This is a genomic window from Acinetobacter sp. YH12072 (assembly GCF_013419565.1).
GTDB lineage: Bacteria > Pseudomonadota > Gammaproteobacteria > Pseudomonadales > Moraxellaceae > Acinetobacter.
This window is the reverse complement of sequence record NZ_VOZV01000009.1, coordinates 1-57,671: the sequence shown is the minus strand read 5'-3', so window position 1 is coordinate 57,671 and position 57,671 is coordinate 1. Positions and strand designations below refer to the sequence as shown.

The window sequence follows — 57,671 nt, the reverse complement described above, 5'->3', positions numbered from 1 at the left end:
CACTGGACCAAAGACTTCACGCTCAAGATCATTTAAATTCGGTAGTTCAATTAAGGTCGGTTGAATAAACGTCCCTTGAGCCAGATCAGCAGCATCTTGATTAAACATCAGCTGATGAACTTCATGACCTTTACTGCGCATCTGATCAATATGTTTCTGGATATTCTGCTGGGCTTCGGCATCAATCACCGGTCCGATATCCGTTTTGAGTAGAACTGGATTACCGACTCGCAATTGCTGCATGGCACCTTTCAACATATTACGCACAGTATCTAGATTGTCTTCCTGCACACAGAGTACACGCAGGGCAGAACAGCGTTGACCGGCACTATCAAAGGCTGAGTTAACTACATCCAGTACAACCTGTTCGGTGAGTGCTGATGAATCTACGATCATGGCATTTTGACCGCCAGTTTCGGCAATTAAAGTGACGCTTTCGCCAAACTGATTCAGGCGTGCTGCGACAGTTTTTTGCAGAATCTTCGCTACTTCGGTTGAACCGGTAAACATGATGCCCTGGATGCGTGAATCTTGGCTGAGTTGAGCGCCAATGGTTTCACCACGACCCGGTAATAATTGCAGTACATCTTGTGGAATACCCGCTTCCCAGAGAATCTGCACAGCTTGAGCGGCAATCAACGGAGTCTGTTCAGCAGGCTTGGCAATGACCGTATTGCCAGCAACCAATGCTGCAGAAATTTGACCGCTAAAAATCGCTAAAGGGAAGTTCCAAGGACTAATGCAGAGTACGGTTCCTAAAGGCTGAATATGGACATCATTGGACAGGTCCAGCATCTGGCCAGCATAGTAGCGTAGGAAGTCAATCGCTTCACGGACTTCAGAAATTGCATTGGTATAAGTTTTACCGGCTTCACGAGACAGTAGAACCATCAGTGGTAACAGACGTTCCTGCATCAGGTCAGCGGCTTTATTGAGACAGGCTGCACGTTCATCCTTCGGCAGATTACTCCAAAAACTTTGTGCATTCACTGCCTGAGTCAGGGCAATTTCTGTCTGTTCAGTGGTGGCTTCATAGACAGTACCAACAACGTCCTGATGCTGTGCTGGATTGATAATCTGTACTGGATGACTACTATCGATTTCTGAGAAAGCAGTACCCATTGCAGCAGCCTGGAATTGGCTATTCGCCAAGTCAGTTGCAACTTCATTTAAGGCTTGCAGGTCTGCGTCATTGGCCAGATCCAAACCAGACGAATTTGATCGTAAAGTACCATATAAATCTTTTGGATAAGGGATTTGCGGATGTTTAGCACCTAAGGCATTTTCCTGTTGAGCTGCTTTTAAAATGGTTTGACGCGGATTCTCAATCAGGTCTTCGACTTTTAAATTCTTGTCGGCAATGCGATTCACGAAAGAGGTATTCGCGCCATTTTCCAGTAGTCGACGCACCAGATAGGCCAGTAGGGTTTCATGGTTGCCGACTGGGGCATAGATCCGGCATGGAACACCGAGTTTTCCAGCAGCTTTGTCACCCACCACATTTTCGTATAGTGGTTCACCCATGCCATGCAGACACTGGAATTCATATTGACCAGCATAATAACGTTCTGGATTAGCGAGCTGATAAATCGTGGCAACGGTCTGCGCATTATGTGTCGCAAATTGCGGGTAAATATAGTCCGGTTCTGCTAGCAGTTTACGTGCGCAGGCAATATAGGATAGGTCAGTATGTACTTTACGGGTAAACACCGGATAATCCGACATACCTTCGATCTGGGCTTTCTTGATCTCGCTATCCCAATACGCACCTTTCACCAGACGAATCATCAGGCGTTTCTGGCTGCGTTTAGCCAGATCAATGATGTAATCCACGACATAGAAGCAGCGTTTCTGGTAGGCCTGAATCACAAAACCAATGCCTTTCCAGTTATTGAGTTCAGGTTCAAAACAAAGACGTTCTAAAAGCTCTAAGGAAATTTCCAGACGCTCAGTTTCTTCGGCATCAATATTCAGGCCGATATTATAGTTTTTCGCCAGAACTGCCAGATTCAGAACTTTGCTATACAGTTCATCATTGACGCGGTCCATTTGCGAGCGCTGATAACGTGGATGCAGTGCAGACAGTTTGATGGAAATACCGGGACCGTTATAAACATCCTTATCTGTTGATGCCTTGCCGATAGCATGAATGGCGTCTTGATAGTCCTGATAATAACGCTCCGCATCTGGATCGGTCAGCGCTGCTTCACCAAGCATGTCATAAGAATATTGGAAACCTTTATCTTCTAGTCGTTCTGCATTTTTCAGGGCTTCATCAATGGTTTCGCCAGTGACAAACTGCTCACCCATCATGCGCATCGCGACATCAACTGCTTTACGGATAATGCCACGGCCACTACGTGCCAAAAGACCGGTTAATAAACTCGACAAGCTTTTCTGCTGTGGTGTTTCCATCAGCTTTCCAGTGAGCATCAAACCCCAGGCTGCAGCATTCACGAACATCAGTTGGCTTTGGCCGAGATGTTCTTTCCAGTTGCCCTGATTGATCTTGTCGCGGATCAGCAGGTCACGGGTTGCTGTATCTGGAATACGCAGTAAGGCTTCTGCCAGACACATCAAGGCAATCCCTTCCTGAGAAGAGAGCGAAAATTCCTGAAGCAATCCTTGTACGATACCGGCTTTACCACCAGAGCCTTTACGCTCGCGTAGGGAATGTGCCAGATCAAAAGCCAGGCACTGAATTTTATCTGTCAGTTCTGAAGAAATTTCACTATGTTCCAGCAGCGTTTCCATGCACTCGGACTCGGCACGTCGCCATGCGGTATTGATGCGCTGTTCATATTGGTTTTTATCCTTAAATTCAGCAATGTAATTCGATTGCTTCACTGCATTCGAGTGCGAATTCGGGCGTATTGTGGTGGACATAGTGACTTCCTGTACTGCGTCAATCGGTTCTTTGAGTTGAATGAGTTTTAATCTATAATCCCAAAATAATTGACGAATATCTCACTATAGTTTGTATCATTTTTAGAGAATAATTCTAATGAATAGCCCATATTTAAGCCTTGACCGAATAGATATTCGCATCCTTGATTTGCTGCAGTCTGAATCGAAAATTTCCAATATTAAACTGGCAGAGATGGTGAATCTTTCACCAACTGCGGTACTGGCGCGTGCGCAAAAACTGACTAAGGAGGGATTTATTCTCGGTTATGAAGCGCGACTTAATCCAATTATGCTGAATAACGGTTTTGTGGTCTTTGTCGAAATTCTGCTGGATAAAACCACACCGAATGTGTTGGAAGAATTTTCCGAAGCCGTGCAGCATATTCCGGATATTGTGGAATGTCATATGATTAGTGGAGGCTTTGATTTTGTGGTGAAAATTCGCTGTGCCAATATGGATGAATTCCGCAAAATCTCCGGTGATATTTTGTGGCAATTACCGGGGGTAAAAGAAACCCGTAGTTATCCAGTCATGGAAGTGATCAAGGAAACCCAGCAGATCAAGCTGAAAATGCCGGCTAAAGCTAAGGTATAAATTCAGACGAAATAAAAGGGACATAAAGTCCCTTTTTAATTTGAAATAGAAAAATTATTTATTCATTTCAGCCATTTCTTTCTGATATTCGGTTTTTGCCAGTTCAAAACGATTGACGACATCGTGACTTGGCGCTTTATCCAACAGACTCACAATTACAATGCTCAGCACTGCCAGAATAAAGCCCGGGATAATCTCGTACAGACCGGTATCACCCATATAATTTTTCCAAGCAATTACGGTTACAGCACCGACAACCATTCCGACAATGGCGCCGTTGAGGGTCATACGTTTCCAGAACAGTGAGAAAATGATCAAAGGACCAAAGGCAGCGCCAAAGCCAGCCCAGGCATAAGCCACCAGACCCAGAACTTTACTGTTTGGATTGATGGCCAATGAAATTGCAATCAAGGCAATCACAATCACCATGCCACGACCGACCCAGATCAGTTCTTTTTGCGAAGCATTTTTACGTAGGAAACCCTTATATAAATCTTCAGTCAGGGTGGTCGAGCAAACCAGTAACTGACAGCTCAATGTACTCATAATCGCAGCCAGAATTGCCGCTAATATGATGCCTGCAATCCAAGGGTTAAACAGGATTTTGGTCAATTCCATAAACACGGTTTCAGGATTCTGGTTGACGATTGCAGCAGCAGGAAGGTCAGGATTTGCTGCAAAATAAGCAATCCCGATATAGCCCGCCGACATTGCACCCACCAGACACAGAATCATCCAGGTCATGCCGATCCGGCGTGCATTAGGAATAGTTTTGACCGAATCTGCCGCCATAAAGCGCACCAGAATATGTGGCTGACCAAAATAGCCTAAGCCCCAAGCCAAGCTAGAAATAATCGCGACAAAACTTAGGCCTTCCAGCATATTGGATGCATGTGGACGGGCAGTTTCCAGTAGGGTGCCCACCTGTTGAGCGTTATCACCCAATGCCAGATAGGTAATGATGGGTGTAATAAGCAACGCAAAGATCATTAAGCCAGCCTGAAAGGTATCGGTCCAACTGATTGCCAGGAAGCCGCCAATACACACATACAGAATCGTGGCCACTGCACCGAGCCAAAGTGCTGTCGTGTAATCCCAGCCAAACAGGCTTTCGAACAGACGCGCACCTGCGACCATGCCGGAAGCACAGTAAATTGCAAAGAACACCAGAATCACAATGGCTGATAGTAAGCGTAAGATTCGTTTCTTATCCGCAAAACGGCTGGTGAAATAATCAGGCAGGGTCAGAGCATTGTTCTGAAATTCAGTATGGGCACGCAGACGGCCAGCTACCAGTAACCAGTTCAGCCAGGCGCCAATAATCAGGCCAATCGCAATCCAGACTTCTGACAGACCGGAAAAATAGATGGCTCCGGGTAAGCCCATCAGCAGCCAGCCACTCATGTCGGATGCACCTGCGGAAAGCGCAGTCACTACACTGCCCAGACTTCGCCCACCCAGAATATATTCATCAAAATTGGACGTCGCACGATAGGCATATAAACCGATCCCAATCATGGCGACGATATAAAACATAAAAGTAATCAGTGTTGGGTTAAGCGAGCTCATAGGCAGAGTATCCTTAAATTTTGAACATCATCATCCGGGATGATTTTTTGAACTGCGTTTACAGGGCAGTGATTCAAACACGGTTTAAAAATTACACTCTGTAACATTTGATCAGCTTTTATGTATATTTTGTGTAAATTAAGAATTTTCTCATAAAAATGCAGAATTAGTAGAGGGTTGTAAAATGCAAAGTTACACACGGTTTTGAAAAAAAATAGGTAATTTTAATAAACAGTTAAATTCATTGAACTTTTGTATTTTAATTACACAATTTTACAAAAATAACAACAATCTCGAATTAGACATATTTTGTTTCAAATCCTGCTTAAATCACTTCTATTTGTTTTTAGGGCCTCTCTTCATAGTGAATGAATGCCATTCTGAATGGTGCATCATTGCTAAGAGTAATATGACATGGACAATATGTTGCAAATAGAATCAAGTCGAATTGAACAGGATTTATTGGGGAAAAAACAAATTCCCCAGCACAGCTATTATGGTATTCATACCTTGCGTGCGATTGAGAATTTTCAGATCTCAGGTCTGGCAGTAGGTCAGCAAGCACACTTTATTCGCGCATTGGCGCAAGTTAAAAAAGCAGCAGCACAAACGAATTTACATTTTCAGAAAATATCAGAACAACAAAGTACTGCTATTCAACAAGCCTGTGATGAATTGATTCATCAACCTCAGGACTGGCAGGAGGCATTTCCGCTTGATCCTTATCAGGGTGGAGCCGGTACTTCTATTAATATGAATGCGAATGAGGTTATTGCAAATCGGGCGCTAGAATTACTCGGGCATCGTAAAGGCGATTACCATATCCTGCATCCAAATGATCATGTGAATACTTCGCAATCGACTAATGATGTCTATCCCACGGCACTACGTCTAGCGACTTATACACGTCTGGATGAACTGCTTCATGTACAAAAATCGTTGATTGATACTTTATATAGCAAGGCATCAGAGTTTCAGTTTGTGATCAAGATGGGGCGTACCCAGTTACAGGATGCAGTTCCAATGACACTGGAACAGGAATTCCGTGCTTTCGCGACTCTATTAAAGGAAGACCTGAAGCTGATTGAGCAAATGCGTCAGTTATTGCTGGAAGTGAATTTAGGTGCGACCGCCATTGGAACCGGCGTGAATACTCCAGATGGTTATGCCAAACATGCAGTACACACTTTAGCGAAAATTACTGGCCTACCTTTAAAAGGCGCGGAAGATTATGTCGAAGCGACCAGCGATTGTGGCGTGTTTATTATTCTGTCCAGTAGTCTGAAACGTCTGGCTGTTAAGTTGTCCAAAATCTGTAATGACTTGCGTCTTTTAAGTTCTGGCCCGCGTACCGGTCTAGCGGAAATCCGTTTGCCAGAATTACAGGCGGGTTCTTCTATCATGCCAGCTAAGGTCAATCCGGTTATTCCAGAAGTAGTCAATCAGATTGCATTTCGTGTGATTGGTAATGACCTGACTGTGACAATGGCAGCAGAAGCAGGGCAATTACAGCTTAATGTTATGGAGCCGGTCATTGCAGTATCCTTAAATGAATCCATCCAATTATTAACTCAAGGTATGCAGACCCTACAACAAAAATGTATTGCCGGGATTCAGGCCAATGAACAGAACTGTTTAAATGCAGTGATGCGCAGTATCGGGATTATCACCTTACTGGAACCACTTTTAGGTCATGCCACTTGTGATGAAATTGGCAAGCAATGTATTCGTGAAAATAAAACTGTACCCGAAGTGGTGCTGGAACTGGGTTTGTTAAGTGAAATTCAGCTGGATGAAATTTTTGCCTTTGAAAATCTGGTTTCAGAAGTCCCAATGATGAATCAATGGGAACAGGTATCCTGAAAGTTTAAGGATGAGCCGAATATAGATTCGTGCTGATTTTAACCATTTGCCTCAAATCCCGTCTGTGGGTTTGGGGCATTTTCATCTAGACTATATCGATGACACAATGAATTGAGTGCATAGCATGTTTGATAAAATCAGCAACTTATTTAAATCAAATAAACCTGATCCGGCTCAGATTTTTCTGGAAGAGAATCATATCCAATATGTAGAAGGGATCGGCTATATTGTGGATGGGATTAATTTAAATGAGGAGCTGGGCGAGCGGCTGGAATATTTGTCTAACCGACGCATGAAAACTTTTGATGATTTAAAAGCGCTATATTCAACTGCAATGATCATTAATGAAAAAATTGATCTGGAAATTGCCAATCAGCGTTTTAATGCAAGATTAGGAAATACTGAAGAAAACCTGCTGCAATTCAAAGCAATTGTGAAAAAGTTGAATGACTATTATCGTAACTTTTTACGTGATAAAAAATAACTGAATCATAGGCTGATTTTATCCTATGCAGTCAATCTGTAACGACTGCATAAAAATAACGAAATAGCACCAGATCATCGTGATAGTATAAGCTTCATGTTGTTTAGACTTTAAAGCTATATACATGTTCCAACAAGAAATTTCCCAACTTAATTTACCCAAGCTCAAGGCAGGCGAGAAACGCTGGTTAGGCAATCTGCAAGGCTCGTCTACTGCATTATTGCTGAAAGAAATTATCAAGCAGCAGCAATCGCGCCTATTTGTCATTGTTGCGCGTAATAACCAGCATTTGGGTCAACTGGAAAGTGAACTGGAATTTTATGGGATTAAACCGACCATATTTCCAGACTGGGAAATTTTGCCTTATGACCGTCTGTCACCGCATCAGGATATCGTCTCTGAACGTCTGGCAATTTTATCTAATATGCCCCAAAGCGGCGTATTGTTGCTGGCAGCTTCTACATTGGCACAGCGTGTTGCACCTACTTCATGGGTGCTGGGTGAACACTTCGATATTCGAGTCGGGCAAAAGCTGGATCTGGAACAGCAAAAGAAAAAACTGATTCAGGCTGGTTATCATCTGGTCGATACCGTTTATGACCATGGCGAATTTGCAGTTCGCGGTAGCATTATCGATATATATGCTTCAGGTCAAGATGCACCGATCCGGATTGACCTGTTCGATGATGAAATTGAAACCCTGAAATTTTTTGATCCGGAAACGCAACGTACTACGCAAACTCTAGAACAATTTACCGTATTACCTGCACAAGAATTTCCACTGAAGGAGGGTCGTGCTACTTTCCGTGACCGTTATGCAGAATTTTTCCCCACAGCTAATCCAAAGAAAAATCCAATTTATCAGGATGTAATGGATGGCATTGCTTCACCGGGAATTGAGTTCTACCTGCCTTTATTCTTTAGTCATGAAGCGATGCAAGGGCAAAGTACCTTAATTTCATACTTACCAAAGAATGGCATTGTCATTACAGATAAGGCGTTGGAGCAGAGTTTAGAACAGTTCTGGCAGGACGTAACTCGCCGTTATGAAGATCGCCGCCATAATATTGATCAGCCGATTCTGCCGCCTGAAGCACTGTTCTGTCCGACCAATCAGCTTTTAGAACAGCTAAATCAGTTTAGTCGCATCATTGCGGCACAAGAAGCTTTTGATGAGAAAGCCGGCGTGATTAATCTGGATACCCAGTTACCACCACGCTTGCCTGTTGATCCAAAACGTGAAAAGCCCTTTACCGAAGTCAAAAAATATATTGATGCGGCCGATCATCCGGTTTTACTGGTTGCTGAAAGTGCCGGTCGTCGTGAAACCTTAAAAGATGCGCTGCGCCCAAGTCTGGGCGATATTCCGACCGTAGAAAACTTTGATGCTTTTGTCGATTCTCTGCATGCGATTGCGATTACCAGTGCACCATTGGAACGTGGTCTTGTTCTGACAAATCGGATCAGTGTGATCTCGGAAAATCAGCTTTACGAACATCGTGTGGTCCAACGTCGTCGCAAGCGTCAGCAGGAAGTATCAGAAGAATTCCTGATCCGCAGTCTGACCGAGCTAAGCATTGGTGCACCAGTGGTACACATTGATTATGGTGTCGGACGTTATGCAGGCTTAATTACTTTAAGTATCGATGATCAGGACCATGAATTTCTGCAACTGGACTATGCTGAAGGTGCCAAAGTCTATGTGCCGGTGACTAACCTGCATCTGATCAGCCGCTATAGTGGTGGCGATCCAGATCTGGCACCTTTACATAAACTGGGTACAGATGCTTGGAATAAAGCCAAACGTAAGGCTTTGGAACAGATTCATGATGTCGCAGCCGAGTTATTACATATTCAGGCACGTCGTTCTTCTAAGCCGGGCATCAGTTTTGAGGTTGATCAAAGTCTGTATATGCAGTTTGCTAGCGGCTTTGCCTATGAAGAAACACCAGATCAGGCCAATGCGATTGAAGCCACGCTATATGATATGCAACTGGCCAAACCAATGGACCGACTGGTCTGTGGTGATGTTGGCTTTGGTAAGACTGAAGTCGCCATGCGGGCAGCCTTTGTCGCGGTACAAAATAATCGCCAGGTTGCGGTATTAGTACCCACTACTTTGCTGGCACAGCAGCATTATGAATCTTTTAAAGACCGTTTTGCGGATTGGCCAGTACGCATTGAAGTGCTTTCCCGTTTCGGTTCTTCTAAAGCGCATACCAAAACGATTGAAGACCTAGCAGATGGCAAAGTCGATATTGTCATCGGCACCCATAAGCTTTTACAGGAAAATGTCCAGTTCCATAATCTGGGGCTGATGATTGTTGATGAAGAACATCGTTTCGGGGTGCGTGATAAAGAACGTATTAAGGCCTTGCGTGCCGATGTGGATATGCTGACTCTTACCGCAACACCAATTCCACGTACCTTGAATATGGCCTTTAGCGGAATGCGTGATCTGTCGATTATCGCGACTCCACCAGCACGCCGTCTGGCTGTAAAAACTTTTGTGCAGGAACATACCAGCGACACCATTCGAGAGGCGATTCTGCGTGAATTACTGCGTGGTGGTCAGGTCTATTTCCTGCATAATGAAGTCGATACCATTGACCGTGCTGCAGAAAATATCCGGAATCTGGTGCCTGAAGCGCGTGTCATTGTGGCACATGGTCAGATGCGAGAACGTGAGCTTGAGCAGGTGATGCAGCAGTTCTATCACAAGGAATACAATGTTTTGGTGTGCTCGACTATTATCGAGACCGGGATTGATGTGCCGAATGCCAATACCATTATTATTGAGCGTGCAGACAAGCTCGGTCTTGCACAGTTACACCAGTTGCGTGGCCGGGTTGGGCGTTCGCATCACCAGGCCTATGCCTATCTGTTAGTGCCATCCTTAAAAGCCTTGAAAGGCGATGCAGAAAAACGGCTGGAAGCGATTCAGCGTGCCTCTACGCTGGGCGCAGGCTTTATGCTCGCCACTGAAGATCTGGAAATTCGCGGTGCAGGTGAACTTTTAGGCGAGCAGCAAAGTGGTTCGATGCAGGCGATCGGTTATAGCCTGTATATGGAAATGCTGGAAAAGGCGACTAAAGCGATTCAAAAAGGTAAAACGCCGAATTTTGATGCGCCATTGTCTTTAACTGCGGAAATCAACCTGCATATGCCAGCCTTGATTCCGGACGATTATCTGGGTGATGTACATCAGCGCTTGCTGTTCTATAAACGCATCAGTAATACCGATACTCAGGAAAAACTCGATAATATCCGTATGGAACTGATTGACCGTTTTGGCATTCCGCCGCAACCGGTGAAACAGTTATTTGCTGTGCATCAGCTACGTCTTAAAGCTGAGCAGCTGGGCATTACCAAAATTGACATTGGTGGGCAGGGTGGCCATATCGAATTTGCACCAGATACGCCAGTTCAGGCTATGAGTATTATCCAGATGATGCAGAAACATCCGACATATTTCAGGATGGAAGGCGGCCAGCGATTAAAAGTGATGGTGATGCTGGAAGATTATCAAAAACGAATCCAGTTCATCAGCGATTTACTGGATAGCCTATTAAAAGAGCTAAATTAATATTTTTAGATTTCATGGAATATGAATATTCACGCTATATTTCATTTTTATAAATATAGTGTGAATATCAGCTTGTTTTCATATGAAATTATTTAAGCTAATAGTTTGCCGTTTTGTCCTTCACAATTCATACAAAATTGCCCTAAAGCGCCCGCTTACAATACTCAGTCGCAATTGTATATGGTAGTATTAGCCATCATTCTAATTTTGCATCATTTATAAAGATATGTTTAGTTTGCATCCACAACTTGCTCAAGATACGTTTTTTGTAGGCGACTTTCCTTTATCAACATGTCGTTTGATGAATGATATGCAATTTCCGTGGTTGATTCTGGTTCCGCGTGTACCAGGCATTACCGAATTATATGAATTGAGCCAAGCTGACCAAGAGCAGTTCTTACGTGAATCAAGCTGGTTATCGAGCCAGTTAGCGCGTGTATTCCGTGCCGACAAAATGAATGTCGCAGCTTTGGGCAATATGGTGCCGCAACTGCATTTTCATCATGTGGTTCGTTATCAAAATGATGTGGCATGGCCTAAGCCGGTATGGGGCACTCCAGCAGTTCCTTATAGCAGTGAAGTATTGGCACATATGCGTCAAACCTTGATGCTGGCTTTACGCGGTCAAGGGGATATGCCATTTGACTGGCGTATGGACTAAGCGTTGACATACATTTTATGGTCCATTCAGGATTTTGGACTTTAAGAGAGTAATTGAGTGCAATTAGACGACTGGATTCATCAGGAACCAAAACAGTTTGAATATTTCCATCGGATGATGGGATATATCATGCTGTCTCTGGTTCTGATCGTCTATCACTACACGGAACCGGACACCAATTACCAGATTTTTGTTCCGTTATTTCTGGCACTGGTTTTGGTGATCACACCGAAATTATCCCGGTGGATGATTTATAAATACGACTATAATTTAAAACGTAATTTCTTCTTTGTTCTAGATGTGATTATCGTATCGGTTGTACTTGCAGCTGTGCATCTGGATCTGGTGTTGTCTCTACTGGCAGTGGTCACATTGCTATATACCGCCATTAATAACAAGATTTCGTTCATGATGGTGTCACTGGCTGGCCTGATTGGCACCATGATCTTTTATCTGTCTACCATTGGCATTTTTGGGTTTACCAGCTATTTCAGTCCCACCAGTACCGAACTCACCGTACTAGGTTTCATCTGTTTGATTACTTATTTTGGTGTCGGAAATTTCTATCAAAGCGGTCGTATGCAATATATGACCCAAAAGAAAAATCATTATTTTGACCAGATGAACCGTTATATGGAATTTGCTAACCAGCTCAGCCGTTATGCGCCAGTGCAGTTATGGCAATCCATCATGAAAGGCGAGTCTGAAGCTAAGATCGAATACAAACGTAAAAAACTCACGATTTTCTTTTCGGATATTCAGGGATTTACAGAGCTTTCTGAAACTCTGATTCCGGATGATTTGGCTTTCCTGTTGAATGACTACTTAAGCCATATGACTGAAATCGCCAAGAAATATGAAGCAACGGTCGATAAGTTCATGGGGGATGCCATCCTGATCTTCTTTGGCGATCCGCACTCTGATGGTGTAGAGCAGGATGCTAAAAATTGTCTGGAAATGGCGATTTCAATGCGTCAGCAAATGAAATTACTACGCGAACGCTGGATTAAAATGGGTTATCCGCCATTACATATCCGTATGGGGATTTCGACCGGTTATTGTCACGTGGGGAACTATGGCGCCAATCACCGTATGGCCTATACCATTGTTGGTCGTGATGCTAATTTGGCTGCACGCTTACAAAGTGCTGCGGAAGTTGATGAAATCCTGATTTCTGAAGATACCCATAACCTGATCAAAAATGATTATCTATGTGCACCTAAAAAGCCAATTTTCCTGAAAGGGATTAAGGCGCCGGTACGCACCTGGCAAGTGATGGAAAAATATGCCTTCCAGAAAGTTGAATATCAGCGCTGGTTTGATTATGAATATAAAGGTTTCCATTTACTGTTAAATCTGGATGAAGTGCAAAACTATGATTATCCAGAGTTGCTGCATGTGCTGGAGAAAATGATTAAACGCATTCAAACCCAACAGCAACTGACCAACTCTCAAGGAATTGTGAAATTAAAACTTGAAGATGAAGTCATTGAACCTTTGTCTGCTGAAGAAGCATTTCGAGCAGCTGAACGATCAAAAGTCATCTAATTTTTATGATTTAAATAAATGATAAAGACCATAAAAAAAACCACGCCTAAGCGTGGTTTTTTGATTGCAGAATCTTAGTGATTTTCTGAAGCATGGTTGATGGTATATTTTGGAATTTCAACTTCCAGATCTTCATCCACAATCTTCACTTGGCAAGACAGACGAGAGTCGGGTTCTAAACCCCAAGCACGATCGAGCAAGTCAGCTTCGACATCATTCATGTCTTCAAGGCTGTCGAAACCGCGACGGACAATTACGTGGCAAGTAGTACATGCACATGACATATCACATGCATGTTCAATCTTGATTCCGTTTTTCAGCATGCTTTCACATAGATTGGCATCTTGTTCAACTTCAAACTCAGCGCCTTCAGGGCAAATTTGCGCATGTGGAAGAACTTTAATACGTGGCATAGTCTTTACCTTAAATTAGTTTGAGTTTGACCAATCGTCGAGTTTAGTGCCTTTAAGGGCAGCATCAATATGTTGATTCATGCGCAGAGCAGCAAATGCATCACTATGTATTTTAAGCTGTTCTACTGCAGATTCAATGGCTTTGATATCTGTACTTTGTAGCTCGGACTCAAGTCGTGCTTGCGCAGCAGTCAGTTCTGCCAATTGCTGTTCATTCATCAATTGAGCATCTACTTTCAATGCCTGAACCAGTGCTTCAATTTCACGTTGTGCTTCCACCTTGGTTTCCTGCAAATGACGAAGATTCTTATCTTCTTCAGCAAACTGATAACCTTCTAACAGCAGACGTTCAGTATCTTCACTCGACAAGCCATAAGATGGTTTGATATCGATTTGTGCAGTCACACCTGAAGTCATTTCTTTAGCAGAAACGGTCAACAAGCCATCTGCATCCACTTGGAAAGTTACTTCAATACGTGCCTGACCTGCAGTCATTGGAGGAATACCATGCAGGACAAAACGGCCTAAGCTACGGCAATGTTCTACCAGATCACGTTCACCTTGTACCACATGAATCAGCATAGCGGTTTGGCCATCCTGATACGTCGTAAATTCTTGGCGACGTGCGACTGGGATCGCAGTATTGCGTGAAATCAGACGTTCAACCAGACCGCCCATGGTTTCCAGACCAAGAGAAAGTGGAGTCACATCTAATAATAATGATCCATCTTTGCTGTTACCAATGAGCTGATTCGCTGTAATTGAAGCACCAATCGCAACCACTTCATCCGGATTAATGGTGCAAAGTGGTTCCTGGTTAAACACATCACGTACTGCTTTTTGCACGGCGTACGAGCGGGTAGAACCACCTACAAGCACCACATTCTGAATATCATCAAGTTCCAGCTTGGCATCACGCATGACACGCTTACAAACGCTGATGGTTTTATCCAAAGCAACCTTGATGATTTCTTCAAAAGTCGGGCGATCTAAAGTCAGGCTTTGATCAAGCAGCTTTAATTCAACTGAGTCTGCATCAGATAATGCTTCTTTAGCTTTACGCGCAGCAGTAATGAAATGCGCATATTCAGCATCATCTAGGGTTTCGATATTAAGCTGTTTTTTAGCCCATTTTAAAATCAGACGATCCAGATCGTCACCACCTAGAGCAGTATGGCCACCAGTCGCTAATACTTCGAACACACCTTGAGAGAAACGCAGAATGGATACGTCAAAGGTACCGCCGCCCAAGTCATAAATCACATAGTTGCGATCTGTGCTCAAGTTGGTTTCCTGATCCAATCCATAAGCCACCGCAGCAGCTGTTGGTTCATTCAATAAACGCAGAACGTTTAAACCGGCCAGTTGCGCGGCATCACGTGTTGCCTGGCGTTGTGCTTCATCAAAGTATGCAGGAACCGTAATCACGGCACCATTAATCTCATTTTTTAAGTTGGCTTCAGCACGTTCTTTAAGCTGCTTTAAAATTTCCGCAGAAATCTCAACTGGCGTTTTACGTCCTTGCGCAGTTTCAAATGCCGGCATTTCATTCGCTTCGCCCACCAAGGCATAAGGATGCTGGAATTTAATATCTGCTTGGGAGCGACCCATAAAACGTTTTACAGATACAATCGTATTTTTAGGATCGGTGGTAATAAAAGGTTTGGCATCATCGCCATATTCAGTGCTTTGTGCTGCATAATGAACGATAGAAGGAAGTAACACACGACCTTGTTCATCTTTGAGTACTTTGGCTTGACCTGAAAGAACCGTGGCAACCAAAGAGTGGGTGGTGCCTAAATCGATACCAATCGCAATGCGGTGTTCATGTGGTGCACTTGATTGACCTGGTTCTGCAATCTGCAAGAGAGCCATAGTGTTACATCCTTTGCACGTTAAAATTAAATAGAAAAATTAAAATTCATCATCAAGATCAAAGCTGTCATCATCCAGGAAACGGTCTTCCGCTTTGTCGATGTCCGCCATGACTTTAACAAAGAAACGCAGTTTACGCACGGTATCGCGAGCTTCACCCCAGTCTTCATCTTCATAGTCAATTTTGAACTCACGAACCAGACCATCAATCCATTGCTGAACTTCAACTTTCAGAGAAGAAAGATCTTCAGCCGATGAGGCTTCATCTAATTGCTCGCGAATTTCCAGCGCATCCTGAAGAAATTCAAAATCGCTAATAGACTGATCCAGATGATAGTCCTGTTTTTTTAAAGACAGTAAATAAGCTGCACGGCTATCAACCGCTGACAAAGCCTTGAATGCCTGGTTGATCTCGCTTGATTTAATCAAAGCCTGATCTTTATCTTCAGCTTTATCGGGGTGATATTGTTGCTGCAACTTTAAAAACTCTGCTTTTAAAGTGGCTAAATCAATATCGAGTGCTACAGGAAGATTGAACAACTCAAAATGATTCATGGGAGATAGAGTCCGCGATTAATATGCAAAAATGATTAAGCTTGATGACAATTAAAATAACTGCCTAAATGCAATTAAAACAGTGTATTTCACACTGTTTTAATGCTGAAAAAAGAGAATTATTGCTGCAATCAGACAGTGAATGACTCACCACAACCACATTCGCCTTTTTTATTTGGATTGTTAAATTCGAAGCCTTCGTTCAAGCCGTTTTTTACGTAGTCCATTTCTAGACCTTCGAGATAAACCAGACTTTTTGGATCTACGAAAACTTTAACACCAAACTGTTCAAAAACCTGGTCATGAGTATCGACTTCGTCGACAAACTCAAGAACATAAGCAAGACCAGAACAGCCTGAAGTTTTCACACCAACACGAATGCCTTCACCCTTACCGCGACTTTTGAGGTAATTGCTGATATGAGTTGCTGCATTTTCAGTTAAGTGGATCATGAAAACTCCGTGAATCTTTCTTCAAAAAACGAATGATTAAACTTTAGACTTCTTGTTACGGTAGTCTTCAACAGCCGCTTTAATTGCATCTTCAGCCAGTACAGAGCAGTGTACTTTTACTGGTGGAAGAGCCAATTCATTTGCGATATCAATGTTTTTGATCGCTTGTGCTTGGTCTAAGGTTTTACCTTTTAACCATTCAGTCACTAATGAACTTGATGCAATTGCAGAACCGCAACCATAAGTTTTAAAACGTGCTTCTTCAATCACGCCTTCATCATTTACTTGGATCTGTAAACGCATTACGTCACCACAAGCAGGTGCACCGACCATACCAGTACCAACGTTTTCTGCATTTTTGTCTAAAACACCAACGTTACGTGGGTTTTCGTAATGATCAATTACTTTTTCGCTATAAGCCATGTTGCTTCTCCAAAACTCGGGGTCAGCCTTAATATAAATATGGGGATTAAAAATTTTTTATCAATGAGATAGCAGTGTAAATACAGCTATCTCAGAGTCAAAAATTAGTGCTCAGCCCATTCAACTGTAGAAAGGTCGATACCTTCTTTGTACATATCCCAAAGCGGAGAAAGTTCACGTAATTTCTCAACAGCAGCTTTAGTGATATTTAAAACGTGATCGATATCTTCTTCAGTGGTGTACTTACCAAAGCTGAAGCGGATCGAACTGTGTGCAAGCTCATCAGAAAGACCTAATGCACGAAGTACATAAGATGGTTCAAGTGTTGCAGATGTACATGCTGAACCTGAAGATACCGCTGCATCTTTCAGTGCCATCATCAATGATTCACCTTCAACAAAGTTGAAACTTACGTTTAAGTAGTTTGCAACGTTTTGAGTTGGGTGACCGTTCAAGAATACCTGTTCAAGACCTTGTAAGCCATTCCAAAGCTTGTCACGAAGTACACGTAAACGAGCTTGTTCAGACTGTAAATTTTTGCCTGCAAGTTCAAATGCTTCACCCATACCAACGATCTGGTGAGTTGCAAGAGTACCTGAACGCATACCACGTTCATGACCGCCACCATGCATTTGTGCTTTTAGACGTACACGTGGTGAACGACGTACGAACAGGGCACCAATACCTTTAGGACCATAGATTTTATGTGCAGAGAAGCTCATCAAATCGACTTTCAACTGAGAAAGATCAATTTCAACTTTACCCGCAGCCTGTGCAGCATCAACGTGGAAGAAAATCTTTTTCGCACGGGTGATTTCACCAATCGCAGCAACATCAGTTGTCGTACCGATTTCGTTGTTTACCATCATCAGGGAAACAAGAATGGTGTCTGGACGAATCGCTGCTTCAACCATTTCTGGAGTAATTAAGCCAGTTTTTGGTTGCGGCTCAAGATAAGTAATCTCAAAACCTTCAGACTCAAGCTCACGACATGTATCCAAAATTGCTTTATGTTCAATTTTAGAAGTAATGATGTGTTTGCCTTTAGATGCATAGAATTGAGCCACACCTTTTAATGCAAGGTTGTCAGATTCAGTTGCACCTGAAGTCCATACGATTTCACGCGGATCAGCTTTTACTAAATTCGCCACTTGTTCACGGGCGTATTCAACTTTTTCTTCCGCTTGCCAGCCATAAGCATGTGAACGAGATGCTGCATTACCGAAGGTGCCTTCGAAAGTTAAGCATTCCATCATACGTTCTGCAACTTGAGGATCTACCGGAGTTGTTGCTGCATAGTCAAGATAAATCGGACGTTTCATGTCAAATACCTGTAACCGATAAAAGGGCTGAATCAATGTTTGCTGAATTTTGGCGTAATGACACGGTTTGAACGTTGTCACGGGCTACAAGGTCAGCAAGGGTGATTTTTGCGAGATAATCGGCAATGTGGTGGGAGAGTTCTTGCCATAAATCATGAGTCAAGCACATCGCGCCATTTTGGCAGTTGCCTTTATGGTCACAGCGAGTCGCATCGACTGTTTCGTTTACAGCTTCAATAATTGCTAACACAGTAATTTCATCTGCGCTGCGTGCTAAATGATATCCACCATTGGCACCGCGAACACTCGAAACTAGACCATAACGTTTTAGTTTCGCAAATAACTGCTCGAGATAGGCAACAGAAATAGTTTGACGTGCTGCAATTTCAGCAAGCGTGATCGTTTGTTCAGATGGCTGCAAAGCTAAATCAAGTAGAGCAGTCACTGCGTAGCGACCGCGAGTGGTTAGGCGCATGATTCGATACACATGGTTAGACTAGATGTGTAGATTTTATGAATCCCGACTAAATTAGTCAAGTTATTTTTGTGAATGGCGAGCGTATTTAATTTTCTGAAAATGAAAGAATTACGCGTTGATCCAATTATACACTAATAACGCAATCAAAAGTACTGTGATTATACTAAAGGCCATATTGATCCGCTTTTGTCGGCGTTCCATACGTTTAATGCGGTTGCGATACTGTTTAACTTCAACTTGCAGGCTATTAATTTTAGAACGCTGATCTTCAATTTTCTTTAATAAAGGCGCAATACGTTTTCTTGATGAAACAATATCGGTCTCATCTGCCGGAGGCTCAGATAACCAGTGCTTCCAGTCAGACAAGACTTTAGGTAAGGCAAATAAAGTCAGTAAATCACGGAACTCGTCTTTTAAAACCTGATTCCCATCAATACGCATCGCACGAATGCTTCTGCGATTGCCAAAGATAAAGATCTTAATCAGATCCATTAAAGTAGTGCGAACATCCAGATCAATAACTCTGCCTGGTGCTTTATAGTCAAATAACAGCCCGTCTTTGGTAAACTGAACATAGAAATCAAAATATGGAATATAACTATTGATTTTTATTGTAATATTCTCATCTACAAACTTCTTCGCCTGAAGAGCAACAACACGGTCATGTTTGAGAATGAACGTGAATATTGTTTCTAAAACGATTAAAGTCATCGTAAGCAACAAATGTGGTTGATTTTGACTTTGTTGCGATTCACTCATATATAAAACCAATCCTTACCTGAAAATTAAAATGAAAAAGCATCCTGCTGAGTAAAAGATTTCAGGGTTAAATCAAATTAGACTTGAAATAAAGTGCTTTGTAGAACAGTTTAGCAAATCTATCAAGCCCTTAATTTGCTATTATGCGGTGATTTTGTAGATAATTTTATGATATTTGCATAGAAAATAAGCAGGAGTCGTGTACATGGATAAAACAAAAACGACACAAGATACAGATCAGGAATTGATTGAAAAACCAGTGAAGAGTAAGTCAAAGTCTGCTTCAGAGCGACGTTCAATGCTGGACTTTCGTAAATATACCAAGCAGATCTGGTTGGCTGGGCTTGGGGCATTTTCCCGGGCAGAGGAAGAAGGCAATAAACTGTTTGACTCGCTGGTCAAGGTCGGAGAAGAGCTAGAATCCAAAACAGTCGATATTGCAGATCAAACTGTGGAAAAAGTCTCCGAAAAAGCACGCGAATCTGTGACAGATACCAAAGATAAGGTTGAAAAACTGATCGACAACTCTGTTCATCATTCCTTGAATCGTATAGGATTAGTCACACTGAAGGATGTACAACATCTGGAGCGTTTAATTCTTCAGTTGCATGCCAAGGTTGATGAATTGACCTTGCAGCAAGAAAAAATACAGAAAGAATTATCGGAAAAAATACACACAAAATGATTTTCTTCATAATTCAATGTTTTTTTCGCATATATTTTGAAAAAAAAGAGGTTTATAAGTATTGCGTTTATACCTAAAGCATTGCTATAAAGGCGTTATGGTAGTTTAAACAAATTCTTGGACCTTAAATAAACGATATTAAGAGGACGTAGTTTTCATGAATAAATCAGAATTAATTGATGCAATTGCAGAGAAAGGGGGATTATCTAAGGCTGACGCAGGTAAAGCTTTAGATGCTACAATTGCTTCTGTTACTGAAGCTTTAAAAGCGGGTGATACAGTAACTCTAGTTGGCTTCGGTACTTTCGGCGTTAAAGAGCGTGCTGCACGTACTGGCCGTAATCCACAAACTGGTGCTACTCTTGAAATTAAAGCAAGCAAAGTACCTAGCTTCAAAGCAGGTAAAGGCTTAAAAGACGCTGTTGCTTAAGCTGCTTCAATCCTAAAACGCGCCTTCTTTGGCGCGTTTTTTATTGATAGATTTAATTGTTTTGATTAACACATTCATTCAATGGGTTTTTTCGGTTAAAATCCTCTGCAAATAAAATATTGGAATACTTATGGAATCTTTTCGTAAAGTTATTAAGGGTTGGTTGGGCAAGGTCTTGCTCGTTCTGTTTTTAACCCCTTTAGCGCTTGTAGGTATTGAAGGATATTTTAGCGGCGGGAATTCTGATGCAGCAAAATCAGTCAATGGAACTGATATCTCTAAACAAGAATTAGAGTCACTGACAAAATCATTCAAACAACAATACTTAAGTTATGCCAATGGTGATGAAACCTTATTAAATCAAAGCTTCATCGATCAAAAAGCGATGGATACCCTGGTTGCGCGTACCTTGCTTTTGCAACAGGCTGAAAAACTGGGGATTAGCCTGAGTGACCAGCAAATTGCACAAATGATTTCTCAGCAGCCTTCTTTCCAGGAGAATGGCAAATTTTCTAATGCTTTATATGAAAATTACCTGAAATCAATCGGCATGACTAACAATGCTTTAGTAGAAAGTTTACGTAAAGACCATGCACTGAAAATGCTGTCTTCTACTTTTATGGATTATCCATTGGTCAGTCCGGTTGAAATGCAGCAAATTGCAGATCTGCAAACTGAACAGCGTCATATTCATATCGCTAGCGTGAATCTGGACAGCTATAAAAAAGCAGTAAAAGTATCAGAAGCTGATATTGCAGCATATTATGAAAAGCACAAATCCCAGTTCAAGCAACCGACTAGCGTTGATGTGGATTATGTGGTGATCAAGCCGAGCAATATTGATACTGCCAATGTAGCGGTCACTGATGCAGAATTGCAGGAAGCTTATAATAAATTTGTGGCTGACCAGAAGCAGAATGTGAAACCAGAGGTTAAACATATTCTGGTGACTGCAGATAGCCGTAGCGATGCTGAAGCCAAAAAACTGGCAAACGAAATTGCAGCTAAAATCAAAGCTGGTACCACTTTTGCACAAGCAGCAGCTCAATACTCTGAAGATCCTGAATCTAAATCTAAAGGTGGTGCTATCGCTGTCTATGAAAAAGGCGTGTTCGGTACTACATTTGATCAGACTGTTGCATCTTTAAAATCTGGTCAAGTTTCAGCGCCTGTTAAAACGGATTATGGCTACCATATTATTTCAGTCCAACTGCCTGATGTAGCAGTTCCATCGTTTGAATCTCAAAAAGCACGTTTATCTGAAGAAGTATTGGCAGCGAAAAAATCTAATGCATTCTCTGATACGGTAAACAGTCTGAATGACATGGTCGTGAGTGCGGACTCGCTGGATGTTGTTGCTCAGGAAGTGAAGGGCGTTCAGGTTCAGAAAGCAAATGGTGTGACCCTTGCGACACGTGATCCATTGCTAAGTAATGCGGCTGTCAAAGTTAAACTGTTTAACGATGACGTGAAAAATGGCGACCGTAATGCATCTTCAAGCATTCAGTTAGCCAATGGTGATGTGGCTTGGGTAAAAGTTCGCAATTATCATGCAGCGGGTGAGCAGACACTGGCAGAAGCTAAACCAGCAGTAAAAGCGAAACTGATTCAAGATAAGGCATTTGCTGCGGCTAAAGCTGAAGTTCAAACTGCATTGAATGAGTTTAAAACCAAGCCTGCAGCATCAGTTACGAAAGGTAAACTGGTATTTGAAGATGCAGGCATTTATACACGCGCAGAAGGTCTGCTTAAGCGTGATGTACAACGTGCAGCATTTAGCGTACCAGCGCCTAAAGCAGGTCACTGGTCAGTAACGACAGCAAATATGCCAAATGAATTGGTGGTTGTGGCAGTTTCTGAAGTGAAGAAAAATCCGATCGATGTTTTAAGTGCAGAGCAACGTAGTGAGCTGGTGAAATTGTATCAACAGCTTCGTGGTCAACAAGAATTTGATGATTATACGCGTTACTTAAAATCTCACGCAAAAATCAAATAAGATTCGCTTTTAAAAAACCAGCCTACGGGCTGGTTTTTTTATTTTCTTAAGTAAGAAATAATATCCAAAATAAGAAGAGAGCATATAACTCTCTTCTGAAATCCGGTCATTTTATTCCGCTCTAAAAATTAGCTCATAACCTGTATATTTACGGATATTAATCACACCAGTATCCAGAATCAGATATTGGCCTTTAATCCCTTGTAGTTTGCCTCGGATCACTGGAGTTTTATCTAAATTGTGAGATTTGATTTTTTCTGGATATTGCTCTATCGGATAGATGAACTCACGTGGTAATTCCTTATCCAAAACTTCAATATTCTCATTAAACTGCAAATTCTGATTAAACTCTTCACGGATAGTTTGGATTTTCGGTGCAAATTCTTCAATCAGTTGATCGCGAACCTCAATCAGATTTAAAGGTTCCGCTTCGCCTTTGAGTAATTTACGCCAGTCGGTTTTATCTGCGACCTGAGTACCAAACATCACTTCCAGTTTACCGGAAAGACGGCGAGAACCCACTTTCATGATAGGAAGGGCTTGAGTTGCACCCTGATCCAGCCAACGAGTCGGCATTTGATTAATACGAGTGATTCCGACTTTCAATGCACTAGAATTGGCCAGATAAACAATATGTGGCTGGAAGCAGACATTCTGTGCAAACTCATCTTCCCGGCAAGTACCTAAATGATAATGGCAGGTTTCTGGTTTCATGATGCACATATCACATGACGCTTTAGTTTTAAAACATTTAAAACAGTGGCCTTGTGAGAATGATTTAGAAGTTTTTTTGCCGCAAGAAACACAATAGATATTTCCAGTCCATTCAATCTCGATTTCCTGACCTAACTGGAATGGAAGGTTAATTTCTGATCCATCTAATATTAATTTGTATTCAACATTTGCCCGCTGGGTATTTTGATCAGTTACACTAAGGTCTGTAAGACCGACGTGCATTTTATGGCAAATGCCCTGAAGTTCCATAAAAAATTACTCACTTAAATCATAAGGATGCAGTCATGGCTGAACAGAATGTCATCACTTCAATGCTAGACGATTTCGCCAAAGAACAGCCAATTCATACTGCTATTTGTATCGGGCAGGATTTAACCCAATCTCAGTTTCAGCAATCTATTCAATGGCACTATTTTAACGTATCTGAGGTTCTAAATCTGCCTTTTCAACAGCGTTATGACCTGGCAGTAGTGATGCTGGACACTCCTGAAACCTTAGCATTGTCAGAACAGCAGAAGAGTCAAATTCTGGTTAAAATGCGTGATTTATTTGCAAAACGTCTGGTTGTGGTGAGTCGCTTGCAGGATGAAAAACTGCTCAGGTCTTTAGGTCTGACCCAGTTGATTGACAAGACAGTTCATGAGGCAGATTTTGCACTCTGGCAATTCAATATTTTGACTTATAAACATGTGCCAGACTGGTTTAACTCTAAATTCTGGGCTAACCCTGAAAACTGGGATAAATATCGCTGGTAAAATTGGAAAGCTAGGAAGGACTTATATCAGTATTGCAAATATTAACAAAATCCTGCATGGAAAATATGAGCCCAGACTCTATTCTGTAGAGAAGGTGTATACAGGAATGAGTTATGACCAATCTTAGTAGTATTGTGGAAATGCTGGCCAAGCAAGCTTTAGGAAATAACCAAGCCCAATCCCAGCAGCGTTCATCCCAGCAAGGGGGATTGGCAGATATTCTTGGATCAGTATTGGGTCATATCAATAATGCCAATCAGCAAAACCAGAACCCAAATCAGCAGCATCAAAACTCACAACAGCAAAACAAGCAAAATGGCCTAGGTGCAATTTTGGGTTCTGTACTCAGCCAGCTCGGCGGTGGGAGCCAATCTTCCGCTCGACCAAGTTCTGGACTGGGTGGCAGTTCAACAACAAAGACTTTATTGATTGCTGTCTTGCCTCTGGTCTTGGCCTGGATTCAGAAACAGGGCGGTTTGCAAGGAGCATTGGATAAACTCAAAGGACAAGGTTTAAATAGCCAGGTTGATGACTGGGTCTCTACTGGCCCGGGTGAAAATGCCAATGTCGATCCGCAGCAGGTACAAAACCTGTTTGATGACCAGGAAGTAGAACAGGTCGCAGAACAGACCCATGTGCCTAAACAGGATGTCTATAGCGCCATTTCTCAGGTCTTGCCGCAGATTATTGATTCACTGACACCACAAGGTGAGCAAACCAGCAAGCAGGAAGCCAATAATGATATTCAGAATGTATTGAATATGGTCTCAGGCTTGTTTAAAAAATAAATCTATCTATCCAATAAAAAATCCCGACTTTTAGCCGGGATTTTTTCTATTGAATTCTTTAAGCTTCTTCCAGATTCAAGCTAAAGAGTCGGTTGGATTTACAGATCTTCTTGGCCACATAATGCGATTTTCTAAGACGGATTAAAATAATCTGAGACTGAAATTCCAGTTCGCCAAATTCAGGTTCAACCTGAACATAGTGTAACTGACCATACTCATCCCGAACTCGTGCTTGGGCAGAAAAGCCAGGACGGGCATTACCGCTTGAAATTGTAGCTAAACGGCCTAATAGGTTTACATCATTCTTTTTATATTTAGGTGGAATAACCTGATCCAGACAATGAATCATAAATACGGTAAAGAAAATCGCAATGATCAATGCCGGTAGAATGATGTAATAGGCAGATAAGAAATGATATTCCTGTGAATAGATCAGAAACTGAAGAAAATAGCCGGAAAAGCTAAAATTCATCAGGAAGAAAAAAACAATCAGGGTTTTGGAAAATTTGACATTTAGCCATTCAACATTCTGAAAGTCATATGGAGAAATGCGTTCCAGGAGTTGACTGGGTTTAAGCTTAAAATAGAAGGCAACTGTTTTTGCCACGCCAAGCAGAATGATGAACAATAAACTGAGATGAAATGGCATCAGGTTATAGTCAAGTAAAAACTCAGGCATGGCAAAATCCGTTTTAGCTATTATTCTGAAAGATAAATTCCGCCATCAGAATGCACGGTAATATCAACTTTTTCAAGTGATTGGCCTTGACAAGGTCCAGAAATACATTCACCGCTTTCGACTACGAACAGCGCGCCATGAGTAGAGCATTCAATAAATTCCTGATCACGGTCCAGAAACTGGTTTTCCAGAAATTCCAGTTCTACCTGTAAATGTGGACAAATATTCTGGTAAGCATAAAACGAACCATCACGCTGGGTAATAAAAATTGTATCTCCATTCGGAAGTTCAAAAGAGCGTGCTTCACGCTCTGGAATATCGTCAGTCATGCAAATTTTAAACATTAAGCACATTCCTTAAGAACATCTTTTAATAATGCTGTGTATTCTGAAACCGCCAGTCGTGGCCCAAATTGCGCTACTACTTGACTAGACACCAAAATTGCCAGTTCTGCTGCTGTTTTTAAGCCAAGACCCGCATTAAGTGCATATAAAAAAGCACCCGCGAAAGCATCGCCAGCCCCATTGGCATCCACTGCAGTTACAGCACGGCCCGGCACAGTAAAGGTTTCACCATTATTGGAAATAAGCGCACCATCAGCTGACATTGTAATGACAACGTATTGACTTAATTCCTTGAGTTTAGCCAGAGCTGCTTCGATGGTATCTGTTTCGGTATACATCAATGCTTCTTGCTGGTTGCAGAACAAGAGATCAACGCCATCTGCAATCATTTCATCCAGACCGGCACGGGCATATTGCACCATCGCAGGATCAGAAAGGGTAAATGCGATTTTAACCCTATTGGCTTTGGCAATTTCACGCGCCTGTTTTACGGCCTGACGTGCTGTTTCGGAAGTGGATAGATAGCCTTCGATATAGAGCCATTTAGCGGTTGTTAAAGGCTGGAAATCAATCTGTTCATCTGTCAGTTCAGCAGTAATACCTAAATAGGTATGCATGGTACGTTCAGAATCTGGGCTGACCAGAACCATACAGGTACCTGTTACGCCTTCACTAATCGATTGGGTTGTAGTTTTAATGCCAGCTTCATTTAAGCCATGCAGATAGATATGACCCAAATCATCATTACCGACACGGCAGGCATAGAATGCAGAGCCGCCCAAAGCTGCAAATGCAACTGTAGTATTGGCTGCTGAACCGCCTGAAGCCTGACCTTTATAAGTTTGAGTTGCTTTTAAGTTTTGATACAGAGTAGCCTGAGCTTCACCATCCGCAAGTTGCATGGTGCCTTTTTGCAAGTGATGTGCAGTTAAAAACTCATCAGAAACTTTAAATTCCTGGTCAATCAGCGCATTGCCAATCGCAAAAAGGTCAACAGTAGACATATCCAAATATCACATTAAAAATGAAAGTGCTAAGTTTACACGATTGCTCGGGTTTGCTGTAGTTCACTGAAACATTTTCAGAATACTTTAAAAAATACTGTAACTTATTCAGCTTGAATCTTTGGTCTAAGAATTGATTTATTTTTAAACGGTAGCGAGTGCAGCCATTGATTTAAAGGTTGGATTTTATTTATAAGATTAGAGTACCAAGCAGTTATACTGGTGCGACATTTGAACAATCATCTAAAACAGTGTGGGTATATGGATATTAAGATTGTAACAGCCGAGCAGCTCCCTGATCAGATTGACACTTTAGCGACACTGGCGCGTAAAGAAGGTTATGACCTGATTGATAAGTTAATTGAAGAATACCGCACTGGAAAAAACTGTTTCAGTCAAAATAATGAATTTCTGGCCTGTGCCTATGATGGCAATAAACTGATTGCCTGTGGCGGCTTAAACCAGCAATGGGGCGATAACGGCATTGAAGAAAGAATTGGCCGGGTACGTCGCTTCTATGTGCATCCAAAATATCGTCAACATGGTGTAGGTAAGCAGCTTCTAGCTTATCTAGAGCAGTTGGCACGACCATTTTATTCAGCACTTTGTTTACAGACCGATACCAAACTGGCCGCCAGTTTCTATCAAAAACAGAACTACGTCTTTGTTGAAAACCACCCGAGTTATAACTATTTCAAGTATATGATCTAGAGATCATTGCCAAACCTGATCATTTAAAAATCAGATGATCAGGTTTACTTAATTCGATCAAAATCCTCGGTTTTCTACGTGAATAATTCAAACAACTACAGCTATAATGCGAATAATAATTTTTTAATTTAAGCATTAGGAGATCGCATGACTGTAGATGTCACTGAAACCATTTCTCAAACTGTACATCCTGCGTTTCAGTTGGTACGTCAACAACATGTTGAAGCTTTAGACATTTTAGTGTCTGAATATAAGCATAAAGTGACTGGCGCCACCCATTATCATCTGGCGACCAATCACGATGAAAATGTTTTTCTGGTTGCGTTTCGCACCCAGCCAATGGATTCAAAAGGTGAAGCGCACATTCTGGAACATACCGCACTGTGCGGCTCAGAAAAATTCCCGGTACGTGATCCGTTCTTCTTGATGATTCGCCGTTCGCTTAATACTTTTATGAATGCCTTTACAGCGGCAGACTGGACGGCTTATCCATTCGCAACTCAAAATGATAAAGACTTCCAGAACTTATTAGAAGTGTATATGGATGCGGCTTTCGCTGCGAACCTGAATCCGTTGGATTTTGCTCAGGAAGGCATCCGTATTGAACTGGAAAATGGCGAACCGGTATATAAAGGTGTGGTATTTAATGAAATGAAAGGGGCAATGAGCTCACCTTCAGATCAGCTTTATCATACTTTGGCGCATCACTTATTCCCGGACACCACTTATCACTACAACTCAGGCGGCGATCCTAAAGATATTCCAGACCTGACTTATGAAGAGCTGGTGAACTTCTATAAAACGCATTATCACCCAAGTAATGCTGTATTTATGACCTTTGGTAATAAATCTGCTGCTGAGTTACAGGAACAGTTTGAAAATCTGGCGCTGTCTAAATTTGAAAAAGGTGAAACACTTTATTCAATACCAGAAACCCGTTTAACTGCGCCACTCAATGTGACAGAAACCTATGCAGTTGATGGGGAAGATCTGAAGGACAAGACTTATCACGTATTGTCATGGTTATTGCCAGAAGCGAGTGATATCAAGTTACGTTTAGGCTTGCGTCTCGTAGAAGGGATTTTGCTGGAAGATTCAGCATCTCCCTTACGTCATTACTTGGAAACCTGTGGTTATGCACAGTCAACTGGTCCATTCATGGGCGTAGATGATTCCAACTTTGAAATGACCTTCTACTGTGCGGTTCAAGGTTCAAACCCGGAACATGCTGAAGAATTCAAAAACGGAGTTTTCAAAGTTCTGGAAGATGTTGCCTCTAAACCTGTTGATCAACAGGCAGTAGATGCGATCCTGCATCAGATCGAATTGCATCAGCGTGAAATCAATGGTGATGGTACACCTTATGGCCTAAGCCTGATCTTGAGCGGTTTAAGCAGTGCAATTCACCATCGTGATCCGGTTGAAGTCTGGGATGTGGATTCTGCGATTGCTTCAGTAAAAGAAGAGTTGCAAGATCCAATGTGGCTGTCGAATCTGATTAAAGAGCATCTACTGGATAATCCGCACCGTGTTCAACTGACTTTAGTTCCAGATGCAACTAAATCTGCCAAAGAAGCGGAAGAAGAAAAAGCACGTCTGGCTGAAATTGGTAAAGCTTTAACTGAAGAGCAAAAAGCAGAGATCAATGCTCAAACTGAAGCGTTAAATATCCGCCAAGATACTCCAGATGATTTGAATCTGTTACCTAAGGTGGGTCTGGAAGATGTGCCTGCGGAATTGCAGATTGTTCAAGGCCAGTTGCGTGAGATTATCTGTAACCGCGTAGATACGCCGTTGAATCTTTATCATGCAGGTACCAATGGGATTTATTACCAACAGGTGTTGGTGAAAATTCCAGATGAAGTGGTGCAATCACCGTATTTCAACCTGTTGTCTATTTTAATGGGTGAAGTTGGTGCGGGTGAATATGATTACCTGCAATTCCAGCAACTGCAAACAGCAGTCAGTGGTGGTCTGGGCATGGGCGCTTCATTGCGTTCTAAAGTGGATGACAAAAACAAGATCAGTGCGTGGTTAACTTTAACGACTAAATCTTTGGCTAGCCATCTGGATGCGATCCGTCTGTTAAAGATCGGTTTTGAGCAGCTACGCTTTGATGAAAAAGGCCGTATTATTGAGTTATTACAACAGCGTAAAACTCGCTGGCAATCACGTATTTCCGGTTCGGGTCATAGCTATGCGATGCAAGTGGCATCACGTCAGCATAGCGCTCTAGCCTTGCGTGATTATCATAATACCGGTCTGGGTGCTTTGAACTGGCTGATTAACTTGGTCAATCAGGCTGAAAAAGATACAGCAGCTTATGATGCTATGATTGATGAATTAAAACGCATTCATACAGTCTTGCTACAAGCACCAAAACAATTCCTGTTGGTGTGTGAAGAACAGCAGTCTGAGCGTCTGATTGAAGAAATTCAAAACGTGTGGGACAAACTGGAAGTGAATACTGCACCTGCAGAATTGACTCAGGTTGAAAAAGTTAATCATAGCAATGATGAAGCCTGGTTGATTCAGACTAATGTGCAGTTCTGTGCAGCAGCTTATCCTGCGGTAGAAGTTTCACATCCTGATGCTGCTGCCTTGATGGTATTGGCAGGCTACTTGCGTAATGGTTATCTGCATAGCGCAATCCGTGAAAAAGGCGGTGCTTATGGTGGTGGCGCAAGCTATGACGGAAATGCATGTTCTTTCCGCTTCTATAGTTATCGCGATCCACGCTTAGCAGAGACTTTCCAGGACTTTGATGCAAGTATCCAATGGTTGCTTAACGCACCTCAACAACCGCATCAGCTGGAAGAAGCCATCTTGGGTTTAATTGCCAGTATGGACAAACCGGGGTCACCAGCAGGTGAAGCGATTACTGCCTGTTATGCCTACCTGCATCAACGTACGCCAGCATTCCGTAAACAGCTTCGGGAACGTTTGTTGCATGTCACTTTAGATGATTTGAAACGTGTCGCACAGACTTATCTGGTTGAACAGCAAGCTTCAAAAGCGGTGGTTGCGCCATTTGCCAAACGAGAAACTTTAGAACAACTCGGCTTTACAATTCAGCAAGTTCAATAAATAAAAACAATGAGGATAGAGGATGGCGCTTAATTCTATTAAGCGCTCAACTTTGCAGCTAGGCGTTTTGCTTGGCTGTGCAGTTGGGACGCAAGTTAATGCGGAAGATAAAACTGTAGCGAGTAGTCCGATGCCGGCAACGGCTGAGGCTTGCTCTGCGGTTGAAACCAATTCAGAACGCTTGGCCTGTTATGATGCGGTATTTAAAATACCGGCCGATAGTAAGCCTGATATTGTTTCTGAACGGCGTGCAGCCATAGAAATTGCGCCCGAACCCGACAACCTCAAAGCGAAAATTGAACAGACCGTTTCCAATATCTATGCTTCTGAAGGATCAAAGCTGACTCCGGCTTTATCCTTGCTGGATAGCCGTTGGGAATTGTCGCCAGAAAGTAAACTGGGTACCTGGAATATCCGTTCCTATCAGCCGATTTATCTGATGCCAGGATTCTGGACTTCCAAGAAAAACGAGTTTCCGCAAAGTGAAAACCCGAATAACACGGTTGAAGAAGACCAGAATTTGACCTCGATTGAAGGGAAATTCCAGTTATCTTTAAAAACCAAGGCGGTTGAAAATATTCTGGGTGATAACGGTGATCTTTGGCTGGGTTATACCCAGTCTTCACGCTGGCAGGTATATAACTCGGAAGAGTCCCGACCATTTCGTGAGACCAATTATGAGCCTGAAGCAAGCCTGATCTTCCGTACTAATTATGATCTGTTTGGTTTAAACTGGCGTATGCTGGGATTGACGCTTAATCACCAGTCTAATGGCCGTTCGGATCCATTATCTCGTAGCTGGAACCGGGTAATGCTGAATCTCGGTTTTGAAAAAGACAACTTCGCCATGATGCTGCGCCCTTGGTATCGTATTGAAGAAGACCGGGCTGATGACAATAATCCCGAGATTAAAAACTATATCGGGCGTGGGGATTTAACTGCGTTTTATCGTCATAATGCCCACGATTTTTCCCTGATGTTGCGTCATACGCTAAAAGGTGGTGATGATAACCGTGGTGCGGTACAGTTTGACTGGTCATTTCCGATCAGTGGGCGTCTACGCGGCCAATTCCAGCTCTTTGATGGTTATGGTGAAAGTCTGATTGATTATAATCACCGTGCGACCTATGTGGGCTTGGGTGTATCCTTAATGAATTGGTACTAATCTGTTTCATGTAAAAAACCACGCTTAGGCGTGGTTTTTTTGCTTATACCTATTCATTTAAATCTTAACCAATCTGAATTTCTGAAGGCGGATGTTTAAGACGGCTTTTCTTCGGTGTTGCAATTAAATAGGCAAGGGTCAAAGGTCCTAGACGACCAGCATACATCATCAGCATCAGAATGATTAAACTCGCTGGCTGCAATTCTCCAGTGACACCACGTGTTAATCCAACTGTACAGGCGGCAGAAACTGCCTCAAACAGCAAATCTAAAAAATCATGATCGGGTTCTAGAATGAGTAAACTCATAAAACCGGTCATGACCAGACCTGCAGTAATACACACAACCGCTAAGGCTTTAAAAGTAGTTTTCTCAGAAATAGAATGATTGAACAAGCGGATTTCATCTTCACGGCGTAGAAAACTGATTACGCTGATCACCACAATAATAAACGTACCAACTTTAATTCCGCCCGCCGTACTTAAGGAACCGCCACCAATAAACATTAAAAAAATGGTGACTAGACTTGAGGCATCGCTCATCTGGTCCATGGGCAGACTATAAAAACCCGAAGAGCGGGGAACAGTGGCATGGAACCAGGCATTGAGTGCCTGATCACCTACACTCATCAGCGCTAAAGTCTGTGGATTAGAGGCTTCTAATAGCCAGAGTACAATAAAAGCACTCAGGTTAAGGCCCATAATCGTCGTTAGAATCAGCTTGCTATTCGGGCTAAGCTTGCGCCAGCTTTTATTCTGTTTTACATCCATCAGAACCAGAAAACCGATCCCGCCAATGATATACAGCATGCTGATCGTAAAGGTCACGAAATACTGGCCGGAAAAGCTCATCAAGCTATTGGGGAAAAGGGAAAATCCGCCATTATTAAACGCAGAAACACTATAAAAAGCCGCATAAAACAGTGCTTCACCAAAAGGATAATCTTCCAGCCACGCCATGGTTAAAATTAGGGTGCCAATGGCTTCGAAAAACAGGGAATATAGGAATACCGCTTTAATGGTAAAACTGACTTTCTTCAAACTGGTCTGGCCAATAGATTCCTGTGCCATCACTTGCTGTCTTAAACCAAGTTTAGGTGACAGACTCATAAAAGCGAGTATGGCAAAGGTCATAAAACCGAGGCCACCACATTGCAGCAGGAACATAATCACGACCTGCCCAAAGGGTGTATAAGCTTCACCAACATTGACCACAGATAGCCCGGTAATTGTCACTGCAGAAGTTGCTGTAAAAATCGCTTCTAACCAGCTGATTTCAGTTTGATGCGCAAAGGGCAGCATCAGTAATAAAGAACCAATAAAAATCAGTCCGAGAAAACCTAAGGCCAGCAGACTCGGTGGACTGAGATTGACAATCCTGTTCTGGTTTAAATTTGAGCTTTTCATATGGCCTTAAAATGCTTGGACAAACGGCGTAGAGGCTCTAGTAATCCTTCGACCACCAGAATGTCACCTTCCTTAAGTAGCAGCTCAAGATCCACGATATGTTGTATTTCAGTGCCGCGTTTATGTAAAAGAACTTTAATTTCGGGAACCTGACTCATTAACTGGTGTAAGGGAGTGTCATGATGATCGGCATGAATCTCGATTTTGACAATATAATGATCATCTTCAAGTGACATATAACGGCTAACCATCGGGTAGCTGAGTGATTGTGCCACACGGACGCCCATATCTTCTTCTGGGTGAATAATTTTTTCGACATTCAGATGAGTCAAAATCATATGATGGGCTTTGGATTTGGCTTTGGCCCAGATTTTTTTTACACCCATATTTTTTAGATGTAGTACACACAGAATGCTGGCTTCAATATCTTCACCAATCGCGACTACGACTGCTTCACAGCGCTGGATATCCAGTTCATCCAGGACATGCTCATCGGTTGCATCGGCAATCACCGCATGGGTAAGCTGATCGGAAATATTTTCCACATATTTTTTGTCGAGATCGATTCCAATCACATCATGTTTCAGGCTGATCAGTTGAGTCGCCACTGTTGCACCGAAGCTGCCCAGCCCAATGACTGCAAATAATGCCATGCATATTTCCCTAAATCTTTTTTATTTCAAATCAGTTCATGTCTAAGTACGTATCTTAAAGATTTTTATAGTTTTCAGCTATCTGGCCTTACATAAATACTTCATACATTTTTTTAGCTGGACATAAAAAAACCGCCTCGAAAGGCGGTTTATATCAAACTGATTATTTCAAGAAACGCTGATAACCTAGGTTGTTGGTGATTTCTTCATATGGATAAGTAATGCTTTCCAATGTCTCAATCAAACCATCTGGATTTTGCTGTGCATCTTCTGCTTCTAGGCCGACCAGTACGCGACCTTCTGCAGCGCCGTGGTTACGGTAATGGAACAGGGTGATGTTATGCGTTGGGCCAAGACGTTCCAGGAACATTAGCAGGGCACCTGGACGTTCCGGGAATTCCACGCGGAACAGGCGTTCATTTTCAATATCGGCATGACCGCCAATCAGGTAACGGATATGTAGTTTTGCGACTTCGTCATCAGACAGATCATCAACATCGTAGTCGAATTTCAGGTTTTCATAGATTTCCTGACGTTCTTTTTCACCATTTTTCAGGCTGATACCGACAAAGACCTGAGCTGCAGAAGCATCACTTGAACGGTAGTTAAACTCTGTGATATTACGGCCTTGTAGTGCACGGCAGAATTTCAGGAATGAACCTTTTTCTTCTGGAATAGTTACGGCAAAGATAGCTTCTTTGCGTTCGCCGAGTTCTGTACGTTCGGCAATATAGCGCAGACGGTCGAAGTTCATGTTCGCACCGCAAACAATCGATACGATGTTTTTGCCTTTAATGCCGTGTTCTGCTACATATTTTTTGATACCGGCCAATGCCATTGCACCTGACGGTTCTACGATGCTACGGCATTCATCATAAGTATCTTTAATTGCTGCACAGACTTCATCGGTATTGACCAGCACGACTTCTGGTTCAACGATTGGGCCAGAGTTATCTGATTTTTGCAGGCGGATGACCTCAAAAGGTTTTTCACCAATTTGTGCCACTGCAGTACCATCGGCAAATAAACCGACAGATGGAAGAATCACACGTTCATTGGCTTCTAAGGCCGCTTTTAAGCACGCGGATTCTTCATATTCCACAGGAATCACTTTGACATGCGGAGCCACATCTCCCAAGTACGCTGCAACACCGGCAATCAGGCCACCACCACCAACAGCAACGAAGACATATTCCACATCACGCCATTGACGCAAAATTTCATTGGCAATGGTGCCTTGACCGGCCATCACCAGTTCATCGTCATAAGGTGGAATAAAGGTCATGCCATCTTCTTCGGCACGTTGAATGGCATATTTATTGGCAACGTCAAATGAATCACCATGTAATACTACTTCACCCCCTAAACGTTTTACTGCTTGGACTTTAATGTCGGGCGTGGTCTTTGGCATCACAATAATCGCGCGAATACCCAGCTTTTTCCCTGACAGTGCCACGCCTTGTGCATGGTTGCCTGCTGAAGCTGTGATAACGCCACGTTCGAGTTGTGATTTCGGTAATTGACTAATACGGTTATAGGCACCGCGTAGTTTAAATGAAAAGACCGGTTGTAAATCTTCACGTTTAAAGCGAATGTTATTATTTAAGCGTTCGCTAATTCGTGGCGCTGCTTCGAGTGGGGTTTCGATTGCAACATCGTAGACCGTTGCTTGTAAAATTTGTCGAACCAAACGAGACAGCATGTTAATTTTCCATCTAACAGTTTAAAATAAGACTCTATTGTAACAAACCACACGGCTTTGCGGTTTAAAATTACTGCAAAAGTCCAAATTAGTTGAGTGATGTCATGAGTCTATATGCAACCCAAGATGAGAAAAAACAAGCTGCAGCCAAAGCGGCTTTAAAACACTTACCAAAAGGGGGCATTTTAGGCGTAGGTACAGGTAGTACCGTTAACTTTTTAATTGACCTTTTACCAGAACTGCAATTGGAAGCTGCTGTTGCAAGTTCTGAAGCGACTGCACAGCGTCTGAAAAAATTAGGCATTGAAGTGGTTGATATGAATAGCGTGGGCGGTTTAGATGCCTATGTCGATGGTGCTGATGAAATTGACCGTCATATGCACATGATCAAAGGTGGTGGTGCTGCGCTTACACGTGAAAAAATCGTGGCGTCGATTGCGAAAAAATTCGTATGTATCGTCGATGATTCGAAATGGGTAGAGCAGTTGGGTCGTGATTTCCCATTACCTGTTGAAGTGATTCCAATGGCACGTTCAGCAGTCGCACGTAAGTTGGTGGCATTAGGTGGTGATCCTGCTTACCGTGAAGGTGTAGTGACTGATAATGGAAATGTTATTTTGGATGTGCATAACCTGAATATTCTGAATGCGCTTGAGCTGGAAAAAACGATTAATGACATTCCAGGCGTCGTATGTAACGGTATTTTCGCGATCAATAAAGCGGATATTGCGATTGTTGCGACCAATAATGGTATTGAAGAGCGTACAGCGATTTAAGAAATCCTCCCTGACCCTCCTTTTTCAAAGGAGGGAAAAGTCTTTAATTTGATAAAGCTCCTCGAAACTTCTATAAGTTTGAACTTCCCCCTTTATTAAAGGGGGATCGAGGGGGATTAGTAAAATAACGATTAAATATAAAAAATGACCCTAAACGACCTGCCCGAAATCCAAATCACCCGAAATGTTCGCTCAACACGTCTCAGACTGCGTGTAGAGGGTGATCAAATCCGTTTAACCGCACCTGTATTTTGTAGCAAAAAACAGATTCAGAATTTTATTGACCAAGCGGAAAGCTGGCTACTGAAAACATGGAAATTGCAGCAGGAAAAAAATCAAAGTATTGATAGATCTTTACCAGCAGAATTGCAGCTTTTCAATCAGGCTCAGCCAATCCAGATCGTGTATCAAAGTCAAAAGCAAGACTTTGTTTTTGATGCTAAATTATTACAGCTATCGATCAGTGACCGTCATCCTGAAACCTATTTAAAAGCTTTTGTGATTACCTATGCTAAAGAACAGTTGCCTGTTTATCTGAACAAAGTAAGCCAAGAAACAGGATTATCATTTAACATTTGTAATGTTCGCCAACCGAAAACACGATGGGGTAGTTGTTCTGCCAAACATGACATCATGCTAAATAGTGGCATCATTCTGTTTCCTGAAAATATTGTGCGTTATTTATGTGTGCATGAACTGGCCCATACCCGGCATTTTGACCATAGTCCACGATTTTGGGCAGAGGTAGCAAAGCATGATCCAAACTATTTAATTCACCGCAAAATTCTGAAAAATACTGTGATGCCATATTGGTGGACAGCTTAAGAAGATCTATAGAGAAGTTGAAATAGTATTGATTTACTTCTAAATAGCCTAAGCAATTGACATAATTCTCTTAAAGTTCTTAAAATCTCTCAAAATAAAAGGGGTAAATAAAAAACCATCAATCCCTAGTGAAACAGTTTAGAAAACCTCAAGTTCCTGTCATACTACAGCCCATAAAGGAAACATCTAGTTTGAGGTAATCATCGTGATTTCAGTGGGTATTGTGGGTGGTACAGGTTATACAGGCATTGAACTTTTACGTCTATTACTGCGACATCCGAATGTAGAAGTTAAAGCACTGACATCACGTACTGAAGCAGGCTGTCGCGTTGACGATATGTTCCCGAGTCTGCGTGGACATACGGATCTTCAGTTTTCTGACCTCAGCCTTGATCTTTTAAAATCATGTGATGTGGTATTTTTCGCGACACCACATGGGGTTGCCATGAAACATGCTGAGGAACTTGTTGCAGCTAATACCAAGGTAATTGACCTTGCAGCGGATTTCCGTTTGCAAAATCTGGAACAGTTCGAAAAATGGTATGGCATGGAACATGCTTGCCCAGAAGTGTTAAAAGATTCTGTTTATGGTCTGTCTGAACTTAACCGTGACCAGATCAAACAGGCGAGTGTGATTGGTAATCCGGGCTGTTATCCAACGACAGTTCAGCTTGGTCTGGCACCAGTATTAAAATCAAGTGAGGCCTTGGTAAAACCAGAAAGCATTATTATCGATGCAAAATCTGGGGTATCAGGTGCGGGCCGTAAAGCCAGCCTGGGCATGATCTATTCTGAAAATGCTGATAACTTTAAGGCTTATGGCGTTGCGGGCCACCGTCACCATCCTGAAATCGTAGAAGCATTAGAAAACATTTCAGGTCAAAAAGGCGTGTTTGACCATATCCTGTTTGTGCCGCATCTAGTGCCGATGATTCGTGGGATGTTATCAACGATTTATATCGATTTGACTGAAGCAGGTCAGGCAGCTGACTTGCAGTCACTGTACGAGCAGTTCTATGCCAATGAACAGTTTGTTGATGTAATGCCAGCAGGCAGTTCACCAGAAACCCGTTCGGTGCGTGGTGCTAACCAGTTGCGTATTGCACTATACAAACCACAACCAACCAAGCTGGTGATTCTGGTGGCTCAGGACAATCTAGTCAAAGGTGCAGCTGGTCAGGCAGTACAGAACATGAACCTGATGTTTGGCTTTGCAGAAAATGCAGGCTTGAATAATATTGGTTTATTACCATAAAAAACGTATTAGAACTTCACACACATTTAGATTTGGATTTAAATGTGTGTCTTGAACAAAGTATACAGAGATCAAAATGCCGAATAATGAGTCAAACATGACGATCCAGGAACCCTCTACAAAGAAACCATTGATGAAAGGCAATACACCTTTGGTAATCGGTGCTGCTGTGTTGATTCTGGGTAGTGGCTTGCTGGGCTATACGGTCGGGCATCGGCAAGGTTTGACTGCGGTAGGTTTTGAGGCGGATGCGGAACAACTGGTTGAAGTGGTACAAAAACAGAAAACTAGTCTGGAAACACTGAATAAATCTCTGAATACAGCGGTTCAGGAACGTGATCTGGCCGTTAGTAATGCCAATGATCTTTATCTGGCTGCAAATAAGGCGCGTGATGCCCAGGAGCAGGCTGAAAGCGTTGGTACGATCTACCGCGAGATCTTGCGTCAACGCGGTGGTTTAGCATTGACAGTTCAACATCTGGGGATTAAGGCATTGCCTGATAATGCCTTCGAATACCAGATTGATCTGGTTCAGGTCAGCCCGGGCAAAAATCGTGCTTCTGGTACAGTGGAACTGCGCTTGATTAAGGGTACTGAAATTCTGGTCGTGCCGCTTGAAGATAAAAACTTTAATTTTGACAATTACGAACGTTTGACTGGTCGCTGGACCATGCCTAAAGGTTTTAAACCAGAATTTATTGAAGTGCGCCTCTCAGGGGCTAAGCCTGTGATTCGCCGTTTTAGCTGGGATCAGGGGAAAGCTGTTGAAAGCCAGTCAACAGTCCTGTCAGAGATTCCAAAAACTGAAGCAAATGCAAATTAAGTGTGAAATAGAAATCGTATGCCAAGCAATAAACGTCCAAAATGTTTAAGTGAGATCAAAAATTCTTTTTACGAGTCCGGCATGGTTGATTGGCATATTAGCCCGCGTTTAACAGACGAGCCTTTTCACGATGATGACGCTGACCTTGCAGTCCAGACTGCACCTCCTGAACTGAAGCGTCCACCGATGTATGCAGTGGTATTATTGAATGACGACTACACTCCCATGGAGTTTGTAATTGAAATTTTACAACAATACTTTGCAATGAATCTTGACCAAGCTACACAAGTAATGCTAACTGTACATTATGAAGGAAAAGGTGTAGCTGGGGTCTATCCTCGAGACATTGCGGAAACCAAAGCGAACCAAGTCAATAATTACGCTCGATCTCAAGGTCATCCTTTACTTTGCCAGATTGAGCCGAAAGATTAAGGGGGTTGCATGCTCAGTCGTCAATTAGAAGTATCACTACGTTTGGCTGTCAGCATGGCTCGTCAAAAGAGACATGAGTTCCTGACCGTAGAACATTTATTATTAGCTTTACTCGACAATGATTCTGCCGTGAATGCCTTAAAAGCATGTGGTGCAGATATTATCGTTTTGCGTAAAGAATTAGAAGAGTACGTAGAACAACATACCCCTAAACTCGGTGAAAATAGTGATCAGGCACCTCATCCTACAGAAAGTTTTGACCGGATTTTGCAACGTGCAATTTTCCATGTTCAATCCAGTGGCGGTGATCGTACTGTAGAAGGCGCCGATATTCTGGTTGCGATGTATTCTGAGCGTGATTCTTTTGCGGTTTATCTGCTTAAACGTCATCAGATTAACCGTCTGACTTTAACCCAGTACCTTTCTCATGGTACACGTAAAGACGAAGTACAGTCTGAAGAAGAAATTGAAGAGTTAGATGGTGAATCGGCTTCTTCCAATAATTCTGGCCCACTAGAGCTGTATACGACCAATTTGAATCTGGAAGCTCAACGCGGCAAGACAGATCCATTGATTGGCCGTGAGAAAGAAATTGAGCGGGCAGCACAAATTCTTTGCCGCCGTCGCAAAAACAACCCATTGCTAGTCGGTGATCCAGGTGTAGGTAAAACTTCAATTGCTGAAGGTCTGGCTTGGTTAATTGTGAATGGCAAGGCACCTAAGCCACTGGAAAATGCTGAAATCTATAGCCTAGACATCGGAGCACTGGTGGCGGGAACTAAATACCGTGGTGATTTCGAAAAGCGTTTAAAACAACTATTAAATGCCTTGAAGAAAAAACCGGATGCAGTACTGTTCATTGATGAAATTCATATGATCATCGGTGCAGGTTCAAGCATGGGCAGCACCATGGATGCATCGAATCTGATTAAGCCTGCATTGGCAAATGGTACCTTGCGTTGCATCGGTTCAACCACATTCCAGGAATACCGTCAGGTTTTCGAAAAAGATCATGCCTTATCACGCCGTTTCCAGAAAATTGATGTGAATGAGCCTTCGATTACAGAAACAATTGATATCTTGCGTGGCCTGAAATCTAAATTTGAAGATTTCCACCATGTGCAGTATGACGATCAGGCACTGGTTTCTGCGGTTGAACTGTCAGCGAAATTTATTAATGACCGTTTCTTGCCAGATAAAGCGATTGACGTGATTGATGAGGCCGGTGCACAACGCCGTTTGAAAGCTGAGCAAGATGACAGCATGATTACAGTTGAAAACATCGAAGACATTGTGTCCAAGATTGCCCGTATTCCACCGAAAACGGTTTCTAAAGATGACAAGTCTGTACTGGAGAACCTTGAGCGTGATCTGAAACGTGTAGTCTTCGGCCAGGATGAAGCAATTGAAGCTTTGGCTTCTGCGATCAAACTGTCACGTGCGGGTCTGAAATCGCCTGATAAGCCAGTGGGTAGCTTTGTATTCGCAGGTCCAACGGGTGTAGGTAAAACTGAAGTCACCAAGCAATTGGCGAAAATTCTGGGTGTAGAGCTGGTACGTTTTGACATGTCCGAATACATGGAACGTCACGCAGTCTCTCGTCTGATCGGTGCGCCTCCAGGTTATGTAGGTTTTGACCAAGGTGGTTTGCTGACCGATGCGATTCACAAAAATCCGCATTGTGTATTACTTCTAGATGAGATTGAAAAAGCGCATCCAGATGTATTCAACCTGTTATTACAAATCATGGATCATGGTTCATTAACGGATAATAATGGTCGTAAGTCCGATTTCCGTAATGTGGTACTGGTTTTAACGACTAATATTGGTGCGGAAAGTATTTCCCGTGTCAGCATTGGTTTCATGGAACAGGACAACAGTAATGACAATCAGGAAGCGATGAAGAAAGCGTTCTCGCCAGAATTCCGTAACCGTCTGGACGGCGTGATTCAATTCAAGGCATTGCCGAATACTATTATTGAAAATGTCGTGGATAAATTCCTGACTGAACTTCAGGCACAACTGGATGAGAAGAAAGTGGTGCTGGAGGTGGATCAAAGCGCACGCGAGTGGATGGCTGAAAATGGCTATGATCGCTTGATGGGTGCTCGACCAATGCAGCGTCTGATTCAGGAACATCTGAAAAAACCACTGGCTGAAATGATCCTGTTTGGTGAGCTAGCTGAAAATGGTGGTAACGTTTCAGTTTCTGTGAAGAAAGAAAATGGTAAGTCTGTCGGCCTGAAACTCGAAGTCTTCGAAGATCAGACTGCTGAACCAGCTTAATCCTTGAATAGATCATCAGACCCGTGTTCGCACGGGTTTTGTTGTTTTATTTGCCCTTAATTTATGTGCTCTTGGTTTAAAGAGTGTCTGATTTAGCGAAGTATATGGATATCCAGATTAGCAAGCTTTTAACCACGTTTTTTCTGTTTTTATTAACGGCATTGATGGAAATTTTGGGCTGTTATTTTCCCTATCTGATTTTAAATCAGGCGAAGAGTCAGTGGTTATGGATTCCGACGGCATTAGCCTTAGCTGCGTTCGTCTGGCTTTTGACTTTGCATCCGGCGGCTTCTGGACGTATTTATGCTGCCTATGGGGGCATCTATATTTTCTCAGCATTGATGTGGCTGAGATTCGTTGATCAGGTCAGCCTTTCACGTTGGGATTTGCTTGGTGGAATCGTGGTCATTCTAGGCGCGCTGATTATTATTTTACAGCCGCAAGGTTTGATCCGTTAATCGTCTAGTTATGTTTACCAATTAAAATTTATCTAAATATAAAAGGCAGCTAAAGCTGCCTTTATTGATTCTAGACAAGATTATTTTACATTACAGTCTTTCTGGGAGAGATCTACATTATAAGTATGCGTTTGGGAGCTGAGACTAAGTTCGATTTTATAAGGATTGACGATCTGATAGCGATGTTCAAAAAAGATCTGGCAGTTATTTAGAAGATTATTACGAATCACCTTAAGGACTTCTTTACGGCCTAGGTCTTTCTCAAACTGGCTAAAGTCGGGTGTCGTGATCATGCCTTTAAGTGTAGTTTTATTGGCAGTAAGTTGTAACTGTTCTATGATCGTATTCTGATCGATCTGTAGCGGTAAAGTCTTGGAATCTTCTGCACTCAGCACAGTAAGCAGTTCGTTCAGCTCAGCTTTTTTCTCAATTTTAAACTTGCTGTCCAGAATGCCTTTTCCTTGGAGATACTGGTCGAATTCAGAAGCATACACCGGTAAAGCAGCACTACTAAAACCTGCCAGGAGTGCCAGAGTCCAATATTTTTTTTGCATTGTATCGCATCACTTTTTATGTCGTTTCAATACTGATTATAAAAGCTGAAACAAAAAAAGCACCAGAGATTGGTGCTTAATTTGTGAAGATTTTTTGAAGGAATCAGTCTTTTTTCAGGTTTTCATTCAACAGAAATTCAACCAGTGCTTTTTGTGCATGAAGGCGATTTTCTGCTTCATCCCAAACTACAGCATTTTTGTGATCTAGCATATTTTCAGAAATTTCTTCACCACGATGCGCAGGTAAGCAATGCATGAACAGGCAGTCCGGGTGTGCAAGATCCATCAGACGTTCATTCACCTGATAGTCCGCAAAAGCTTTCTCACGGATTTTCTGTTCTTCTTCTTGGCCCATACTTGCCCAAACGTCAGTTACGATCAGGTCGGCATTGACTGCTGCATCTTCAGCAGTATCGACCAGTTCTACACAGTGTGCGAATTCTGACAGGAACTGTTCTTGAGGCTCATAGCCTTTTGGTGCTGCAACTTTTAACTTGAAGCCCCACATGTGTGCTGCTTCGATATAAGAATTACACATGTTATTGCCATCGCCGATCCAGGCAACGGTTTTACCTTCGATTGAACCACGATGTTCCAGATATGTCTGCATGTCAGCAAGTAACTGGCAAGGGTGATGATCATCAGTCAAAGCGTTGATCACTGGAACTTTTGAATAAGAAGCAAAGCGTTCTACGATATCGTGACCGAAAGTACGGATCATCACAATATCCAGCATGCTGGAAATCACACGTGCAGAATCTTCAATTGGCTCACCGCGGCCCAACTGGGTATCACGTGAAGACAGGAAGATGGCACTACCACCGAATTGGCTCATGCCTGCTTCAAACGAAACACGCGTACGGGTACTCGATTTTTCAAAAATCATGCCCATGACTTTACCAACAAAGGGTTGGAACACTTCATTATTGTGCTGTTTGCGCTTAAGCTCGATTGCGCGCTGTAAAATCTGGTTCAGTTCTAAAGTTGATAAATCGCGTAAGGTGAGAAAGTGACGGAGAGCCATTCGTTACTCCACAATAATTGCCGAAAACTCGATCAACAATCAGTTGTTGGTTAGTTTAAGAAAAAATACGGAATCGGCTAATATACTATAAGCAATGAAAAATGCAAAAAAAACTAGACTTTTTGATGACCGTCTAAAAATCGATCCACACAATAACTGATGTATTTGTCGATTTCCTGATCATCTTCCTGTACCGGAATTCCCATCAGAATCCGCCATTCCAGATTACGCAAGATGCCAAAATATAACTGGGCCGAATATTGCGGATTCTCGCAATGCAATAAACCTTGCGCATCTGCTTGTTCTAAAGCCGTGGCAATCGCACTTTGTACATGTACTGGGCCTCGTTCATGAATATGCTGCGCGAGTTCCGGATTACGCTGACTCTGTTCCAGCACCAGACGCATAAAGGCTGAATTTTCCGGTTGCATGATCTGATGATAAAAATTAAGCAGCGTATGTACCAGATAACTACGAAAATCCAGAGCCATCAGCTCGATCGGAATACTGATATCTTCAAAAAACTTGATACGACGATAATCGCAAATGGCCTTAAACAAGCCTTCTTTGTTGCCAAAGTACTTGTAAATAGAAGCCTTGGAACCGCCTGCATGCTGGACAATATCATCAAGAGAAACTGCATCATAACCATGTTCCAGAAACAGTTCGGTCGCAGAGACCAGCAGCGCAACGCAGCGCTCATGACCACGTTTGGTTTGTGGCAGATCTTTGGCGAGTGGTTCCAGATGAACAAGGTTTTGCATAGAGGATGGTATATCAACAGGTTATATAAACTTGGTAGTTCATCATAACAAATATATCCGCAGATTTCACAATCGGACCGGATGAAGGCGGAATTTATTCAATGAATCAAGTAAAACTTAAAAGTTTGACTAAAGTTTTAGAGTTTTTATTCTATTGGCTTATAGCATCATGGTTTCAAATCGGTATACTCAAATCTCAATAATTATAGCCAAGACTGTGGAAGGGAAGATGACAGAACAAATGTCTGCAGGTTTAAAGTTTAGACAAGCGCTTGAAGTCGAAAAACCATTACAAATTATGGGCACAGTGAATGCCTATGCTGCCATGATGGCCAAACAGGTCGGTTATAAAGCCATTTATCTCTCTGGTGCCGGTGTTGCCAACTATTCTTACGGTCTACCTGATCTAGGCATGACCAGTCTGGATAATGTTCTGGAAGATGTGCGTCGCATTACTGAACGTGTAGATACACCCTTACTGGTCGATATCGATACAGGCTGGGGCGGTGCATTTAATATCGCACGTAGCATCAAGCAGATGATTGCTGCTGGCGCTGCAGCTGTGCATATCGAAGACCAGGTTGCGCAAAAGCGTTGTGGTCATCGTCCGAATAAGGAAATTGTGACCCAACAGGAAATGGTTGACCGGATTAAGGCAGCTGTCGATGCCAAAACCGATTCAAACTTTGTGGTGATGGCACGTACCGATGCATTACAGAAAGAAGGTCTGCAGGCAGTGATTGACCGTGCTTGTGCCTGTGTCGAAGCAGGTGCAGATGCCATTTTTGCTGAGGCAATGACGGATATTACGATGTATCGCACCGTATGTGATGCAGTTGGTGTCCCAGTATTGGCCAATATTACCGAATTTGGTGATACCCCATATTACACCACTGAAGAACTGGCTGAGCAGGGTATTCGCATGGTACTTTACCCGCTATCAGCCACCCGTGCGATGCAAAAAGCGGCACTGGAAGTGATGCGCTCAGTGCGTGAAAATGGTACACAGGTGCATGTTCTGGATAAAATGCAACCGCGTAAAGAATTATACGAATTTTTAGATTATCACAGCTTCGAAAACACATTAGATAAACTGTTCAAGCAGGAGAATTAAAACAATGGCTGAAGGAAAAGTACTCACTGGCGCAGGATTGCGCGGACAAGTCGCAGGCAAAACTGCACTTTCAACAGTAGGCAAAAGTGGTGCAGGCCTGACCTATCGCGGCTATGACGTACAGGATCTGGCAGAAAACTGTCAGTTTGAAGAAGTCGCTTACCTGATTTTCTTTGGTGAATTACCAACTTCAGAACAGTTGGCAGCCTATAAAGCAAAACTGAAATCTTTGCGTGTACTGCCACAAGCATTGAAAGAAGTACTTGAGCGCATTCCAGCGGACTCACATCCAATGGATGTGATGCGTACTGGCGTATCGATGCTGGGCAACCTTGAAACTGAACAGTCTTTTGATCAGCAACAGGATGTTGCAGACCGTATTCTGGCGACGCTACCAGCAATTATCTGCTATTGGTATCGCTATAGCCATGACGGCGTACGCATTGATGAAAATACTGATGATGATTCAATCGGTGCTCAGTTCCTTCATTTGCTACATGGCAAGAAGCCAAATCAGCTGCATGAACAGGTGATGAATGTATCCCTGATTCTGTATGCAGAGCATGAATTTAATGCTTCAACCTTCACAGCGCGTGTTTGTGCATCAACTTTGTCTGACCTGCATTCATGTATTACCGGTGCAATTGGTTCACTACGTGGCCCATTACACGGTGGTGCCAACGAAGCGGCAATGGACATGATTGAAAACTGGAAATCTCCAGAAGAAGCCGAGCGCGAAATGCTGGGCATGCTGGAGCGCAAAGAAAAGATCATGGGCTTTGGTCATGCGATCTATAAAGACAATGATCCGCGTAATGGCATTATCAAGCAGTGGTCAGAGAAACTGGCAAAAGACGTGGGCGATACTGTACTGTATCCAGTATCGGTGCGTTGTGAAGAAGTGATGTGGCGTGAGAAAAAACTGTTCTGTAACGCAGACTTTTTCCATGCTTCTGCTTATCACTTTATGGGTATTCCAACCAAACTGTTTACGCCAATCTTTGTGATGTCACGCGTCACAGGTTGGGCAGCACATGTGATGGAACAACGTGCAGATAACCGGATTATCCGTCCAAGCGCGGATTATACTGGTCCAGAATTGCGTAAAGTGGTTCCAATTGCTGAGCGCACTTCTGCTGCGTAAGCCAAAGATATTCTAAACATAAAAAATAAGGTCTCTATGAGGCCTTATTTTTTGCTAATTGTTTATGGAAGCTGGTTTAACGACTTAATAATGCCGGATCTTCAATGTGATAACCGGTTTCAAATGGGATGCCTAAGTATTTTACCGTTACCAGTATTTTATTCTGTTTCGGTACTTTGTAAGTTTGGCTTAATCTTAAATCTGCTTTATAGCTGACTGCTTGCTGAACAAGACTTTTATACTGGCCAGATTGCACTCGATATTGATAAGTCCATTTTGGAACTTTCTGTTTAGGGTCATGCCATGCAGGGGCAGTACCTTTGCTGGTCTTTAATAGCTTGAGCTGGATATTTTGCTTTTGCAGAGGTACTAACGGAATCAGACGCTTTTTAATTTTGGCAATTTCCTGGTTAAACTTACGGCTGTCCTGATCGTAGTCAATCTGCTTGGTTTTTGGATTGATATACAGGGAGTTCACCTGAATTAACTGATTCGGAGTTTTGGATTTAAAATTATAATAATACAGTTGAGGTAGGCGTCCGCGACCATCGAGATAATGCCGCAACAGATAAAGTTTCTGGTCTTTGACTTCATAACGGCTTTGTTGCATAAAGATTTTAAAGATAGAGCTTTCCTAAGTTGTTTAAATTTAAGTGACAACTTGGGTGTGAGGTCGGCCGAGCTCCGTAAACTTATTTAAGATGGCCACACGTGCATGCATCTCGTTGACTTGGCTATCAAAATTCCGAGCACTGAGCTTATCGCCTAATAATTTGATGCAGTGCATCTTGGTTTCTACCAGACTTCGCTGATGGTAGCCCGACCATTTTTTCCATAGTGTCCTGCCTAAACGTTTAACAGTGCGAAGTAATTCATTTCGCTCTAGCGAATGAACTTTTGTATCTTTCCAAGGCTTCGCATTTTTTCTGGGTGGAATAATCGCATGGGCATTTCGATCTGTGATCAACTGGCGACACCGCTTTGTGTCATAAGCACCATCGGTATAAACGGAGTCAATATGCTCATCTTGAGGAATCTGATCGAGTAAATCACCAAGTACTTGTGAATCACTGACATTATTTGTCGTAAGCTGAACGGCACGTATTTGCAGTGTTTCAGCATCTATACCAATATGCAGTTTACGCCATTGCCGACGGTATTCAGGCTGATGCTTCTTACGCTTCCATTCGCCTTCACCTAAAAATTTTAAACCCGTAGAGTCGACGAGTAGGTGTAACCCATCACGACTTTTCTGGTAGCTAATTTGAATATCAATATACTTTTGTCTTCTACAAAGCGTCGTGAAGTCTGGTGCTGTCCAATCTAATCCGCAAAGTTTAATTAAGCTTTGAACAAAACCAGTAACCATGCGTAAAGTGAGTCTAAATAGAGATTTGATCATCAAACAGCATTGGATCGCTATGTCGGAGTAGGTTTGATTTCGACCTTGTTTGCCTTGAGGTTCTGCATACCATTGTGTTTTTGGATCGAACCAAATGGCAATATTCCCACGATTAATGAGAGCTCGGTTATATGCGGGCCAATTGGTTGTGCGGTAGATTTTGTGTGTAGGCTTATTCATTTGGAAATTATATTGCCGAAGAAGTCCTTAAGAACAGCTTTGTGCAACAAAGCCCTTCATAACCCAAAACTTCAATATTCTGTGGGCCACCAACAGTGGCGAAAGCGGATACAGGAATACCAAGGGCGAGCAAAAGGGCTGCAATTCTTATTTTCATCACTGATCAGGCCTCATTAAAAAAACGTGCTTTTATAGAAATAATTTAACTATAAATACAGTAGAAATAATGAAGTTTGATCAGCACTCAATATAATTTGATCAGCACTCAATATAAACAGTTTTAGCTTTAGGTGTTGAGTAGATTAATCATGTCATGTGCGATGACGGCTGCCAGTTTATTGAGACGTTCCTGTGGAGTACCTTTAATATAATACTGGAACTGGTGAGTCTGAAGACCATCATAAACAGCGGCAAAGAAAGTACCTTCCGGCTTATCTGGGGTCGCGCTACCGCCTGGTTTAAGCAAGCCTGTACAAGCAATAATCCAGTCAGCTTCCTGAAACATTTTTTTGCCTGCCTCAGCCAGAGCAACCGTTACAGGCATGGATTCAGCTGAATGGGTACTAATCAGATTCGGAGAAATTCCCAAGACATTAATCTTCACAGACGGATCGTAGCACACTAGACCACCCAGCAAGATTTCAGCACCTTCATTTTTGCAAATTGAAAACTGACTGGTTAAATAGCCAGAACTTGCACTTTCAATAAAAGCAATCTTGATGTTTCTTTGTTCCAGCAGGCCACAACATGTTTTAATCATAATGTCTATTTTGTCTTAGAAGGTAATCTTTATTCCAATGTAGTCCCATTTTGCTTTTGTATCAACTGTGAGATTATTTCTTTATTATGATGAAAGGTAAAATATTTTTGTAATTTTAGTATTCCAAACGTAAGTTTGGCAGTTATTGAATTGATTGCTTAATGCTTGGACAATATTTGAAATTAATGGTTTTAACTTGCTCTAATCAGTGGTAAAAATAAAAATAAAGTGCGTAAGGAAAGTAGGTTGTAAGAATGAAAACCACAGTAAAGTATTCCGTATTAAAAAGTCTAGATTATCAACTGGGTACTCCTTTATTTCAGGAAGAAATTGAGGCAGATGGTCAATATTTTGATCAGATCCCAAACATCATTCACTACCAGAATTTAAAGTTTAAAGTTAAAAGCAAAGAATTAAAGCGTTTATATCTAGCCGAAGAGCAAGAAGAAAGCCAAACCATTATTGTAAAAGTGGTCGCAATCTAAAAATAACTTATTAAAAATAAGCCTCTTAAAATAAGAGGCTTATTTATTGGATAAAGGTCGTTAAAATAAAATTTGATTAGATTTAATAAAAAAATCTAATAATAATTTTAAAAATATAAAGTCAAGGTAAATTGGCAACTGAAAAGGCCTTATTTGTGATTCTATGTAATATATTCTGCTATTTAAAAATGGTTTTTTTCGTTTTTATATTTAATGATCTAATTTTTAGAAAATTAGGTTAAACATGTATAAGAAATTATAATTTTAAATAATCAATAAAATTCAATATTTTATAAATATAATCATATTTTATATAAGTAGCAAAATGTATTTCTAAATTTTATTTTAAATTTAAGTTTATATACAATTTTTTGATTAAGTTATGACTTTAATTGAAAAATAAAATTTATAAAAGATAGAAAGCTTTCAATATGTGTTCATTCTATTATTAAAAGTAATTTATGTTTCTTATAAATCCAGACTTCAATTACTTAACTTACCTTTTTTTACATTGAATTAATATGTAACAGGTAATAACTTGGCGAATTTTTAAAAATAGGTAGAGTAAATATTAAGTCGAAACCTAATCATCGGCGATTTAAAGCAAATAGTAAGGAGTTACACCATGGCTAATAATCAACAGCAAAATCAGCAAGACCAACAGAACCAACAACAACAGCAAGACCAACAACGTCAGCAAAACCAGAATCAAAATCAGCAACAGCCGAACCAGCAGCAACAACAGCCGCAGGGACAGCAAAACCAACAGCGTCAGCAGGGCCAACAGGACCAGCAACGCAATCAGCAACAACAGCAACAGCCACAACAAGATAACCAGCAGCAAAATTTGCGTAATCAATAAGATTAGTTAAAGCTGCAGCGTTTATATCTAAGCTGTGTAATCTCTACAAAAAACCGCCTTCTTTAAGGCGGTTTTTTTATTGTTCAGAATAAATCAGCATTGAATATTGGATTTTACTTTATAAAAGTCGAGCGCATTTTTCAGATCTTTCAGTAATTCCTGCTCCTCATATTCTTGTGGCATTAGTTTTATTAGGGCCGGCATATAATGAGTTTTATATTCTTTAGGATAATCCTCACATAAAATATGTGTTCTTTCCTCAAGGCTAATAGTAGAAGAATCTAATTTATCTAAATAAGCACTCAATCGGGCATCTGATTGTTCAAACTGAGCTTTCACTGCCGGGTCAGGTTCAGCTGATACATCTGCCTGTTGTTTCTGGCAGCCTGTGATCGCCAATGCCAATAGGGTAATTATGAATAGTGATATTTTCATGGCAACAATATATTGTTATCAGTCGTTGGAAAAATTATAAAGAGAAATGAGTGAAAGAGCACCTGCCTTTAAACTCATTGACAGCTGAGAAAATAAAAAATGAAAAGGACTTTGATAAAATAAGTAAAATATCTACCAATATGTATAAGTTGCATATCTGCTTTTATGACTGACTTGATTGAATGAAAACTGAATGAATCAAAGTTTTTTGTATTTAATTGCATCTAAGTTGATGAAAAATAGCCAATAAAATATAAAACATAACCTATATTCAACATTTGGTAAAAAAGCCTCTATATTTCATATACATATTAGATGCATGACAAGTGGTACTTTATCACCACTACAACAACTTAGATAAAATAATTTAAAATCAGCAAGTTAAAAAGCCCTGCTTAATCCAGACAGTTAAGTAGGGCTCATTTTTTAAATCATAAATATGCTAAAAACTAATGATTCTTCGACATTTATCCTTAACATAAGTTTTCATATACAACATAAAACCTGAAAATACGTTCAAGTGTGAAACATGAATAGATGTTATTTATATATCTCTTTTCATGAAAAGACAGGGTAGAGCTATGATGAGATGTATCTGTGCATTTGGTATGGGTGTCATGGTGGGATGTTGCTTTAAATCTTGCAAAGAAAAAATGTGCCGGATGATGAGCAAGGATCACGGTACCAAAGACCAAGCGCCAAAACATGAAGAGAGTGTACAAATTTAGAGGCTATAGCTTGCCTGTGCAATCGCAGTACAGGTGAGTGATTCAATCGTTTCAAGGTAAATAAATCGTGGAGCTGTAAGCCATTATCTTTAAAGCAACAAAGCTCGATCCATGATCGAGCTGTTCACAGTCAGGAGAAACACATGTTCCAATTTATATGTTGTTTATTTGGTCTTCATGGTGCGACTGAAATTGATTACACAGTCGATGATTTCGAAGTCAAAAAGTGTCGTGATTGCTTGAAAGATTTAAATTAACTCTCTAGGCCTTCGTGGTGTAGATGGATGTTGAACCCCCGTTTGATATAGATCGACGGGGTTTTCATTTTTTTATCATTGCTATTTGAACATAGAACCAACATATCAGCGCTATATTTTTATAAATTATTGACAGTTAATTAATAAAGATTATTAAAAATAAGAATTTACTTATTTTTAGCTTATTATTTGATCCTACTAATATCCATCTCAACTAAATTCATTCTTTAAGTCTTATTGCAATATGCGATATTTAGGTTATACTTTCAATATAGCAAAATGCGATAAATTATTATGCATGTGATCACTCACGCTCGGACTCTGGAAGCAATGCAAAAGTGGCCACACGCTGAAACTGCATTGGATGGTTGGTATCGAATTATCAAGGCCAATGATCCTAAGGATTTTGCCGACATGAAGCGATTATTTCCCGCAGTCGATAAAGTCGGGAAATTTCATGTCTTTGATATTGGTGGCAACAAGATCAGGTTGATCGCAGTTGTGATGTATCAAGCAAAACGTGTCTATATTCGCCATGTCTTATCCCATCAGGAATATGATAAAGGTCATTGGAAGGAGGCTTAATATGAATGCAATGATTAAACAGGCCGTTGATCACTGGCGTTATGTTGCACCATTGCTCAGCAAGCCAGAAACTGAAGAAGACTTTAATACCCTTACTGAAGCTTTAGATGAACTTCTAGATATTGTAGGTGATGATGAATCGCATCCTTTAATGGGGCTGATTCTTCAATTGGGTGACTTAGTCTCAGCTTACGAGCATGAGCATTTGCCGATGCCAGAAGGAGATGGACGTACTGCATTGGCTTTCCTGATGGAACAGCATGGCCTAAGCCAATCAGACTTATCTGATATAGCTACCCAGTCGGTCATTTCTGAAATCCTGAATGGTAAACGTCAGCTCAATATCCGCCATATTAAAGCTTTGTCTGAACGTTTTAATGTTTCTGCAGATACTTTCTTTTAAGTAATAAGAAATTAAATTATAAATTGATCTATGAGCTGTGTTTTCTGGAAGCAGGTTGCACAGCCAGGCAGATTTAGATTAAACAAGAAGCCTATATAAGCTCTGATTAGAAGAATATATGTTTATTAAAATGTATGGAAAACATAAATATTATTGATGTTTAACCTTATATGTCCTAATAATTTTCTAAGCATCTAGAGGAAAGGGAATATATATGACAACTCATGCAGACCACCAAACAGAGCAAGAAGATAATCCGCAAAAAGAATCTAATGATGATAAAGGCAATCAAGCAACCTATAAGGGTGTAAAACCTGAGAAAAAGCCTAATGCCGAGCCAGAGCATCCACTGAGGGAGCAGAAATAAGTATTTTATATGAATAAAGCCCTAACTTGGTTTAGGGCTTTTCAGTTGGTCCACAAACCTTGCTCTTTAGGCCTTGCTATAAATTCATCTTTCATTTCAAAGAAAAAATTATGAGCTTGTTCATGGTCGCAGTTGAGCCAGTCGTGTCGTAATTCTTCAGGAATCACAATAATCGAACGTTTTTCATCATTCGGCTTGTGAAACCGTTTCATAAATGGGTGCTGATCCGAATTTATGGTAAGCATCGAAAAGGATCTGATTTTCTCACCTTCAATCAATGCATCCTCATAAATTGCTGCAACCGTGAAAGGATGACCATCTTCACGTGAAATACCAAACCAGTGTGGTTTATCGTCTATATATTTAGGCTCAAAGAATGTATCGACTGGGACTAAAGTAAACTGGTTATTTTTCCAGGCATGTCGAAAACTTGGTTTGGATGCCACTGTTTCACTCCGGGCATTGTAGGTATGTCTGCCATATTTCAACTCTTTTGCCCAAGATGGAACTAGTCCGAAACGTGCAATATCCAGCTCAAACTTGTCCGCACCACGCATAATGATTGGGGCGGGTGCTAATGGATAAACATGTATTTTTATTCCGAGTTCCAGTTGTTCTTCATGAATATCTAGTAAGGAAAGACGTTTTTTTGAAGGGAATTCATAGTTCGAGCACATAAAGAACCTCTTTCATTCTCATTGTTGTTTGCTAAAGAATTAAGGAATCAAAATGGGGAACTCAAAAATCAAAATTATGAGTTTCAGCAAAAGCTCTAATACTTGCTTTAGCTACACGTTTGCGAAGGAATAAAATTTGGATTAATTAAAGTTAGTTGGCCTGTAGCAGGCCCGGATTAATCTCAAATAAATGAAATATTACGTTTCGATATTCGTTACTGCTTAACTGCGATAAGCGTGTTAAGGACATACTAAGGTCATAAGAGCTAAACTTTTAATGCTATGCAGTCTAGTAACAGACTGCATATTTCATAGACTTACCATGATCATAAATATCTAATCGACAAAAATATGAACATTAATTTGTCTCACAAGTACTCATAAATTTTCCTTGTTCAACTGAGTTGATAAAGTCTTCGACCATAAATTGACTTTGTCTTAAAGAGCCATGATGATCTGCACCTTCAACAGTTTTAAATGCAATCGGCTTTTGTTTGGTACACATTAGCTGATAATAGGCATGAGTACCTTGATAATCTACAATCTGGTCTTTATTACCCTGAACTATCATTACAGGGACAGTAGGTATCATATTTTCGATGGATTGTTTTTTTGAATATTCTATTAAGGGATTAAGATCTGCATCAGTTTTGAAAACTGTTTGAGGTGCTTCTTTCACATCAGCTTGTAATTCCGATAAGCCATGATTACGCGCATAATTGACAATCTGGGCCATTTCAGGACTCAATAAATTCATAATATTGAGGCTAGGATCCGCGGCTTCAGCACCTAAAAGAACGATAGGAAGAAATGCAACCACACTTTTTTCGATTTGAGGATGCGAGGCTGCGTATTGAGCAATTCCCTCATATTGATATCCTCCTGGGGCGACGACCAGTGCTCCACGTAACTTTAACTCAGGTGCATCTTTTTGCCCATGTGCAGCTACCATTAGGGCAGCAGCGCCTCCCTGACTGTGACCCATGACATACCATTTCCTGTTAAAATGATAAGGCTTTAAAAAATGAAGTGCTCTTACAGAGTCAACCACAGTATGCAGTTGGCTCTGTGCATTCATGTAGGGGTGTTTGCCGGGTGTACCTAAGCCCTGATAATCGGTGGCAACTACTGCATAGCCTTGGGCAAGCCAGGCATCAAGTGGTTTGGAAGCCAGCTCTTGATAGGCATGCACGGGTCCACCGACATAATCACCAGAAGGGGCACAGGTATCTGCCACTCCGGTGGTGCCATGTGCCCAGGCTAAAACGGGCCAGCCACCTCTAGGTGGTTTGCCTTGTGGCAATAAAACAAATCCGGAGACAACAATGGGTTCTGAATGTATACCACGGCTGCGATAGGTAATTAAAAATCGTTGGGCGGCATGGGGAAATAAATCAGTACTTTGTTCTTCGATAGCGAGTAGAGTTCCGGGGGTCTTTGCAGCAATATCACAATTATGATGATTGCATTTCTGGGAATCCTGATTCTTGCATTTCCGGGAAATAGCAGGAGAGGCGAGCAAATAAGCAGAGCCTAAGCCCGCACAGCCCACTATAATTTTCAGGAGAGGACTTTTTGTTTTCATCACAGATACCATTTCAATTTTTATAATTTCATTTATAATGTAGCAGTCTTAGCCATGTTTCTAAATTAACTATTAACAAATTTTGTAAACTAAAATTATTAAGCTAAATTAAATAAATGATACAATAATCGCTCTAATTTTAGTTTAAGTTATAATTTAATTAATAATTCATATATATTTAGTTCTCAGTGTGGTTCTAATCTTTTAGTAGCATTCATCTCATGTCTAAGCTGACTGATACGCTCATAAATCACCTTTCGCATCCGGTTTACTCCTCCCAGAGGTTTGTGTTCCGGTACTGTATGCCATGGCGTAAAGGAGAGGTTTTCACAAAATTCGTTTTGTTCAGGTGTATCAAAAACCTGTTGAAGAATATGAATAGTCGCTAGCTTGTAAAAAGGTGCCTGGTTTTCTGGGCATTCGGTCATCGAATCTTCGACCGACATGCTGTTTGATGTTCGGGGTTGTACTAAAAACTCCATGCATGCCTTACTTTTTTGCAATTGATTCCGTAGATTTTCTCTTAGAAAATTATTGTGGGGATTATAGGGTATAGGGTCTGTTCCTCTTGAACATGCTTGGGCTGAATACTTTACAGCTTGACGACCACTGCCTGTTCCTAATTGATAGGGCACCATGGACCAATATCGGGTTTGCAGAGGATTAGATATTGTATTTCTCGTATTTAAGGCAATCCAGGTTCCTTTAGCCCCTAATGCAAAAGGGGTATGCAATTTTTTGAGAAAGCTTTCACTATTTATATCCTGCATAAATGCCATATAACGAGCTGGATCATTCACAAAAAAAACCGGATGATTAATCATGATGAAATCTTGAGTAGACATTTCATCATGATTTAAAAGTCTTTCTCCCGGTACTGCCAAAAGCTTTATTGTCATGCCACGGGCATCTTTTTTAATATCTGCTTGTTGAGCATTACTAGATCCATTAGAAAAAAGTATCCAGGCTTGATAGGTTTTTCCGGGAAGAAAAATACCTTGTGCCAACTCTTTGGGAAGTGCTTCAGCTATCTTGAACTCTGCGCGTACACAACCGTGTGCCTTAGGGTGTGCATCACGTAGCGCGATACCGGTCGAATACTCTTTCCGAATAGATTTCTCAATAATGTCTGCGATCTTTTTAGCTGTGATTTCTTCATCAGGATAAAGGCTTTCATTTAAACCACGATCTATATTGGGATATGTGATAGCTTTGGGAGATTCAGGGGTTATAGGCGAGGTATCAGCATATATAGTGTTAAAGATATTGATGGTCATCAGCGGGAGGTAAAGTAGGCCCAAGCCTACAGCTCTTATAAAGTCAGGCATTGAGTATCTCCTTGATATACCGCTAAAGTTAGTTTTAACTTATGATCTGAAATTCTTTGAAGGCCCTTTAGACCAATAATAATGATCATATTTGTTTGATTATCATTCTTTATTAGATACTCTATTTCAAAGTAGGTTTTTACTTTTAATTCAACTTAATAATAAAAATAGGGATCCTGACTGTTTTTTGCCACTTTATTGCAGTTCTTGCACTTGATACTTTCAATAGAGTAGCGCCCATGAGTTTGCTTGCCTTCTGCAGCAGCAATAATAGAAAATTGCTGAGTATCATTAAAGCTATAGTCATCCTGTGCTTCACAAATAGAACACTTGATAATTTTTCTATCGCAGTAGATGTATGCTTCGTTCATTATGTATCTCCTGATTCTTGGTTTTATATTTTCACTAGATCTCTTTCATAAATCAAAAAACGATCTTCTTTTTGGTTAATATTTGCACTCCGGATTTCTTAGCATTCGTGCATAATCTGCGGATGAAATACATCGATTCAAACAAGCTTTCTGATCCTCAGT

56 protein-coding genes and 1 pseudogene (1 of these 57 running past the window's edge) are annotated in these 57,671 nt (G+C 41.5%); 29 read left to right on the top strand and 28 right to left on the bottom strand.

Annotated elements, in window-relative coordinates; genetic code table 11:
* Positions 1–2,886 carry the 5' portion of a trifunctional transcriptional regulator/proline dehydrogenase/L-glutamate gamma-semialdehyde dehydrogenase gene (gene putA / locus FTU19_RS05520; protein WP_180130340.1) on the bottom strand. The gene continues 870 nt to the left of window position 1, outside the view, so the window shows 2,886 of its 3,756 coding nt (coding positions 1–2,886); its start codon is at positions 2,884–2,886; the stop codon falls past the left edge of the window.
* A 118-nt stretch (positions 2,887–3,004) separates the two neighbouring features.
* On the opposite strand from putA, the gene FTU19_RS05515 reads away from it, so the two are divergent.
* A complete protein-coding gene (locus tag FTU19_RS05515; RefSeq protein WP_180130338.1) occupies positions 3,005–3,502 on the top strand; it encodes an Lrp/AsnC ligand binding domain-containing protein in 498 nt (165 codons plus the stop codon).
* A gap of 54 nt (positions 3,503–3,556) precedes the next feature.
* Here FTU19_RS05515 and putP read toward each other — a convergent pair whose 3' ends face one another.
* A complete protein-coding gene (gene putP / locus FTU19_RS05510) occupies positions 3,557–5,071 on the bottom strand; it encodes a sodium/proline symporter PutP (protein WP_180130336.1) in 1,515 nt (504 codons plus the stop codon).
* A gap of 414 nt (positions 5,072–5,485) precedes the next feature.
* Between putP and aspA the strand changes: the two genes are divergently transcribed.
* From aspA to FTU19_RS05485, 5 genes are all read left to right on the top strand, one after another.
* The gene (gene aspA, locus FTU19_RS05505) at positions 5,486–6,934 is read left to right on the top strand and encodes an aspartate ammonia-lyase (RefSeq protein WP_180130334.1); all 1,449 of its coding nucleotides are present in this window, start codon (positions 5,486–5,488) and stop codon (positions 6,932–6,934) included.
* 124 nt (positions 6,935–7,058) lie between these two features.
* Positions 7,059–7,418, top strand: a complete 360-nt coding sequence (locus tag FTU19_RS05500) for a hypothetical protein (protein WP_034702570.1) — start codon at positions 7,059–7,061, stop codon at positions 7,416–7,418.
* Positions 7,419–7,542: 124 nt separating this feature from the next.
* On the top strand, positions 7,543–11,004 hold the full coding sequence (mfd, locus tag FTU19_RS05495; protein WP_180130332.1) for a transcription-repair coupling factor: 3,462 nt from the start codon (positions 7,543–7,545) through the stop codon (positions 11,002–11,004).
* Positions 11,005–11,230: 226 nt separating this feature from the next.
* Positions 11,231–11,665: an HIT domain-containing protein gene (locus FTU19_RS05490; RefSeq protein WP_004786072.1), complete on the top strand. Its 435-nt coding sequence runs from the start codon at positions 11,231–11,233 to the stop codon at positions 11,663–11,665.
* 57 nt (positions 11,666–11,722) lie between these two features.
* A complete protein-coding gene (locus FTU19_RS05485; protein WP_159122747.1) occupies positions 11,723–13,213 on the top strand; it encodes an adenylate/guanylate cyclase domain-containing protein in 1,491 nt (496 codons plus the stop codon).
* A gap of 74 nt (positions 13,214–13,287) precedes the next feature.
* Here FTU19_RS05485 and fdx read toward each other — a convergent pair whose 3' ends face one another.
* The 8 genes from fdx to FTU19_RS05445 all read right to left on the bottom strand — a co-directional run bounded on the left by fdx (position 13,288) and on the right by FTU19_RS05445 (position 19,490).
* Positions 13,288–13,626: an ISC system 2Fe-2S type ferredoxin gene (gene fdx / locus FTU19_RS05480; RefSeq protein ID WP_004786069.1), complete on the bottom strand. Its 339-nt coding sequence runs from the start codon at positions 13,624–13,626 to the stop codon at positions 13,288–13,290.
* 15 nt (positions 13,627–13,641) lie between these two features.
* A complete protein-coding gene (gene hscA / locus FTU19_RS05475) occupies positions 13,642–15,501 on the bottom strand; it encodes a Fe-S protein assembly chaperone HscA (RefSeq protein ID WP_180130330.1) in 1,860 nt (619 codons plus the stop codon).
* Between the two features lie 39 nt (positions 15,502–15,540).
* Complete coding sequence (gene hscB, locus FTU19_RS05470) at positions 15,541–16,056, bottom strand: Fe-S protein assembly co-chaperone HscB (RefSeq protein ID WP_004786065.1); 516 nt, start codon at positions 16,054–16,056, stop codon at positions 15,541–15,543.
* 131 nt (positions 16,057–16,187) lie between these two features.
* The gene (iscA, locus tag FTU19_RS05465) at positions 16,188–16,508 is read right to left on the bottom strand and encodes an iron-sulfur cluster assembly protein IscA (RefSeq protein ID WP_004786063.1); all 321 of its coding nucleotides are present in this window, start codon (positions 16,506–16,508) and stop codon (positions 16,188–16,190) included.
* 36 nt (positions 16,509–16,544) lie between these two features.
* Complete coding sequence (iscU, locus tag FTU19_RS05460) at positions 16,545–16,931, bottom strand: Fe-S cluster assembly scaffold IscU (RefSeq protein WP_180068535.1); 387 nt, start codon at positions 16,929–16,931, stop codon at positions 16,545–16,547.
* Positions 16,932–17,035: 104 nt separating this feature from the next.
* Positions 17,036–18,253, bottom strand: coding sequence for an IscS subfamily cysteine desulfurase (locus FTU19_RS05455; protein WP_166136649.1), 1,218 nt, complete (start codon positions 18,251–18,253; stop codon positions 17,036–17,038).
* Between the two features lies 1 nt (position 18,254).
* Positions 18,255–18,728 carry an Rrf2 family transcriptional regulator gene (locus FTU19_RS05450; protein WP_179992330.1) on the bottom strand — a complete coding sequence of 158 codons (474 nt, stop codon included), beginning with the start codon at positions 18,726–18,728 and terminating at the stop codon, positions 18,255–18,257.
* A gap of 111 nt (positions 18,729–18,839) precedes the next feature.
* Positions 18,840–19,490, bottom strand: coding sequence for a hypothetical protein (locus tag FTU19_RS05445; protein ID WP_125278309.1), 651 nt, complete (start codon positions 19,488–19,490; stop codon positions 18,840–18,842).
* 205 nt (positions 19,491–19,695) lie between these two features.
* Here FTU19_RS05445 and FTU19_RS05440 point away from each other — a divergent pair, with 205 nt between their 5' ends.
* The 3 genes from FTU19_RS05440 to FTU19_RS05430 all read left to right on the top strand — a co-directional run bounded on the left by FTU19_RS05440 (position 19,696) and on the right by FTU19_RS05430 (position 22,601).
* Positions 19,696–20,175 (top strand): phasin family protein, encoded by a 480-nt coding sequence (locus tag FTU19_RS05440; protein WP_034170344.1) that lies wholly within the window; start codon positions 19,696–19,698, stop codon positions 20,173–20,175.
* Between the two features lie 157 nt (positions 20,176–20,332).
* The gene (locus FTU19_RS05435) at positions 20,333–20,605 is read left to right on the top strand and encodes an HU family DNA-binding protein (RefSeq protein WP_004786051.1); all 273 of its coding nucleotides are present in this window, start codon (positions 20,333–20,335) and stop codon (positions 20,603–20,605) included.
* Positions 20,606–20,735: 130 nt separating this feature from the next.
* Positions 20,736–22,601 carry a SurA N-terminal domain-containing protein gene (locus tag FTU19_RS05430; RefSeq protein ID WP_180130328.1) on the top strand — a complete coding sequence of 622 codons (1,866 nt, stop codon included), beginning with the start codon at positions 20,736–20,738 and terminating at the stop codon, positions 22,599–22,601.
* Positions 22,602–22,712: 111 nt separating this feature from the next.
* Here FTU19_RS05430 and FTU19_RS05425 read toward each other — a convergent pair whose 3' ends face one another.
* Positions 22,713–23,585 carry a DUF2797 domain-containing protein gene (locus tag FTU19_RS05425; RefSeq protein WP_125278306.1) on the bottom strand — a complete coding sequence of 291 codons (873 nt, stop codon included), beginning with the start codon at positions 23,583–23,585 and terminating at the stop codon, positions 22,713–22,715.
* Positions 23,586–23,620: 35 nt separating this feature from the next.
* On the opposite strand from FTU19_RS05425, the gene FTU19_RS05420 reads away from it, so the two are divergent.
* Together FTU19_RS05420 and FTU19_RS05415 are read left to right on the top strand one after the other, a co-directional pair.
* Positions 23,621–24,091, top strand: coding sequence for a DUF6231 family protein (locus tag FTU19_RS05420; protein ID WP_180130326.1), 471 nt, complete (start codon positions 23,621–23,623; stop codon positions 24,089–24,091).
* 113 nt (positions 24,092–24,204) lie between these two features.
* The gene (locus tag FTU19_RS05415) at positions 24,205–24,879 is read left to right on the top strand and encodes a YidB family protein (RefSeq protein ID WP_180003218.1); all 675 of its coding nucleotides are present in this window, start codon (positions 24,205–24,207) and stop codon (positions 24,877–24,879) included.
* Positions 24,880–24,937: 58 nt separating this feature from the next.
* Here the strand turns inward: FTU19_RS05415 and FTU19_RS05410 are convergent, their stop codons facing one another.
* From FTU19_RS05410 to FTU19_RS05400, 3 genes are read right to left on the bottom strand one after another with little or no spacing between them, the layout of a single operon-like run.
* Entirely contained in the window at positions 24,938–25,558 is a 621-nt protein-coding gene (locus FTU19_RS05410) for an OB-fold-containig protein (RefSeq protein ID WP_180130323.1), read from the bottom strand.
* Positions 25,559–25,578: 20 nt separating this feature from the next.
* Complete coding sequence (locus FTU19_RS05405) at positions 25,579–25,887, bottom strand: Rieske (2Fe-2S) protein (RefSeq protein WP_373684488.1); 309 nt, start codon at positions 25,885–25,887, stop codon at positions 25,579–25,581.
* A 14-nt stretch (positions 25,888–25,901) separates the two neighbouring features.
* The gene (locus FTU19_RS05400) at positions 25,902–26,906 is read right to left on the bottom strand and encodes an adenosine kinase (protein WP_166136667.1); all 1,005 of its coding nucleotides are present in this window, start codon (positions 26,904–26,906) and stop codon (positions 25,902–25,904) included.
* A gap of 261 nt (positions 26,907–27,167) precedes the next feature.
* On the opposite strand from FTU19_RS05400, the gene FTU19_RS05395 reads away from it, so the two are divergent.
* The 3 genes from FTU19_RS05395 (at position 27,168) to FTU19_RS05385 (ending at position 31,869) form a co-directional block, all read left to right on the top strand.
* Positions 27,168–27,617 (top strand): GNAT family N-acetyltransferase, encoded by a 450-nt coding sequence (locus FTU19_RS05395; RefSeq protein WP_034170350.1) that lies wholly within the window; start codon positions 27,168–27,170, stop codon positions 27,615–27,617.
* Between the two features lie 147 nt (positions 27,618–27,764).
* Positions 27,765–30,704 carry an insulinase family protein gene (locus tag FTU19_RS05390; RefSeq protein ID WP_180130321.1) on the top strand — a complete coding sequence of 980 codons (2,940 nt, stop codon included), beginning with the start codon at positions 27,765–27,767 and terminating at the stop codon, positions 30,702–30,704.
* Positions 30,705–30,726: 22 nt separating this feature from the next.
* Positions 30,727–31,869, top strand: coding sequence for a phospholipase A (locus FTU19_RS05385; RefSeq protein ID WP_180130319.1), 1,143 nt, complete (start codon positions 30,727–30,729; stop codon positions 31,867–31,869).
* A gap of 64 nt (positions 31,870–31,933) precedes the next feature.
* On the opposite strand, the gene FTU19_RS05380 is transcribed toward FTU19_RS05385, so the two are convergent.
* The 3 genes from FTU19_RS05380 to ilvA form a co-directional block, all read right to left on the bottom strand.
* Complete coding sequence (locus tag FTU19_RS05380; RefSeq protein ID WP_159122737.1) at positions 31,934–33,274, bottom strand: TrkH family potassium uptake protein; 1,341 nt, start codon at positions 33,272–33,274, stop codon at positions 31,934–31,936.
* Positions 33,271–33,927 (bottom strand): TrkA family potassium uptake protein, encoded by a 657-nt coding sequence (locus FTU19_RS05375; RefSeq protein WP_104426160.1) that lies wholly within the window; start codon positions 33,925–33,927, stop codon positions 33,271–33,273. Before FTU19_RS05375 ends, FTU19_RS05380 begins: the two co-directional genes overlap by 4 nt.
* 163 nt (positions 33,928–34,090) lie before the next feature.
* Positions 34,091–35,629, bottom strand: a complete 1,539-nt coding sequence (gene ilvA / locus FTU19_RS05370) for a threonine ammonia-lyase, biosynthetic (protein WP_180130317.1) — start codon at positions 35,627–35,629, stop codon at positions 34,091–34,093.
* 104 nt (positions 35,630–35,733) lie between these two features.
* Between ilvA and rpiA the strand changes: the two genes are divergently transcribed.
* From rpiA to FTU19_RS05335, 7 genes are all read left to right on the top strand, one after another.
* Positions 35,734–36,405 (top strand): ribose-5-phosphate isomerase RpiA, encoded by a 672-nt coding sequence (rpiA, locus tag FTU19_RS05365; RefSeq protein ID WP_159122734.1) that lies wholly within the window; start codon positions 35,734–35,736, stop codon positions 36,403–36,405.
* A gap of 144 nt (positions 36,406–36,549) precedes the next feature.
* Positions 36,550–37,230, top strand: a complete 681-nt coding sequence (locus FTU19_RS05360; RefSeq protein WP_180130315.1) for a M48 family metallopeptidase — start codon at positions 36,550–36,552, stop codon at positions 37,228–37,230.
* A 199-nt stretch (positions 37,231–37,429) separates the two neighbouring features.
* Entirely contained in the window at positions 37,430–38,485 is a 1,056-nt protein-coding gene (gene argC / locus FTU19_RS05355) for an N-acetyl-gamma-glutamyl-phosphate reductase (RefSeq protein WP_180130378.1), read from the top strand.
* Between the two features lie 76 nt (positions 38,486–38,561).
* Positions 38,562–39,308 carry a DUF6776 family protein gene (locus FTU19_RS05350; protein ID WP_004786014.1) on the top strand — a complete coding sequence of 249 codons (747 nt, stop codon included), beginning with the start codon at positions 38,562–38,564 and terminating at the stop codon, positions 39,306–39,308.
* 18 nt (positions 39,309–39,326) lie between these two features.
* Entirely contained in the window at positions 39,327–39,740 is a 414-nt protein-coding gene (clpS, locus tag FTU19_RS05345) for an ATP-dependent Clp protease adapter ClpS (protein ID WP_034170359.1), read from the top strand.
* Positions 39,741–39,749: 9 nt separating this feature from the next.
* The gene (gene clpA / locus FTU19_RS05340; protein WP_180053838.1) at positions 39,750–42,026 is read left to right on the top strand and encodes an ATP-dependent Clp protease ATP-binding subunit ClpA; all 2,277 of its coding nucleotides are present in this window, start codon (positions 39,750–39,752) and stop codon (positions 42,024–42,026) included.
* A 104-nt stretch (positions 42,027–42,130) separates the two neighbouring features.
* Positions 42,131–42,484: a YnfA family protein gene (locus FTU19_RS05335; protein WP_180104327.1), complete on the top strand. Its 354-nt coding sequence runs from the start codon at positions 42,131–42,133 to the stop codon at positions 42,482–42,484.
* Positions 42,485–42,564: 80 nt separating this feature from the next.
* Here the strand turns inward: FTU19_RS05335 and FTU19_RS05330 are convergent, their stop codons facing one another.
* From FTU19_RS05330 to FTU19_RS05320, 3 genes are all read right to left on the bottom strand, one after another.
* On the bottom strand, positions 42,565–43,038 hold the full coding sequence (locus tag FTU19_RS05330) for a hypothetical protein (RefSeq protein WP_179992341.1): 474 nt from the start codon (positions 43,036–43,038) through the stop codon (positions 42,565–42,567).
* 103 nt (positions 43,039–43,141) lie between these two features.
* Complete coding sequence (gene argF, locus FTU19_RS05325; RefSeq protein WP_004786004.1) at positions 43,142–44,062, bottom strand: ornithine carbamoyltransferase; 921 nt, start codon at positions 44,060–44,062, stop codon at positions 43,142–43,144.
* Between the two features lie 113 nt (positions 44,063–44,175).
* Positions 44,176–44,826, bottom strand: a complete 651-nt coding sequence (locus tag FTU19_RS05320; protein ID WP_034702501.1) for a TetR/AcrR family transcriptional regulator — start codon at positions 44,824–44,826, stop codon at positions 44,176–44,178.
* A gap of 229 nt (positions 44,827–45,055) precedes the next feature.
* Here FTU19_RS05320 and prpB point away from each other — a divergent pair, with 229 nt between their 5' ends.
* Together prpB and prpC are read left to right on the top strand one after the other, a co-directional pair.
* On the top strand, positions 45,056–45,940 hold the full coding sequence (prpB, locus tag FTU19_RS05315; RefSeq protein ID WP_004785998.1) for a methylisocitrate lyase: 885 nt from the start codon (positions 45,056–45,058) through the stop codon (positions 45,938–45,940).
* 4 nt (positions 45,941–45,944) lie between these two features.
* Entirely contained in the window at positions 45,945–47,084 is a 1,140-nt protein-coding gene (prpC, locus tag FTU19_RS05310; protein WP_005235399.1) for a 2-methylcitrate synthase, read from the top strand.
* Positions 47,085–47,160: 76 nt separating this feature from the next.
* Here the strand turns inward: prpC and FTU19_RS05305 are convergent.
* The 3 genes and pseudogenes from FTU19_RS05305 to FTU19_RS05295 form a co-directional block, all read right to left on the bottom strand.
* Positions 47,161–47,679 (bottom strand): annotated as a pseudogene (locus tag FTU19_RS05305) (aminotransferase); the annotation flags it as partial.
* Between the two features lie 54 nt (positions 47,680–47,733).
* A complete protein-coding gene (locus FTU19_RS05300; RefSeq protein ID WP_068568838.1) occupies positions 47,734–48,666 on the bottom strand; it encodes an IS5 family transposase in 933 nt (310 codons plus the stop codon).
* Positions 48,667–48,952: 286 nt separating this feature from the next.
* Complete coding sequence (locus FTU19_RS05295) at positions 48,953–49,426, bottom strand: CinA family protein (protein ID WP_034702490.1); 474 nt, start codon at positions 49,424–49,426, stop codon at positions 48,953–48,955.
* 254 nt (positions 49,427–49,680) lie between these two features.
* On the opposite strand from FTU19_RS05295, the gene FTU19_RS05290 reads away from it, so the two are divergent.
* Together FTU19_RS05290 and FTU19_RS05285 are read left to right on the top strand one after the other, a co-directional pair.
* A complete protein-coding gene (locus tag FTU19_RS05290) occupies positions 49,681–49,911 on the top strand; it encodes a hypothetical protein (protein ID WP_180130313.1) in 231 nt (76 codons plus the stop codon).
* A 625-nt stretch (positions 49,912–50,536) separates the two neighbouring features.
* Complete coding sequence (locus FTU19_RS05285; RefSeq protein WP_034170363.1) at positions 50,537–50,773, top strand: hypothetical protein; 237 nt, start codon at positions 50,537–50,539, stop codon at positions 50,771–50,773.
* A gap of 93 nt (positions 50,774–50,866) precedes the next feature.
* Here FTU19_RS05285 and FTU19_RS05280 read toward each other — a convergent pair whose 3' ends face one another.
* Complete coding sequence (locus FTU19_RS05280) at positions 50,867–51,208, bottom strand: hypothetical protein (protein ID WP_175967532.1); 342 nt, start codon at positions 51,206–51,208, stop codon at positions 50,867–50,869.
* Between the two features lie 581 nt (positions 51,209–51,789).
* Between FTU19_RS05280 and FTU19_RS05275 the strand changes: the two genes are divergently transcribed.
* From FTU19_RS05275 to FTU19_RS05260, 4 genes are all read left to right on the top strand, one after another.
* Positions 51,790–51,936, top strand: a complete 147-nt coding sequence (locus FTU19_RS05275) for a hypothetical protein (RefSeq protein WP_004785985.1) — start codon at positions 51,790–51,792, stop codon at positions 51,934–51,936.
* 551 nt (positions 51,937–52,487) lie between these two features.
* Positions 52,488–52,778: a type II toxin-antitoxin system HigB family toxin gene (locus tag FTU19_RS05270; RefSeq protein WP_180130311.1), complete on the top strand. Its 291-nt coding sequence runs from the start codon at positions 52,488–52,490 to the stop codon at positions 52,776–52,778.
* A gap of 1 nt (position 52,779) precedes the next feature.
* Positions 52,780–53,181 carry a type II toxin-antitoxin system HigA family antitoxin gene (locus FTU19_RS05265; RefSeq protein ID WP_004785978.1) on the top strand — a complete coding sequence of 134 codons (402 nt, stop codon included), beginning with the start codon at positions 52,780–52,782 and terminating at the stop codon, positions 53,179–53,181.
* 214 nt (positions 53,182–53,395) lie between these two features.
* Complete coding sequence (locus FTU19_RS05260; RefSeq protein ID WP_004785976.1) at positions 53,396–53,548, top strand: hypothetical protein; 153 nt, start codon at positions 53,396–53,398, stop codon at positions 53,546–53,548.
* A gap of 41 nt (positions 53,549–53,589) precedes the next feature.
* Here the strand turns inward: FTU19_RS05260 and FTU19_RS05255 are convergent, their stop codons facing one another.
* From FTU19_RS05255 to FTU19_RS05240, 4 genes are all read right to left on the bottom strand, one after another.
* The gene (locus FTU19_RS05255; protein ID WP_179992347.1) at positions 53,590–54,225 is read right to left on the bottom strand and encodes an SOS response-associated peptidase; all 636 of its coding nucleotides are present in this window, start codon (positions 54,223–54,225) and stop codon (positions 53,590–53,592) included.
* Between the two features lie 358 nt (positions 54,226–54,583).
* The gene (locus FTU19_RS05250) at positions 54,584–55,813 is read right to left on the bottom strand and encodes an alpha/beta hydrolase family protein (RefSeq protein WP_373684485.1); all 1,230 of its coding nucleotides are present in this window, start codon (positions 55,811–55,813) and stop codon (positions 54,584–54,586) included.
* A 182-nt stretch (positions 55,814–55,995) separates the two neighbouring features.
* Entirely contained in the window at positions 55,996–57,138 is a 1,143-nt protein-coding gene (locus FTU19_RS05245) for a catalase family protein (protein WP_180130309.1), read from the bottom strand.
* 155 nt (positions 57,139–57,293) lie between these two features.
* Entirely contained in the window at positions 57,294–57,509 is a 216-nt protein-coding gene (locus tag FTU19_RS05240; RefSeq protein ID WP_064096117.1) for a hypothetical protein, read from the bottom strand.
* Positions 57,510–57,671 lie beyond the last annotated feature (162 nt).

Coding starts and splice junctions, on each gene's coding strand:
- FTU19_RS05515 (WP_180130338.1), top strand. CDS start 3,005: ATGAATAGCCCATATTTAAGCCTTGACCGAATAGATATTCGCATCCTT.
- putP (WP_180130336.1), bottom strand. CDS start 5,071: ATGAGCTCGCTTAACCCAACACTGATTACTTTTATGTTTTATATCGTC.
- aspA (WP_180130334.1), top strand. CDS start 5,486: ATGGACAATATGTTGCAAATAGAATCAAGTCGAATTGAACAGGATTTA.
- FTU19_RS05500 (WP_034702570.1), top strand. CDS start 7,059: ATGTTTGATAAAATCAGCAACTTATTTAAATCAAATAAACCTGATCCG.
- mfd (WP_180130332.1), top strand. CDS start 7,543: ATGTTCCAACAAGAAATTTCCCAACTTAATTTACCCAAGCTCAAGGCA.
- FTU19_RS05490 (WP_004786072.1), top strand. CDS start 11,231: ATGTTTAGTTTGCATCCACAACTTGCTCAAGATACGTTTTTTGTAGGC.
- fdx (WP_004786069.1), bottom strand. CDS start 13,626: ATGCCACGTATTAAAGTTCTTCCACATGCGCAAATTTGCCCTGAAGGC.
- hscA (WP_180130330.1), bottom strand. CDS start 15,501: ATGGCTCTCTTGCAGATTGCAGAACCAGGTCAATCAAGTGCACCACAT.
- hscB (WP_004786065.1), bottom strand. CDS start 16,056: ATGAATCATTTTGAGTTGTTCAATCTTCCTGTAGCACTCGATATTGAT.
- iscA (WP_004786063.1), bottom strand. CDS start 16,508: ATGATCCACTTAACTGAAAATGCAGCAACTCATATCAGCAATTACCTC.
- iscU (WP_180068535.1), bottom strand. CDS start 16,931: ATGGCTTATAGCGAAAAAGTAATTGATCATTACGAAAACCCACGTAAC.
- FTU19_RS05455 (WP_166136649.1), bottom strand. CDS start 18,253: ATGAAACGTCCGATTTATCTTGACTATGCAGCAACAACTCCGGTAGAT.
- FTU19_RS05450 (WP_179992330.1), bottom strand. CDS start 18,728: ATGCGCCTAACCACTCGCGGTCGCTACGCAGTGACTGCTCTACTTGAT.
- FTU19_RS05445 (WP_125278309.1), bottom strand. CDS start 19,490: ATGAGTGAATCGCAACAAAGTCAAAATCAACCACATTTGTTGCTTACG.
- FTU19_RS05440 (WP_034170344.1), top strand. CDS start 19,696: ATGGATAAAACAAAAACGACACAAGATACAGATCAGGAATTGATTGAA.
- FTU19_RS05435 (WP_004786051.1), top strand. CDS start 20,333: ATGAATAAATCAGAATTAATTGATGCAATTGCAGAGAAAGGGGGATTA.
- FTU19_RS05430 (WP_180130328.1), top strand. CDS start 20,736: ATGGAATCTTTTCGTAAAGTTATTAAGGGTTGGTTGGGCAAGGTCTTG.
- FTU19_RS05425 (WP_125278306.1), bottom strand. CDS start 23,585: ATGGAACTTCAGGGCATTTGCCATAAAATGCACGTCGGTCTTACAGAC.
- FTU19_RS05420 (WP_180130326.1), top strand. CDS start 23,621: ATGGCTGAACAGAATGTCATCACTTCAATGCTAGACGATTTCGCCAAA.
- FTU19_RS05415 (WP_180003218.1), top strand. CDS start 24,205: ATGACCAATCTTAGTAGTATTGTGGAAATGCTGGCCAAGCAAGCTTTA.
- FTU19_RS05410 (WP_180130323.1), bottom strand. CDS start 25,558: ATGCCTGAGTTTTTACTTGACTATAACCTGATGCCATTTCATCTCAGT.
- FTU19_RS05405 (WP_373684488.1), bottom strand. CDS start 25,887: ATGACTGACGATATTCCAGAGCGTGAAGCACGCTCTTTTGAACTTCCG.
- FTU19_RS05400 (WP_166136667.1), bottom strand. CDS start 26,906: ATGTCTACTGTTGACCTTTTTGCGATTGGCAATGCGCTGATTGACCAG.
- FTU19_RS05395 (WP_034170350.1), top strand. CDS start 27,168: ATGGATATTAAGATTGTAACAGCCGAGCAGCTCCCTGATCAGATTGAC.
- FTU19_RS05390 (WP_180130321.1), top strand. CDS start 27,765: ATGACTGTAGATGTCACTGAAACCATTTCTCAAACTGTACATCCTGCG.
- FTU19_RS05385 (WP_180130319.1), top strand. CDS start 30,727: ATGGCGCTTAATTCTATTAAGCGCTCAACTTTGCAGCTAGGCGTTTTG.
- FTU19_RS05380 (WP_159122737.1), bottom strand. CDS start 33,274: ATGAAAAGCTCAAATTTAAACCAGAACAGGATTGTCAATCTCAGTCCA.
- FTU19_RS05375 (WP_104426160.1), bottom strand. CDS start 33,927: ATGGCATTATTTGCAGTCATTGGGCTGGGCAGCTTCGGTGCAACAGTG.
- ilvA (WP_180130317.1), bottom strand. CDS start 35,629: ATGCTGTCTCGTTTGGTTCGACAAATTTTACAAGCAACGGTCTACGAT.
- rpiA (WP_159122734.1), top strand. CDS start 35,734: ATGAGTCTATATGCAACCCAAGATGAGAAAAAACAAGCTGCAGCCAAA.
- FTU19_RS05360 (WP_180130315.1), top strand. CDS start 36,550: ATGACCCTAAACGACCTGCCCGAAATCCAAATCACCCGAAATGTTCGC.
- FTU19_RS05350 (WP_004786014.1), top strand. CDS start 38,562: ATGCCGAATAATGAGTCAAACATGACGATCCAGGAACCCTCTACAAAG.
- clpS (WP_034170359.1), top strand. CDS start 39,327: ATGCCAAGCAATAAACGTCCAAAATGTTTAAGTGAGATCAAAAATTCT.
- clpA (WP_180053838.1), top strand. CDS start 39,750: ATGCTCAGTCGTCAATTAGAAGTATCACTACGTTTGGCTGTCAGCATG.
- FTU19_RS05335 (WP_180104327.1), top strand. CDS start 42,131: ATGGATATCCAGATTAGCAAGCTTTTAACCACGTTTTTTCTGTTTTTA.
- FTU19_RS05330 (WP_179992341.1), bottom strand. CDS start 43,038: ATGCAAAAAAAATATTGGACTCTGGCACTCCTGGCAGGTTTTAGTAGT.
- argF (WP_004786004.1), bottom strand. CDS start 44,062: ATGGCTCTCCGTCACTTTCTCACCTTACGCGATTTATCAACTTTAGAA.
- FTU19_RS05320 (WP_034702501.1), bottom strand. CDS start 44,826: ATGCAAAACCTTGTTCATCTGGAACCACTCGCCAAAGATCTGCCACAA.
- prpB (WP_004785998.1), top strand. CDS start 45,056: ATGACAGAACAAATGTCTGCAGGTTTAAAGTTTAGACAAGCGCTTGAA.
- prpC (WP_005235399.1), top strand. CDS start 45,945: ATGGCTGAAGGAAAAGTACTCACTGGCGCAGGATTGCGCGGACAAGTC.
- FTU19_RS05300 (WP_068568838.1), bottom strand. CDS start 48,666: ATGAATAAGCCTACACACAAAATCTACCGCACAACCAATTGGCCCGCA.
- FTU19_RS05295 (WP_034702490.1), bottom strand. CDS start 49,426: ATGATTAAAACATGTTGTGGCCTGCTGGAACAAAGAAACATCAAGATT.
- FTU19_RS05290 (WP_180130313.1), top strand. CDS start 49,681: ATGAAAACCACAGTAAAGTATTCCGTATTAAAAAGTCTAGATTATCAA.
- FTU19_RS05285 (WP_034170363.1), top strand. CDS start 50,537: ATGGCTAATAATCAACAGCAAAATCAGCAAGACCAACAGAACCAACAA.
- FTU19_RS05280 (WP_175967532.1), bottom strand. CDS start 51,208: ATGAAAATATCACTATTCATAATTACCCTATTGGCATTGGCGATCACA.
- FTU19_RS05275 (WP_004785985.1), top strand. CDS start 51,790: ATGATGAGATGTATCTGTGCATTTGGTATGGGTGTCATGGTGGGATGT.
- FTU19_RS05270 (WP_180130311.1), top strand. CDS start 52,488: ATGCATGTGATCACTCACGCTCGGACTCTGGAAGCAATGCAAAAGTGG.
- FTU19_RS05265 (WP_004785978.1), top strand. CDS start 52,780: ATGAATGCAATGATTAAACAGGCCGTTGATCACTGGCGTTATGTTGCA.
- FTU19_RS05260 (WP_004785976.1), top strand. CDS start 53,396: ATGACAACTCATGCAGACCACCAAACAGAGCAAGAAGATAATCCGCAA.
- FTU19_RS05255 (WP_179992347.1), bottom strand. CDS start 54,225: ATGTGCTCGAACTATGAATTCCCTTCAAAAAAACGTCTTTCCTTACTA.
- FTU19_RS05245 (WP_180130309.1), bottom strand. CDS start 57,138: ATGCCTGACTTTATAAGAGCTGTAGGCTTGGGCCTACTTTACCTCCCG.
- FTU19_RS05240 (WP_064096117.1), bottom strand. CDS start 57,509: ATGAACGAAGCATACATCTACTGCGATAGAAAAATTATCAAGTGTTCT.